The organism is Oceanisphaera marina (genome assembly GCF_014643915.1).
Lineage (GTDB): Bacteria > Pseudomonadota > Gammaproteobacteria > Enterobacterales > Aeromonadaceae > Oceanimonas > Oceanimonas marina.
Map to the genome: position 1 here is coordinate 1 of NZ_BMKE01000006.1, position 57,671 is coordinate 57,671.

A 57,671-nucleotide genomic window follows, 5' to 3' on the forward strand; every position below is an offset into this window, starting at 1 on the left:
CCGGGTTACAAACGCTGTGGCTGGGCCTGGAACGTTGCCATGATATGGTCCGAGCCATACAAGAAACAAAGGAATTATTGGGCTGACTTATGGGTAAAGGGATGGGTATTAGTATTCACTAAACCGGTAGTGAGGGTAATATTTTTAATCCACAGTTCTTGTAACTGTAAATCTACACTGGTGCCATGTACGCCTATATTAGCTATGTGTCCGCCGGGGCGTACCACGTTCTGGCAAATATCAAATGTGGCTGCTATCCCAACGGCTTCCATTACCACGTCAATGCCATCTTTGGTCATAGCCATGAGCTCGGCTACGGCATCTTGAGTGGCACTATTGATGGTATCAGTGGCGCCAAAGGTTTTGGCCATTGCCAGCCGTGAATCATCCACGTCCACCATGATTAAACGGGCCGGAGAAAAAAACTGCGCCGTTAGCAGCGCCGCCATTCCAATGGGGCCGGCACCGATAATGGCAACAGTGTCACCGGGCTGCACAGCACCATAAAGCACGCCAATCTCAAAACCGGTTGGCAGAATATCACTGAGCATCACCAGTGCTTCTTCGTCTGTGCCGTCGGGTATATGGTACAAGCTGTTATCGGCATGGGGAGTGCGTACATATTCAGCCTGAGTACCATCGATCAAATGGCCTAAGATCCAACCGCCATCTTCGCAGTGGGAATAGAGTTGTTTTTTGCAGTAATCACATTTTCCGCAGGCACTGACACAAGAGAGCAGTACCCGATCACCTTTTTTAAAACGAGTCACGCCGCTACCGACTTGCTCGACAATCCCCACTCCTTCGTGGCCCAGAATCCGCTCTTTGGTGACCGCTGGCACATCTCCTTTCAGAATATGCAGGTCTGTGCCACAAATAGTGGTTTTAACGATTTTTACGATGGCATCGGTTGGCTGCAAAACCTTGGGAGTTGCGACTGTTTTTAATGATTTTACCCCCGGGCCACCGTAGACGACGGCCTGCATTTTTTCTGGCATAGCCATGACAAATTCCTCATTTGTATCCCTGTTTGAAGTTAGCCTTATCGTTAAATAGTCCACCTAGCTGGAGCGGCTGGCTCGGTTAATCTTAGTTAATAACCCTTAATAAGCAATGGGACTCAGTCTTGGTGTTGGCTGGGTCGGAGCTTTAACGTATGTTTGTTACTAGATGAAGCAATGGCTGCTCGTCATGACTAACGGCAAAGTATGTTACCGCCATGGAGCATGATTCTGGTCGAGTAGTTCACTATCCTTTTGAAGCGATTTGGCTTGCGGCTTCATGGCTTCTCTCTGGTTTCTGCCCAGTTTTGCCCACCACCGATTTTTGTGACTCAGGGTTACATCCTTGCTCAGCACCAGGTGCACCCCATAGCCGATGAGTACGCCCCACAGTGCTGATGACAGACCATATAAAGACAGGCCGGAGGCGGTGACGATAAAGGTGAGCAACGAAGCTTCGCGCTCTTTGGCATTTTCCAGGGCAGCTAATAAATTGCCGGTAATGGCGCCGAGCAGAGCAAGGCCCGCCAATACGGCGACAAAGGCGGCGGGCAGTGAGGTAAACAGGCTGACGATGGTGCCAGCAAACAGGCCGCCGACCAGGTAAAAGACACCGTTGAACACCCCGGCCACATAGCGACGAGTGTGATCTTCGTGGGCGTCTTTGCCTGCACAGAGAGAAGCGGTAATGGCGGCCACCACTATGCTGATGCCCCCAAACAGAGCCACGGGCAGTGACAACAGGCTGGTTACGCCTATTACCGGCCTCGCATTAACCTGATAACCGGCGCTATGTAATACGGCCATGCCCGGCAAAAATTGCCCGGTCAGGCTGACCAGTATCAGCGGCAGAGCTAGACTAAGGGTGGATGAAAGGGTCCATTGTGGGCTGATGAACTGTGGTGTAGCCAACTCCCAGTGAATACCGGACAGGGAAGCGCCTTCAAACTGCACGGCCAGCAAGACTCCGACCATCAACAACAAGACCAGTGTGTATCTGGGGCAGATCCGACGAAATACCGCATAGGCAACCAGCATGCCGATAGCCAGGCCCGGCGAGGTGTCGATGGCGGTAAAGGCTCCCAAGCCAAACTGCAACAGAATACCGGCCATCATGCCGGCGGCCACGCCTTTTGGTATGAGGCGCACCACGGCATCGAACAGACCAGAGACGCCAATCAACAACATAACGACGGCCGCAGTAATATAGGCACCAATGGCTTCGTTAAGGGATAATTCAGGAAACAGCGTGACCAGCAGGGCGGTACCCGGTGCCGACCAGGCGGTAACAATGGGTGCCTTGAGCCAGAGTGAGAGCAGTATGCCGGAGACAGCTGCACCGATCGAGATGGCCCACACCCAGGAGGTCATTAACTGTTCGGACACGCCGGCACTGGCACCTGCCTGAAACAGGATGGCAAGGGGCCCCGCATAAGACACCAGTACCGCAAGAAAGCCGGCGGCAACGGCGGATAACGACAGATCGCGCAGAAAGGACGACATAATTCAGCTCCTTTGAATCAGGGTGAACAATAAAAACAGCCCCGGCACAGGCCGGGGCTGTTTTGTCATTGGCCGGCAATCAGCTGTCGGCGGCGACCCTGGTGCCATCGGTTGTCTGCTCGGCGACAGCCTGGCGCCGACCAACCAGCGCAATGGCGACGGTGGCGATGGCGCCGGGCACGGCCAGTGCCAGAAAGTTCATCTGGTGTGGCAATGCCATCGCCAGCAGGGTACCGCCGAGCATGGGACCCAGGATGGCGCCGTTACGGCCGATGCCGGATGCCCAGCCGAGGGCGGTGGAGCGAATGTTGGCCGGGTAATACTGGGCCACATAGGCGTACAGCAGGATCTGCGAGCCGATGGTGGTGGCCCCGGCCACGGCCATCAGACTGTAAAGCAGCCACATCGGATGCGGATAACCGAGCGACACCAGCGAGGCGGACGCCAGCAGGAAGAAGCTCACCAGCACAGAGCGCAGCGAGAAACGGTCAGCCAGCCAGCCACCGCCCACAGCCCCCACGATGGCACCAATGTTCAGCACCATCAAAAACATCAGGCTGGAGCCCAGATTATAACCGGCCGCAGACATCAGCTTTGGCAGCCAGGAACCCAGCGCATACACCATCAGCAGGCAGCAGAAGAAGGCGGTCCAGAACATCAGGGTGCTCAGGTTGCGACCACCGCGGAACAGTTCCAGTACCGGCGCTTTCTGTACATTGACGGGTGGAACCACCAGCTTGTCCTGACGAGTAATGTGCTGGCCTGGATCGACCTTTTTCAACAGTTCGCGAGCTTCTTCCTGGCGATGCTGTGCCATCAGAAAGGCCACGGATTCGGGCAGGTACCTGATCATCAGCGGCAACAGCAACATAGGCACAATGGCCAGGTAAAACATGATTTCCCAGCCGTAGTTGGGCACCATCCAGATCCCCAGGCCGGCCGACATCATGCCGCCTACCGCATAGCCGCTGAACATCAGCGCTACCAGGGTACTGCGGCTTCTCTTCGGCGAATATTCACTCATCAAGGACACCACGTTGGGCATGACGCCACCGATTCCCAGACCGGCAATAAAGCGCAATATGCCAAATTGCCAGGGATTGGTCACCAGGCCGTTAATGCAGGTGGTGAGGCTGAACAGTACCACGCAGATAAGGATGGTTTTTTTACGCCCGAGTCGGTCCGACAGCATGCCGAAACCCATGGCGCCAAACATCATGCCGAACAGCGCGCTGCTGCCCAGCAGGCCAGCCACATAGGGGGTAAGGCTCCATTGCTCCATCAGCAATGGCAGTACCACGCCATAGATCACCAGATCGTAGCCGTCAAAAATAATAATGAGGGAACACCAGAACAGCACCCTCCAGTGAAAGGGGGTAAAGTTGGCGTTGTCTATGGTTGCGTTGACATCGATATTTCTCATTGGGGTATTACTCCGAGATTGTCCTTAAAGTCTGGAGTGAGAGGGCACGCGTCCCTCCCGTACATACAAAAAAGGCGGCCCTTCCATTAGGCTGCCTTCTTTTTTACATCAGCCCAGATCCCCACCTGCGACGGGGAGTATGGTGCCGGTGATATAGCTGGCATCGTCGGAGGCAAGGAACAGGATGGCACCTGCCTGCTCGTCCAGAGTGCCGTAGCGATGCATGAAGCTGGTCGCCCTGGTCTGTTCAATCAGTGTCTGGTACCACTGTTGCTCGCGCTCGCCCTGCGCTTCGGTGTTGCGCGGGGTCAGCCGGGGCGGGGCTTCGGTGCCACCGGGGGCGGTGGCGTTGACCCGAATACCCAGCTCGGCGTACTCGAACGCCAGGGCCACTGTCAGGGCGTTCACCCCGCCCTTGGCCGCGGCGTAGGGCACCCGCATCAGGCCGCGGGTCGCCACGGAAGACACATTGACGATCGCGCCCCCCTCGCGTTTCAGCAGATGAGGCAATACGGCCCGACAGCACCAGAGGGTGGGAAACAGCGATCGCTGCACTTCTTTCTGGATCTGTTCCGGGCTGTAATGTTCGTAGGGTTGCGCCCAGATGGTGCCGCCGACGTTGTTGACCAGGATGTCGATGCCACCAAAGTGCTCGGCGGCTTTGGTCATCACGCTGTCGGCACCGTCCCAGGTTTCCAGGTTGGCCTGTACGGCGATGGCCTCTACGCCCTGCTGGTTCAGCTCGGCCGCCAGCTCGAATACATGGTCGGCCAGATCCACCAGCACCAGTCGGGCACCTTCTGCCGCCGCCCGTTCGGCCACACGCCGGCCGATACCCTGGGCGGCACCGGTGATCACCATCACCTTGTCGGTGAAACGGGGCGTCATGCGACCGCTCCCGCCACCGCAGAGACGCTGGGGCTGAACTTCTCGTAATGGAACGAGGTTGGCTTGATGCCCTGCTCGCGAAAGTAACCCAGCACCGCGTCCACCATCGGCGGCGGGCCACACAGGTAGACATCCACCTCACCGTGATGGATGGGCGCATCTTGCATGTGGTTGGTGACGTAGCCCTTGAGCGGATGAGCACTGTCGGCGCTGGCCACCACGGTCTTGAAGCTGAAGTTCTCTATTCCGGCGGCAAATTGCTCCAGTGCCTCGACACACACCAGATCGTCATCGTTGGTGACACCGTAGATCAGATGGGTCGGCTGCTCGGTGCCCTTGGCCTTGAGGTGTTCCAGCATGGCGAGGAAGGGCGCCAGGCCGGTGCCACCGGCCAGCATCAACACCGGACGTTCCACCGGGCGCAGGTAAAAGCTGCCCATGGGACCGGTGAGTGTCAGCGCGTCTCCGGCCTTGCACTGACCATTCAGATAACTGCTCATCAGGCCGCCGGGCACGTTGCGGATCAGGAAGCTCAGCTCCCGGCTGCCAGGCCTGGAGCTGAACGAATAGGCACGGACCTCTTCGGTGCCCGGCACTCGAATATTCACATACTGGCCCGGCAGAAAGGCAATCTCGTCGTCTGCGGTGACCTTCAGTTCGATGGCGGTGGGAGAAATCAGGTTCACCTCGAGCACACTACCCTGAACCCTGGCGATGCCGGTCTTGCACATACTGGACGCGACGGGGATGTCTACCACACAGTCGCTGGCGGGCACCATCTGGCAGGTCAGGATCATGCCTTGCCCGGCTTCATCGCCGGTCAGTGCCTCGTCTATGTACTCGTCACCCAGATCGAACTTGCCCTGATGGCAGCTGCCCTTGCAGGTGCCGCATACGCCATCGGAGCAGTCCATGGGCAGATTGATGTTCGAGCGGTATGCCGCATCCAGTACGGTTTCGCCTTCGTTGCAATTAATAAAGCGAGTGACGCCGTCTTCAAAGTTGAGCGCGATGTTGTAACTCATGTTGGTTTCTCCCCACCCCTTACAGGTGATAGATATCAATCACCTGATTGATGTAATCGTTGTTCAGAATTACCTTCTTCTCGGTGATCAGAGGCTGCTCGCCGCTTATGTCCAGGGTGTAGAAGGAAGTACCAAAAAAGCATTCTGTCTTGTGGTAACGATGACTGTTGGTCTGCCAGTTGAAGCGCAGCTTCACCTCTTTATCTTCCTGAGACAGGATCTCCAGATTGGTGGTCAGGTGAGTCGTGCGGGGCTCGGGCAGCGAGCTGGCACCGGAGCGTTCGGTTTTGATCCGATAGACCCTGTCTTCCAGGCCATCACGGTTCGGATAGTAGATCAGAGAAATCTCGCGTTGGGGATCTTCGGTCAGCTGATCTTCGTCATCCCAGGCCGGCATCCAGTACACTACGTTCTCGCTGTAGCAGTTGAGCCACTCATCCCATTGGCGGTCGTCCAGCAGGCGGGCTTCACGGTAGATAAATGCCTGAATTTGTTCAAAGTTCATTCTGATGCCTCCATGGACGTAATCGAAATAAGACGAGCGCGCTCTGTCTCAACCGCCTGCAGCATCTCGTTAACCCAGTGCTGGTGATGGGTGACATACAGGCCTTCGTCTTCCGGCTTGGTGCCGCTGAGAATCGGCTTGAGGCCGATGGTGTCGGCGCCGGCATCCGGGCCTTCAATCCAGTGGGCGGCGCCCCGGCTCATGTCGTTCCACTTAAGGCCGCTGGCCTCGTAGCCCTGTTGGCAAGCGCGGAATTCTTCGAGATCGTCCGGGGTACCCATGCCGCTGACGTTGAAGAAATCTTCGTACTGGCGCAGACGCTTGGCGCGATCCGCCGCCGGCTCGTTTTTCGGTGCCCAGCAGTAGATGGTGATTTCGGTCTTGTTGACGGCAATCGGACGCAACACCCGGATCTGGGTGGAGAACTGATCCATCAGATAGACGTTGGGATATACACACAGGTTTTTGGTGGTATTGACGATGGCATCGGCGCGGGCGTCGCCCACTTTTTCCTGCAGTCGTGCTAACTGGTTGAACACGGGGCGTACCTGGGGGTTGGTCAGCTGGGTCCACAGCATCATGTGGCCATGCTCGAAGCCATAAAATCCGCCTTCGTTGGACCAGCTCTTGGCATCGACCGCCTCGGTGCCGCCTTTTTCGTAGTTGCGCTGACCCATGGTAGACAGGTAGTTCCAGTGTACCGTGCCCACATGATAGCCATCGGCGCCGTTCTCGGCGGTCAGTTTCCAGTTGCCTTCGTAGGTATAAGTAGAGGTACCGCGCAGTACTTCGAGACCATCCTCTGCCTGGTCCACCATGTTGTCGATGATCTTGGTGGTTTCCCCCAGGTATTCGGTCAGTGGCAGCACGTCTGCATTCAGGCTACCAAACAGAAAGCCACGGTAAGACTCGAACTTCGGCAGCCGCTTCAGATCGTGGGAGCCGTCGGTGTTGAAGTTTTCCGGGTAGCCACCTTTCTTCTGATCGCGGGCTTTCAGCAGCTTGCCGTCGTTCTTGAAGGTCCAGCCGTGGAAGGGGCAGGTGAATGAGGCCTTGTTGCCGCGCTTCTTGCGACACAGGGTCGCGCCACGGTGAGAACAGGTGTTCAGCAGCGCCTGCAATTCGCCTTCCTTGGTGCGGGTGATCACCACCGGCTGGCGACCGACGGTAGTAGTGTAATAATCACCGGGATTTTTCAGCTGGCTTTCGTGGGCCAGGTACACCCAGTTGCCTTCGAAGATGTGTTTCATCTCCAGATCGAACAGTTCCTGATCGGTGAAGACGCCACGGTCACAGCGATAGTGGCCGGTAGTCGGGTCGGCTTCTACCGCGCCCCGGATTTTCTTTTCGAGTCGGTCGAGTTGGCGAGTCATGTTTCATTACTCCATCTGGCGCTGCCGGCCTTTTCGGGCATCAGTAGTCCCGGGCCGCCTGCTCATGACAGGCGGTCGGCTCACAAACAGCGTGGAATTAAAGGTTCGGTATCAGGTAGCTCAGCTTTCCAGGGCGCGCTGGCGCTCGTGGCGGCTTTGCCGATCGGCCTTGTCGGTCGATACCAGCTGGATGTTGAATTCCACTCGGGTGAACGGCGTGTTCAGGCCGTACTGCTCTGCTCTGGCGGCATCCTTGACACGAACGGCGTCCACGACCAGCTCTTCTCGAGTGGCGAATGCGAAGTCATCAAAAGTGTATTTGTCACCGGCCAGGTTGATCTGGGTGGTCAGGTGCTTGTAGCCCGGCTTGGAAACGAAATAATGAATATGCGCAGGGCGGTTGCCATGGCGACCCAGCAGGTTGAGCAGTGCCTGGGTGGAGCCTTCTGGAGGGCAGCCGTAACCTGACGGAATGATACTCTGGGCGGTGTAACGACCCTCGGCGTCGGTCTTGATGCCGCGGCGCAGGTTGTATTCGCTCTGGGACTGGTCGAAGTAGGAGTATGCGCCTTTCAGATCGGCGTGCCAGATTTCGACCAGGGTATTGGGCAGGGGCTTGCCGTCCTGATCGGTGACTACACCGGTGATGAGCATGGTATCACCTTCCTGGGTGCCGTCGTCCATGCGGGCAAAGCCGTCGGAGACTGGGGCTCCGGCCACATACAGGGGGCCTTCGATGGTGCGCGGTGTACCGCCGGCCAGACCGGCCTGCTCGTCTTCGGCATCCATGCGGATATCCAGGTACTTGTCCATGCCAAGGCCCGGGGCCAGCAGGGCGGCTTCGCCGTTTTTGCCCAGCTCGTTGATGTAATACACGGCGCTCCAGAATTCTTCCGGTGTTACATCCAGATCTTCAACCATCTGAAAAATATCGTGCATCAGACGATGGATAATGGTTTTAACGCGGTCGTTACCACCGGTCTGGTTCAAACCGGCTACTTTTTCCAGCAGCTCGACGACTTGCTGAGTGTCCATGGTTTTGACTGTCATTGCTTGGCTCCTTGCATCAATTTTAATTTTTATGTTATTGCGATTTGGGCACTTCAAAGAATTAACGATCATCCGCATGGATGGAGGACGGGTGTCGGCACAGGGGCGCAACGCTGATGTCCATGTAGGGGAACAGTGGTAGGGCGCTTATCAGGTCCTGCAGTTCGGCGTTGTCGGTCACATCGAAGATGCTGACGTTGGCGTAGCTGCCGGCTACTCGCCACAGGTGGCGCCACTTGCCCTGGGTCTGCAGTTCCTGGGCGTAGGCTTTTTCCCGCGCCTTGATATCGGCAATCACGTCGGCCGGGATGTCATGAGGAATATTTACTTTCATCTCGACTTTGAACAGCATGGGTCTTTCTCCGTTGGGTAATGAATGCGACTGTTTTTCTGGCGGTAGTATTTGCGGCGCTATTATTTGCGGCGATAGTAGGTCAGCTTGTCTTCGTCTATCTCGACGCCGAGGCCCGCCCCGGTAGGCAGCGCAACGCCGTTGTCATGAAAGTTCAATCGCTTTACTACTATGTCGTCTTTCATCAGCAGCGGGCCGAACATCTCTGTGCCCCAGTGAATCTTGTCGAGCGTGGACCAGGCATGCAGCGCGGCCACGGAGCCGATGGTGCCTTCCAGCAGGGTGCCGCCATAGAGGCCGATACCGGCGGCCTCGGCCACTCTGGCAACGTCCAGCGCCCGCAGCGGGCCGCCCGCCTTGGCAATTTTCAGCGCCACGGCACCGGCGAAGCCGGCGGCGGCCAGGCTGAACATGTCTTTTGCATCGGCCACGGCTTCGTCGGCCAGAATGGGCAGATGGAATTTTTCGGACAGGCGCACCAGGGCCGCCAGATCCTTCATCGGGGTCGGTTGCTCGACCAGATCGATACCGGCCGCTTGCAGCTCGGCCATGCCTCTGGCGGCGGTGGCTTCATCCCAAGCCTGATTGACGTCTACTCGTACGCTGGCGCTGTTGCCTACCGCTGCTTTAATGGCGGCTACATGGCGAACATCGTCCATCAGCGTGCGAGAGCCGATCTTCAGTTTGAAATCACAATGACGCTTGGCGGCGATCAGGCTTTGGGCTTCGTCGATGTCTTTCGCGGTATCGCCGCTGGCCAGGGTCCAGAGCACGGGAATGTGCTGATGCACGGCACCGCCCAACAGGTCGGACACCGAGCGGTTCTGGCGCTTGCCCTGCAGGTCCAGCAGGGCGGTCTCGATGGCGGACTTGGCCAGGTTGTTGCCCCGGGTGCTGGTATTCAGCCTTACCTTAAGGGTATTGATATTGTCTGCCGGCTGGCCTAACAGCAGAGGAGCCAGGTAAGTATCTATGGTCAACTTGACACTTTCAGGGCTTTCCGCGCCGTAAGCCAGGCCGCCGATGGTAGTGGCTTCCCCCAGTCCTTCGATACCGGCAGAGTCTTTCATACGTACGATAACCATGGTCTGTACGCCCATGGTAGTCATGGAAAGCTGGTGCGGACGTATTGTCGGAATGTCGACCAGAATAGCTTCAATGGACTGAATGGTTGCAGACATGTAATCTCCTAATGCTGCCCGGTTACTTTTGTTGCAGTAAGGTTACTTTTTTTGTGTGGATGTAAACCAATACTGATTAAGTCAATATCAATACCTTGGAGGTATGGATGGAGTTGAGGCATCTGCGATATTTCGTGGTGGTAGCACAGGAGCTGAATCTGACCCGGGCGGCTGAAAAATTGTTTATCGCCCAGCCGCCGCTAACCCGGCAGATCAGGCAGCTGGAAGAAGAGTTGGAAGTGCAGTTGTTTATTCGCAAACCCCGGGGGCTGGAATTGACTCAGGGCGGCCAGTATTTTTTGCAACAGGTCCACGGCATTCTGGACAAGCTTAATGCCAGTATTGAGGGCACTCGTCAGGTGGCTCAGCACCGCAAAACGGTATTTTCTATCGGGTTTGTGCCATCGGTATTTTATGGACAGTTGCCCTTGATGGTGCGACGCCTGCGCCGTAACAAAAATCTGGAAATCGTGCTGCACGAGCTGAAATCCCAGGAGCAGATAGAAGCGCTCAAGAGTGGGAAAATCGATATCGGGTTCGGTCGCATAGGTATAGAGGATCCGGACGTTAACCAAGAGGTCCTGTTCAATGAACCCTTGATTGTCGCCGTGCCGGCTGATCATCCCCTGACCAGGCAGCTGCCCACCATGCAGCAACTGGCCGAGGTACCCATGGTGACCTTTCCTGCCGGCAGCGGTCCCAATTTTTCCGATATGGCATTGGGGCTGTTTCACCGTCGGGGCCTGAAGGTACAGGTAATCCAGCAGGTTAACGATTTGCAGACGGCGTTGTCACTGGTGGCCTNGAGTTCGTCACTGTCGTCGATGAAAACATTACTACGCCGGTGATCGTATCGCGGCGGCGTGGTGAAAACCCCAATGCGGTGATGAGATTGGTGAATACCATATTGACGGAGCTGGTAGAAAACCGGCTGAGCGGGCGTTATCCCTGATATGCCCACTGCTGGCCGGATCCGGCATAAGAAACAAGCAGCCAGAGCTCGCCACCACCCGTTAACCCACCGCCGTGTGTATCAGGGCGGCCTTTTCCTGCAGCAGCGGCAAAAAGCGTCCGATCAGTGTTTCCATGTCTACCCGGCCAGCGTTGGTACTGATGTTGATCGCCCCCAGTAGAAAGCCCTGCTGATCGAATACCGGCACCGCCACCGATCGCAGGCCGGAATCCAGTTCCTGATCGACGATGGCGTATCCTTGCTGGCGCACCTCTTCCAAGACTTTACGCAATTCATTGCTATCCACAATGCTTCGCTCTGTGTGAGCCTGCAGCCGGGTCTGTGTTAGAACCTCATCCAGTTGGGCACTAGATAACTGAGCCAACAGCACCCGTCCCATAGAGGTGTAGGCGGCGGGCAGCCGGGTGCCGACCGACAGCTGTATTGCCATCAGCCGGTGCTCGGCGGCGGAGCGGGCGATATAGACCACCTCGTCGCCGTCGAGGATGCCGAGCGAGGTGGACTCGTTGATTTGGCGGGTGATGTCTTCCAGATAAGGCTGGATCATGGTGCCGTAGCGGTTGACCGACAGAAAGGCATGACCCAGTTGCAGCACCTTGGGGGTCAGCTCGAAATGACGGTGCTGTTTCTTCAGATAATCCAGCGCATGCAGGGTGAGCAGAAAGCGGCGGGCCTTGGCCCGGTTCATGCCGGTTTTGGCCGCTACTTCGCTCAGGGTCATACGCGGGCTGTTCTGATCGAACGCCTGTAATACCTCCAGTCCGCTGGCCAGCGCGGTGACGAAGTCGCGATCGTCCGGGTTGAGTTTGTCATCCTGATTCATGCCGTGTTTCCTGTCGCGGTCTCGTTGGATAGAAGTGCCACCTATGGTAGCAAAAGTTCGCATTGCGAACATGTATCATGCGTTATTTCCCCCATGCCTTTAAAACGTACCTCCAGGTAAAAAAATAATCATTTATTTTACAAGTGGTTAGGTGTTTTATTCGGCAGGGGGCGATTTTTGGGGTTTGCGAGACTGGGAAAAGAGTGCAAAGATGTTCGCAATGCAAACATCTAGTTCGCCATGCGAACTTTTTGAATTCACTCAGGGAGGCAAACACTCATGGCCCAATTCATGAGCTTGCACGACGCAGTTGCTCGTTATGTCCAGGATGGCGCTACCGTCGCCATGGAAGGCTTTACCCATCTGATCCCCTTTGCGGCGGGTCATGAAATTATTCGGCAGGAAAAGCGCAAGTTGACGCTGATCCGCATGACGCCCGATATCCTCTACGACCAGTTGATTGGTGCCGGTTGTGCCGAGCAGCTGATCTTTTCCTGGGGTGGCAACCCCGGTGTCGGCTCTTTGCACCGGCTGCGCGATGCGGTAGAGAAGGGTTATCCCCAGCCGCTCGAGATTTTCGAACACAGTCACGCGGCCATGGCCTGTGCCTATGAAGCGGGCGCCGCCGGCCTGCCGCTGGCGGTATTGCGCGGTTATATCGGAAGCGATCTGCCCAAGGTTAACCCGCAGATCCGTTTTATCGACTGCCCCTTCACCGGTGAACGGCTGGCGGCGGTTCCTTCGGTGCGGCCCGATGTTAGCATCATCCATGCCCAGCGTGCCGACCGGCAGGGCAACGTGCTGGTGTCCGGCATCGTCGGGGTACAGAAAGAAGCCGTGCTGGCGGCCAGGCACAGTATTGTCACCGTCGAGGAAATCGTCGATGACCTGCAGGCCGAGCCCAATGCCTGTGTGATCCCGGGCTGGGCCATCGACGCCATTGCCGAAGTGAAAGGCGGTGCTTCACCGTCTTATGCGTATGGCTATTACCCGCGTAACAACAGTTTCTACAAGGAATGGGATGCGATCGCACGGGATCGCGACAGCTTCAATAACTGGCTGCAAGACAACGTCTATAACCGGGGAGGGCAAGCCCAATGACACTCGCATACAATGCTTTTGAAATGATGACGGTCACCGCCGCCCGCGCGCTGCAGAACGGCATGACCTGTTTTGTCGGCATCGGCCTGCCCAGCGAGGCCGCCAACCTGGCCCGGCTGACTCATGCCCCCGAAGTGGTGCTGATTTATGAATCCGGTACCCTGCAGACCAAGCCCGATATATTGCCGTTGTCCATCGGTGACGGTGAACTGTGCGAGTCGGCCCTTACTACTGTGGCGGTGCCCGAGATGTTCCGCTACTGGTTGCAGGGCGGCCATATCGATGTGGGTTTCCTCGGTACCGCGCAAATAGACAAGTTCGCCAACCTCAACACCACCCTGATTGGTGATTACCAGGCACCCAAGGTACGGCTGCCCGGTGGCGGCGGTGCACCGGAAATCGCCAGCAATGCCAAAGAGGTGTTCATTACCCTCAAGCATTCGTCGCGGGCCTTTGTCGAGGCGGTAGACTTTATTACCACCCTGGGTTTCGGCCGTGATGGCAAGGGCCGTGATGGCGTACCCAACATTGGCCGTGGGCCCACCAAGGTGATTACCGATCTGTGTGTGCTGCAGCCTAATGCGGACACCAAAGAGCTGGTGGTCACCTCGTTGCATCCCGGTGTGACCCGTGAGCAGGTAAGCGAGGCCACCGGCTGGCCGGTACGCTTTGCCGAGCCGCTGGCGCAAACGGCCGAGCCCAACGCCGAAGAGCTGGAGATACTGCGGGCGCTCAAGGCCAGAACCGCCGCCCACCATGCCAAATCCATCTCATCGGAGGCCGCGTTATGAAGCCTGTCTATCTCTGTCACCCCAGACGTTCGGCCATCGGTCGCTTCGGTGGCACCCTGGCATCGGTGCGCCCCGATGACCTGGCCGCCCAGGTATTCAAGGCGGTACTGGCCCAGGCACCGGATCTGGACCCCGCCGCCATCGAGGAAGTCATCATGGGCTGTGGTAACCAGGCCGGTGAGGACAACCGCAACGTGGCGCGTATGTCTGCTCTGCTTGCGGGTCTGCCGGTGAGCGTGCCCGGCACCACCATCAACCGCTTGTGCGGCTCCGGCATGGATGCGGTGGGTACGGCGGTGCGTGCCATCAAGGCCGGCGAGATGGATCTGGTACTGGCCGGCGGCGTGGAGTCCATGTCCCGCGCGCCTTTTGTGATGGGCAAGGCGGACTCGGCCTTTACTCGTGGCCAGAAAATAGAAGACACCACCATCGGCTGGCGTTTTATCAACGCGCAGATGAAGGCCCGGTACGGTGTGGACTCGATGCCGGAAACGGCAGAAAACCTCGCCGAACAGTTCGGTATCTCGCGGGAAGATCAGGATGCCTTCGCCGTTAAGTCTCAGCAAAAAGCGGCGCGGGCGCAAAGCGAAGGTCGCTTTGCCGAAGAAATAGTGGCAATAGAAATTCCCCGCCGCAAGCAGGAGCCGCTGCTGTTCGCCGATGACGAGCACCTGCGTCCGGGCACCAGTGTGGACAAGCTGGCGGCCCTGCCGACGCCGTTCCGTGAGGGTGGCAGCATTACCGCCGGCAACGCCTCGGGCGTGAACGACGGCGCCGCCGCCATGCTGATCGCCAGTGAAGCCGCCGTGCAGCGTCATGGCCTCAAGCCGATGGCCCGTATTCTGGGCATGGCCACCGCCGGGGTTGAGCCGCGTATCATGGGCATAGGGCCGGTGCCGGCGGTACGCAAGCTGCTGGAACGCCACCAGTTATCAATAGATGATATCGACTTGTTTGAGTTCAACGAAGCCTTTGCCGCCCAGGCGCTGGCCTGCATGCGCGAACTGGGGCTGGACGATAACGACTTGCGGGTGAACCCCAACGGCGGCGCCATCGCCCTGGGCCATCCGCTGGGCATGTCCGGCGCCCGTCTGCTGCAAACCGCCGCCCATGAACTGCACCGCCAGAACAAGCGTCTGGCCCTGTGTACCATGTGTGTGGGGGTCGGCCAGGGTATTGCGACCCTGATTGAACGGGTGTAATACCAAACAGATTAAATAACAGAGCTATTTTGGTGCTCGGTAAAGGTCGGATAAAGGGCTTGCTCCTCCGACCCGCTCAAGCATATCCCTGTGACGCTCAGCACATGACATCCCTGTCATATGATGGTCGGAGGAACAAATCCCTTTATCCTCCTTGATGAGTCGTAGTGGTCTGTTGGCACTGTCCGCCAGTTCAGGAGTATCGGCCTTTTGATCGATTTACCTGAACGGGCTGTTTTTATTTGAAGTTGGGAGGCTGAATGTCTTTTCTGGAAATTGATGGCCGTACGGTTGGCTACCGTTTGCTGGGCGATTCTGCGTTGCCGCTGGTGGTGTTAGCCCATCCGCTGGGCATGAGTCAGGCGGTGTGGGACGAATTGCTGCCCATGCTGCTACCTCATTACCGGGTGCTGAGCTGGGATCTGCCCGGCCACGGCAGCAGCGCGGCCTGGCACGGTGAGGCGATTACGCCTGCCAATCTGGCGAACGAGCTGCTGGCGCTGGTTGATCTGGCTGGCATAGCGCAGTTTCATTTCGTCGGCACTTCCATCGGTGGCGTCATCGGTCAGCAGTTGCTTGGCCAGGCGCCCGAACGGCTGCTGTCGGTGACCCTGACCAATACCTGTGCCGTTATCGGTACGGCAGAAGCCTGGCAAACCCGGGCTGCGGCGGTGCGTGAAAAAGGTCTGGCTGCCATGGCGGTAGACATAGTGCCGCGCTGGTTCGGTCCCGCCGCCGGTCTGGCCCAGCCAGCCCTGCTCAAGGGCTGGAACACCATAATGGGACGCGGCGACGCCAACAGTTATGCCTTGTTGTGCGAGATGCTGGGGCGTGCCGACTTCAGTGAGCAACTCAAGGGCCATGAGGTGCCGCTGTTGCTGATTGGCGGCAGCGACGACGTGGCCACGCCACCGGCATCGCTGCAAACCCTGGCCGAATGCTGCGGCGTCGGTGAGCCGGTGATCCTGAACAAGGTGGGCCATGTGCCTTCGGTTGAAGCCCCGGAAAGCGTTGGCCACTTGCTGCTGGAACATATCAGCAAGATTTGATGTCATAAACTGACTAGGGCTCATTGTGCGGTGAGACCACACCATATCACCGTCGCCATTTCAGGGGGAGAAGCGCTACTTTTTATTCAGGAGAGTGACTTCTTCCCCGATCAAAGCTATCCCAATACGGCGGGTCGCCGAAGTATCCTTCCATAAAATCGATAAAACATCTGACCTTGCTGGCCAGCAATTTTCGGTGCGCATAAACGGCATACAGGCCCATGGCATCCGGTTCGTATTGCGAAAGAATCACCTTGAGCTTGCCTTCGGCAATGGCGGGTCCGCAAATAAAGGTGGGTTGAATGATAATGCCGGCGCCTTCAATAGCGGCCTTGACCAGCACTTCTCCGTTGTTACTGACCATGTTGCCTCTTGGTTCGAGCCCGGTCGTCCGTCGCCACTCATGGGCGGGAAAACTGTTGTTGTCTTCCATGTAGCTGTAGTGCAGATAGCGGTGATTTTTCAGCTCTTCCAGCGTCGAGGGCATACCGTGCTGTGTCAGATAAGCAGGAGAAGCGCACATCACCAGCCTGATCGGGACAATAAATTTGGCAATCATGGACGAGCTTTTCAAACGGCCGATGCGCAGGGCAATGTCGAAGCCTTCTTCCACAATATCGACCTTTCGGTCGTTCAGTTGCAAATCGACACTTACCGACGGATGAGCGCGCTGAAAGTCACAGAGCAGGGGAGACAGATGCAGGGTGGAAAAAGACACCGGGGCGCTGATACGTAGTTGCCCTTGTGCACCTTCCTGCAGATCATTGAGTTGGCTGTCCATGTCGTCGATATCATCCAGCACCAATTGGGCGCGCTGGGCGTAACGGGTTCCGGCTTCGGTAAGGTGTATCTTGCGGGTAGTGCGATTGAGCAGGCGTACACCTAGCCGCTCCTCCAGCCGAGATACATACTTGCTGACCAGTTGTGGTGACATGCCCAGCTTCTCTGCTGCACGAGTAAAGCCGCCTTCGGTGACCACGGTAACAAAGGCGCGCATGGCATCGATACGATCCATGAAAATACCTGTCTGGAATGAAAACACCATTATCAACGAAATGTTTATAATTAAGCAATGTTATCGCTATTAATCTTTTTAAATACGGATAGTAGAGTATGCCTCATATCCGGGTCTCTATTGTCAGGGGCCTCCAGCATCATCTTTATTCGAGGGAATTCCATGAAAAATCAATTGGCACGGACATTGTTCAGCAGTACCGACGGTTATGCGGCATTGGTGCTGCGGGTACCCGTCGGGCTGATCCTGGCGGCCCACGGCGCGCAGAAACTGTTTGGCTGGTTCGGTGGCTATGGCCTGGAAGGGACCGGTCAGTGGTTGGCGAGCATCGGCCTGGCACCGGGTTACCTGATGGCTCTGCTGGCCGGTGGCGCCGAGTTCTTCGGGGGGTTAGCGCTGGTACTGGGACTGTTGACTCGCCCGGCGGCACTGGTGTCGGCTTTTGCCATGCTGGTCGCCATTTTCGCCGTGCATATCGACAATGGCCTGTTCATGTCCAACAACGGCTACGAATATGCCCTGACATTATTCGCGGCCACACTCGCCCTGGCTATTCAGGGAGCGGGACGGCTCGCGGTAGACAGAATGTTGCTGAAGCGTTTTGGTGGAGCATCATACTGAAGCGTGCGCTTAACTGACGGTAAAGGAGTCACCACCATGAGTGCAAAACCGAATGTTCTCTTTATCTCCCACGGTGGTGGCCCCATGCCGTTGCTGGGAGACCCGAGCCATCGAGAAATGGTGGTTCGGCTCACGGAGATAGCCGACACCCTGTGCAAGCCCTCTGCAATACTGGTTATCAGTGCCCACTGGGAAGAAACGGTGCCGACCATTACCTCGGGGGCCAACCCGTCTCTGATCTACGATTACTTCGGCTTTCCGCCGGAGTCTTACGACATCGAGTATGCATGCCCCGGTGAGCCTGTGCTGGCGAGGCAGGTCCACGACGTGCTGGCAAAGGCCGGCATTGCTGCACGACTCGATGAGCGAAGGGGCTTTGATCACGGCCTGTTTGTGCCACTCAAACTGATGTACCCACAGGCGAATATTCCGTGTGTGCAGTTGTCATTGGTCAACAGCCTGGAGGCCACTACGCACCTTGTGATCGGTCGTGCGTTACAGGCACTGGATTACGAGAATCTGCTGGTGATTGGTTCCGGTTTCTCCTTCCATAATATGCGAGCCTTCTTTGCGCCAGATACTCCGGAAATTCAGACTGCCAACGAGGCGTTCGAAGACTGGCTGGAAGAAACCTGTAGCAATGCAGCCATGAAGGAATCCGAGAGAATGGAACGACTGGCGCACTGGGAGCGCGCCCCCTATGCCCGATTCTGTCATCCCCGGGAGGAGCACCTGCTGCCGTTGCACGTCTGTTATGGGCTGGCGGAAAAGCCCTGTGCTGCCCATATATCGGCAACGGTCCTCGGGAAAAAATCGGGAATACTATATTGGGGAACGGAGGCTCTGGTTGCTGTGCCTCCTGAAGGGTGAACCAAGGCGGTCATCAACCATAATTCCGACTCTGGCCAAAAACAATACCGGGTGATATGAAATGCACAACGGCTGAAAAGAGAGCCCTGTGCTAGGTCTGATGGTCACCAGACAAATCATGTCAACTTCGCCATTTCCACAAAGCCCTGCTCATTTGAGCAGGGCTTTGTGCGTTTCTTCTTGATCGACATGTCAAGTCGTTCAATCACTGCGACCAAGTGCATATTTGGCCGAAGGAGCATGAGGCGCTATCTCTGGCATGAACAGCGGCAATGTCTTCAATACCTTCTGTAAGTGTCACTACAAAAGTAAACTATAAAATAAATGATAAGTGTTATCATTTGCGTTATCATCTTTTGGCTCTGTATGAGTATGTAAGGAATCATGCAATCTAAACCAACACTTTCAAGGAGTTATACCCATGCTTGAGTTGTACCAAGCTCTCGTCCCTTTCGCCAAGAAACCCTTGTTCTATGCGCTAGCGCTGCTCGGCGCGACGCAGGCGGTGAGCGCTCAGGATGTCACCCAACTGGATACTCTGGTAGTAACGGCGGCCGGTTTTGAACAATCAATTGCCGATGCGCCGGCCAGTATTTCCGTGATCAGCCGTGAAGAGCTGGAGAAAAAGTCATATAGAGACGTGACGGATGCGGTGCAGAATATTCCTGGGGTACATGTCACCGGTGGCGGTGCCATGCAGGATATCAGCATCCGGGGCATGAGCCCGGCTTATACCCTGTATCTGGTCGACGGCCGCCCGGTGTCGGCGGGGCGAGCGGTGAATACCAATGGCCAGGATGGTGGCAAGCAGATTGGCCTACCGCCTATCTCCATGATCGAGCGCGTTGAGGTGATCCGCGGGCCCATGTCCTCCTTGTATGGTGCCGAGGCCATGGGCGGCGTGATTAATATTATTACCCGTAAATCCACGGATGAGTGGAGCGGTAATATCAGTACCGAGTACACCAAGTCGCTCAACGATATTAATAATGATGAGCAGCAAGTGACTTTATTCACCGGTGGCTCGTTAATAGCTGACTTACTCAGTGCACAAGTTAACGCCAGCTGGCAAGGCACTGATGAAAGTGATTTTATCGGAGGAGGTGATTCTGCATCCAGCACGCCAGAGGGTACGCGTAAAAAAGGCGGGGTGAAGTTGACCCTGACGCCGGATGAGGCAAATGCGATTAGCCTGGGTTATGACCATGCCACCATGGATAACACCACCACGCCAGGCAAGAGTATTGCACTGAATAACAGTAGGGGACAGCCCAATACAGTGTCGACTCGAACTTACCAGAAAGACGTCTATCTGCTGGCCCACGACGGCACTTATGGTGACCTGCAACTGAGCAGTTATCTGCAGCACGATGTATCGGAACTGGTACAGGATAAGATAAAAAAAGAAGAAGTCACCCTGCTCAACAGCCAGGGCACCTATTTTTGGGGAGACCATGTATTGACCCTGGGCGGCCAGTATAAATATGAAGACTTTACTGATGAGACCAATGGCCTGCTGAGCAGCAATGTGCCGGGCGCAGTAGCCCAGGTAGACCGCTGGCTGGCTGCGATATATGCCGAAGCCGAATGGACTCTCACCGATTCCCTGAATCTGACCACCGGGTTGCGTTATAACGATGACCAGTTGTTTGGGGGGCATTTAACGCCGCGGGTTTACGCCAACTATCACCTCACACCCGAATTAACATTCAAAGGTGGGGTGTCGACCGGTTATAAACAGCCAGGACTGGCAGCCGCGACTGAAGGATTCGGTCGCGGTACTGGCGGAGGTGGCTCGCCAGCTCCTCACCCGCGGGCGCTGATTATAGGTAACCCGGATCTGACGCCAGAAAAGAGCACCAGCTACGAGGCCGGTTTCGTCTATGACAGTATTGATGCTGGCTTAACCAGCAGCCTGATGTTGTTCCGCACCGAGTTCAAAGACAAAATTGCCGAGAACCGGACCTGTAATACCCCCAATGCCGATCGCAATGATCCCAGTACCTGGACCTGCGCCTTCGGGGGTAACAACTATGTCTTTTTGAGTACCCAGGAAAATATCAGTGATGCGCAAATGCAAGGGGTCGAATTCACGCTGGCCTACGATCTGACGCAAGATGTGAGCGTAAACAGTAGCTATACCTATACCGAATCAGAACAGAAGAGTGGCGATTTTGCGGGACAACCCCTGAATAAAATGCCCAAGCATATGTTGAACGCCACGCTCGACTGGCAAGCCAGCGATCAGTTGGATGTGTGGGTGCAAGGTAACTACAGAGGAAAAACCAGCGATTATTTAAGCCGTACCAGCATGTCTGACGGTACGCCGGGTTATACCTTTGTGGATGTGGGATTGGTGTATCGATTGAACGATACGACAGACGTCAAAGCGGGCATCTATAACGTGGCCAACAAGAAAGTGACCAATGAGGATTATGGCGCCGTATTGGATGGGCGCAGCGTCAATCTGGGATTATCCGTTAACTTCTAAACGGCTCAGCTGTATGGAGCCGGGCGGTTTATGGAAGCCGCCCGGTTTAAAGAAAGCAGGTGCCTTGCAGCTGTTAATATCAGGTCTGCTTGCGACACTGAACTGGTGAAACGCATGCCGATTATCTGTTGATAGTCCGTCGTTTTTTCGCTAAATAGTGATCCAGGCTCCATGGACCGGCACCGGCAGCGGAGAAAAACAAGAATAAAAAGCACCATAACACCGCTAATTCTCCCCCGTTTAACAGCGGCCAGAAATTTTGCGGGGCATGGACGATGAAATAGGCGAAAGCCATTTCGCCCGAGAGCAAAAATGCTACCGGACGCGTAAACAGTCCGATAAGAATGAGCAAACCACCCACGACTTCCAGCGTGCCAGCCGCGCCCATCAGCGAAAACAACTCAAACTCGGCACGTTGTGGCGCCGGAAAGCCAAACATCTTTTGTGTACCGTGTTGTATGAACAAAAAAGCCGCGACTACACGCAATATACTTTGCAGACGAGGGCGCCAAAAGTTCAATATATCTTCCATAGCATCATTCCTTTTTTATCCAGGTGACTGAAATGTAAGGCCTGTGGTTGATCTCTCCAGTGTAAATCGACAGTGAGAACCTAATTTTAGTGTAAATTTAACGCTTTCAGCGTCAGGCATGCAGTGTGGGTGCCGCAGCAGGCGCTGATAAAGCGAGTGCACTCGAAGCGGATGCAGGTCTCGGTCATCTGTTCGGCGGCGAGCTGTGCCCCCAGCTACCGACAGAATCCGGACCAGTCGAACAACCGGTCCGGATGCTGGTAGTCGATGCCGCCGCCCACGATCAGTACCTTCATTTCTATTCAGTGTAACCATGAGGTTAGCAGGTGAATTCAATTGGGTTGTAAAAGGCAACTGATTTTGATTCTTATTTGATTTAAACTCTTCGCCATTGCAAGAGGGAGATGTAGATGAGAATGACTGTTGGGGCCGCCATGCTGGCGGCATTGGCCTTTCAGGCGCTGGCCGCCGCCCAGATAACGGATGACCGGGGGGTGGACATAACACTGCCGCAGCCAGCCAGCCGGCCGGCGGCGATTTCAACCTTTGCCGCAGATACTCTGGTGGCACTGGGCGTTCCTCCCGTGGCGGTCACCCAGTTCGACGAACAGGACAGGCCCGCCTACCTGGGGGATGCAGTCAATGAGGCGGTCAGCCTGGGGACGAGGGGGCAGCCTAACCTGGAGCTCTTGTCCGAGCTGGCACCGGATACGGTGTTGGCGGTGCGTCGCTATACCGAGACCATCGCCGGGCGGATCGACGCCATCGCCCCCTATGTTGCCTTCGACGATCTGACTCTGACGGACAGCCTGAAGGCGGTGTCCGATATCGGCACCCTGGTCGGCAAGCCGGAGCAGGCCGCACGGCTCAACCTGGAATTTCAACAGACCTTGGCACAGATGGCCGGGCAGATAGGGGATCGGGCGGGGCAGAGCATCGCTTTGCTGGTCAGCGCCAGCGAAGAGCCTTTCGTTTACTACGATCATTTTTTGCCGGTGGAACTGGCCAACACCCTGGGACTGCATAATGTGGTCGGTGCCAGCCCCGACTGGCCGGGCAAGCTGCCCTTTGGTTTTCGTATGCCGCTGGAGCAACTACTGGCCGCCGACCCGGATATTCTGGTGTTGTTGCCCAGCGCCCAACCCAGAGCATTTGTCAATAATCCCCTGTGGAAGTACCTCAAGGCGGTCAAAAACCAGCGGGTTTATTTGGTGGGCCAGCACTGGAAGGAAGGCGGTGGACCTGTTGCTCGTGAGCTGATCTTGCTGCAGCTGGGGCATTTGGCCTATCCAGATTTGTTTGATTCGCCCGTTGATCTGCCGGCCGATTTAGCCTTGCACAGCTTCCGATGAAATCGTTTATCTTCTTGCTGGTTATGGCGCCGGTACTGCTCTGGTGTGGGCTGACGGTGGGCCGCTTGTCGCTGAATCCGGCCCAGCTGTGGGCGGCGCTGCTGGGGCAGGGCGACAGCCTGGCTCAGGTGGTGGTATGGGAGCTGCGCCTGCCGCGGGCTCTGTTGGCTTTTTTGGTGGGCGCCTGTCTGGCCTTGTCGGGGCTGGTGATGCAGCGGGTGAGCCGTAATCCGCTGGCGTCCCCCGGGCTGACCGGGGTATCTGGCGGTGCGGCGTTGGCGGTGGTCGCCGGTATTCTGTTGTTGAAGAGCGATAGCAGCCAAACGCCCTGGCTGGCGATTGTTGGTGGCCTGATTGCCGGCCTGCTGACCTTGCTGCTGGCCGGTGGCCGGCAGTTGCAACCTACCCGTATCGTGCTCGCCGGAGTCGCGGTTACTGCCCTGTGCGGCGGCTTGACCACCACCTTGTTGCTGCAAGCGGAGGCGGATGCCGGTGAATTCCTGTACTGGATGGCGGGCGGGGTGGCGGGTCGCAGCTGGCCGCAGTTGACGTTATTGCTGAGCTGCATGGCGCCCCCCCTGCTGGCTCTGTGGCTGACCCGGCGTAATCTGGAGCTGCTCGGCTGTGGTGACGAAATGGCCTTGAGCCTGGGGTTGAGGCCAGCGCGCTGGCGCGCCTGGTACCTGATACTGGCTACCATACTGGCGGCGTCGACAGTGGCGGTAGCCGGTCCTATTGGTTTTGTCGGTTTGCTGGCGCCCCATATGGTGCGTTTTTGCTGGCCGGGTCAACGTCTGCCCATGGGGCTGTGCCTTTTATTGGGCGGTATCTTGCTGATGGCGGCAGATTTGCTGGCCAGACTGCCGGGAACCGCTCAGGAAATTCCGCTGGGGGTGATGACCGCCTTGCTGGGTGGGCCGCTGTTGCTGCGGCTGATGGTGAAGGAGAAAGTATGAAGCGGCTGTTGCCTTCCCTTGGGCTGCCCTTGTTGTTGCTGATGGCCGGGTTTATCGCCTTGATACAAGGCGCGGCCAATGTGCATCTAGCCAACCTGGTGGAGCTGATGGTCGGTGAGGCCGGCGAGCATATCCGTCGGGTGGTACTGGATTATCGTATGCCCAGGGTGTTGCTGGGTATGCTGGTGGGTGCCCACTTTGCGCTCGCCGGTTACCTGCTGCAGCTGATCACCCGCAATCCTCTGGCCGATGCCGGGGTGCTGGGCATTTCTTCCGGCAGCGGACTGGCGGCGGTAACGGTATTCGTGATCATGACCCGGCTATTGGGCGAAGATGCCTCCTATCAGCTGGTGCCGGTCACTCTGACGCTGTTGCCCTGGTTGACGCTGGCCGGGGGGCTGCTGGCGGGGCTGCTGTTGTGGGTGCTATGGCACCGTACCGGGCTGAGCCCGGTACGGTTGGCGGTGGTCGGTGCCACCTGCGCCGCTATCTTCTCTGCCCTGTTGATGGGAGCTCTGGTGGTTTGGGGCCAGGCCACCAGCGAGGTGATCATCCTCTGGTTGGCGGGAACCCTTTACGGTGCCGGCTGGGACAGGGTTTGGGCGCTACTGCCCTGGAGCCTGGTGCTGTTGCCGCTGGTCACCGGCCTGGCCCGGCCCATGCTGCTGCTCGGGCTGGACCGGCAAAAGGCGCTGACTCTCGGCTTTAACGTCAATCTGTGGTCTGGCTTGATACTGGGGCTGGCGGTGGCCCTGGCTGCCAGCGCCGTGGCCATGAGCGGCCCGGTCGGTTTTGTCGGCATACTGGTGCCCTACCTGGCCCGCCGACTTTGCCCGCATAGTGTACAGGCTCAGCTGTGGTCCTGCATCTGGCTGGGCGGTCTACTGGTGGTGGTCGGCGATACCCTGGGACGGGTAATAATGAGCCCATTTGAGCTGCCGGTCGGCGTGGTTACCACTCTGGTCGGTTGCCCTTTCTTCCTCTATCTACTCAATCGCAAGGTGTAAACATGCTGGAAATCGACAAGCTGAGCCTGGGCTATGGTGAGCAGCGGATTGTTAACGGCATCAGTCTCCGGCTGGACGCGGGGGTGTGTGCTCTGCTCGGGCCCAATGGCTGCGGCAAGAGCACGTTGCTCAAGGGGCTGGCCGGACTCTTGGTGCCCGAGGCGGGCGAAATCCGTTTGCAGGGGCGGTCGCTCGTCCGCTGGCCGAGACGCGAACTGGCGCGCCAGCTGGCATTTATGCCCCAGCAGCCGACGGCGCCAGACGAGATCCGGGTGGAACAGCTGGTGATGCTGGGACGCTATCCGCACCTGGGGTTGTGGCGCCGCCCGGGCCAGGAGGATCACGACCGGGTGGGGTGGGCGATGCGGCTGACTGGGGTGGCTGAGCTGGCCAATCGGCAGTTGCGCAGCTTGTCCGGTGGCCAGCAGCAACGGGCCTGGATTGCCATGGCGCTGGCTCAGCAGGCCGGCCTGCTGTTGCTGGATGAGCCGACCACCTATCTGGACTGGGGTTATCAGTTGGAAACCCTGGAGTTGCTCGGGGAGCTGCACAGTGAGCAGGGGTTGTCGGTGCTGATGTCGCTGCATGAACTCAATCAGGCGGCCCGTTATGCAGACCAACTGGTGGTGATGAAAGAGGGGCACTTGATTTGCCAAGGCAGCCCGGCCGAGGTGCTCAGGCGGGAGCTGATCGCCGGTGTGTTCGGCGTCGATGCCCGTATTTCCCAGGATGATGACGGCTATCATTATGCCCTGGCGCGGGGCACGGCCAGGTAGCGTCAGCAAAGCGGATAAAAAGTTCATTTTTTTATTGAATCTAAAAGATAAATATAAAACAATAATCAAATATCAATCATTATCATTTGGGTTTGTTTTATGTATTTTGCAGGGAAAGTGAATCGCTCCGTCGGGTTTAGCCGTCGTCCATTAAGTATTCTGGTTAGCCTGGCGTTGCTGCCGGCTATGCCGTTGATGGCTGCCGAGGCGGTCGCCACCAGCCAACTGAAGCCGGTGGTGGTTGAAGGCGACTGGCTCGGTACCCCGACCAAGGAAAGTGCCAAAACCTACACCGGTGCCCGTAACGTGGTGGACAGCGAAGCGCTGCACGAGCGTAGCGCACTCAACCTGGAGGATGCCCTGCGTCAGGTGCCCGGCATTCAGGTGCTGGATGAAACCGGCACCGGCATACTGCCCAATATCGGGGTGCGCGGCCTGAACCCGCTGCGCAGCGAGCGGGTGCAATTGCTGGTGGATGGTTATCCGATTGCCATCGGTCCCTATACCAATGTGGGCGTGTCGCTGTTTCCGGTGACCCTGCCCAGTCTGGAGGCAGTAGATATCGTCCGTGGCGGTGCCGCCGTGCATTATGGTCCCAACAACGTGGGCGGGGTGCTGAACCTGATCTCCAAACCGATCCCTAACCAGATGGAGCAGACCCTGCGCGAGCGGCTGCTAATCGCCGAGGATACCGGCCATGTGATGACCGACACCTACTATCGGGTGGGCGGTTTCGTAACCGACAACCTGGGCCTGCAGTTTCAGGCCAACCTGCAGAAGGGCAACGGTTTTCGCGATCATTCCGCCACCGAAGTGCAGAATTACATTTTCGATGTGGACTACTTTGCGGACGACATCAACGAGTTCAAGGCTCAGCTGCAGTATTACGACGTGACCGCCGATTTGCCCGGTGCCCTCAGCCCTACCGCCTACCAGGCCAACCGCAATCAATCCCAGCGGCCTCATGATGGTTACGATGCCGACATGTGGCGCTTCAACCTGACCTGGATCCACACCCCGAGTGACAGCCTGGAGTTCGAGTGGCGCAACTTCGCCCATAAGGCGGATCGGACCTTTTTCTTTGGTCAGGATCTGACATCCGGTGGTAACTGGGCCGATCCTGAAGCCAGCGCCAGCCATGTGGCCGACTCGCCCCGGATCTTTAACGTTTACGGCACCGAGCCGAGAGTCACCAAACAGCTGGCTAATCATACCCTGATGCTGGGCGGCCGTTACGTGCGGGAAGAGGTGGAATTCGATGTTAACCGTCTGCAACTTTCTGATGGCAGCTACAACGATCAGGTACGAGACTGGGATTTCACCACCAACGCCTATGCCGCCTATGTCAGCGATACGGTGCACCTGATGGATGATCGCCTGGCCATTACTCCCGGCATCCGTTACGAAGAAGTGCGCACCGATTACCGAGACGACAACTCCGGTGCCACCAGCGGCAACCATACCACCGCCTGGCTGCCCGGCCTGACCGTGGGCCTGCAGGCTACCGATGAAGTGTTTCTGTTTGCCAATGGCCAGCGTTCACTGGTACCGGTACAGACCGCTCAGGTGATCCGCGAGGGCGCAGTAGCCAATGAAACCGCATGGAACTACGAGTTGGGCGCACGTTGGCAGCCGACCGACAGTCTGCAGACTTCAGCGACTCTGTTCCGTATCGACTATCAGGATCAAATCCAGTTCAACAAGGCGCAGAGTGTCTATGAAAACCTGGGCGAAACCCGTCAGCAGGGCATAGAGTTGGAAGGTCGCTGGCAGGCGACCAACGAGCTGGCGCTGGGGCTGGGCTATACCTTGCTGGACAGCGAACAGCGCACCGGTGCCAACCGAGGCAAGGAACTGCCCAATGCACCGCGTCATCATATCAGTGCCGATGCTACTTATAAGGTCGGCTTGTGGACCGCCAGCGCTAGCGCGCTTTATGCGTCTGCGAGCTTCAGTGATGCAGATAACACCGTGATCGAAACTGCGAACGGCAGCGCCGGTGAATTGCCTTCCTATACCTTGGTTAACAGTCGTTTGGGAAGGGATTTCCCGCTAGGTAACGACATGACCCTGAACGTGGGCCTGGGTGTCAACAACCTGCTGGATGACGACGCCTACTTCCGTGGTGCCGACGTCAGCCCGGTCGGCCGTGTGCCCATGCCTGGCCGTACCTATATGCTGGAAGGCCAACTGAACTTCTAAGCTTTTTGGTATACTTACAAAGCCGCAAGCTTAAATAGCGAGCGGCTTTTTTGCGGTAATCTTTGATAATAAGTGCAGCTTTATATTGTCTTTAAAACTAACAAGAGGATTAAATTCCAGCGCATCTTCCAACAAGGCACTGTTGTCGACCCACAGGCTGCCACCAGGGGCACCCTTTCAGCGTCAGGCATGGGCATTACGCCACTAAATGGCACCCCTTCATTTATTAAACGCCTCGCTATCTTCACGTTTCAATATTTTGTGTCCGTCTTCGGTGATGCCTTGTTTCCAGTAGCTACTGAAATAACAATTTGTGTGGGCCACATCATGATGATCAGCAACATACCTGCGAACGGCTTTCATTGCGCTAAATTCACAGGCGCACCAAACGAAAGGGATTCCCTTCAGCCACGGCAGATTTTCTACCTGCGCAGCTAACGACGGCGCTTTATCTTTAATAGACAGATGCACACTCATTCCCTTTGGAAGCGTCAGCGAGGGTAAATCCTCCTCAGACAAGACTTCCACAACGACATGCCCCTTGGCATGTTCAGGCAAGGCGTTAATCAGATTGCTTAACGCGGGGAGGGATGTCATGTCTGCTGCAAACAAAAACCAGTCAGCAGCAAGGTCTATCGGCTTGGTGGCGTTCGGACCAATCATGGATATTCTGTCACCCACACAGGCATGCTGTGCAAAATAATGGCCATGGCCGCCGCGGGCAGTCGAGATGAGGGTGTCTTTTGCTAGCAGTTGATGTTTGACAAAATCGACGATCAATTGCCGTGTTACCGGATTGAAATCCGAAATGGTATAAGTGCGTAATACCGGTTTTTCTTCACCACTCAATAACGCTAAGTCGGTTGCTCCCCAGGGAGTAAACATCAGCTTGATATACTGGCCGGCACAATGTTCGGGGAAGTTGGCAATATCATCGACAGTAAATTCGATGCGCTGCATGTTGGGCGTTATTGAGTAAGACGCGCTTACGGTCAGCGATTGGGCTTGTTTGTTTTTTTTCATTGTGTCCTCGTTAATCTTGAATGCCTGTATTTTGTGCGGGGAGGGCGACCAGGCTGAAGATGTGTTGTTCGGCATAATAAAAGCGGGCATCCAACTCTTTGCCTTGGGGCCATGCAGGGCCCAGATGGCACAGCAGGCGTAACCGCGCCGTACCATTCGTCATATTCCATTCGGTTAATTCGGCATCTTCAAAGCAAAAGCGTATGCCAACCACAGGGTAAAGGGCTTTGAACAGGCTTTCTTTAACAGAGAAAATCAGGGTAACCATAAGGCCGAGTTGTTCGGGAGCAAGCTGACTGAGACGCGCGCGCTCCGCCGCCGTGAGTAGGCTCGTAGCCAGTTTTTTACCCTCGCCGTTGCTCAGGCAATGCTCTATATCCAGCCCCAGTCCCAGATAGTCTGTTTGATGGGCGACCAGCGCGGCGGCCCAGCTATCGCTGTGGGTAATGGAGCCCACACAGCCTGACGGCCACAGGGGAGATCTATCTTGCCTCATACCGGGTACGCACTCTTTACCATTCAGCATCAGCAAGGCCCGTTGCGCGCACCAGCGTCCAGCCATAAATTCGGCACGACGTTTGGTGCTGGCATGGTGCAGACCGGGCGGCAGAGGAATGCGATAACGGCAAGCGTCCTGTTCACCAACAGGGTCATGGTCAAAGCGGGTACTCACCCAGTGGGTCTTTGGTAAAGCAAGCGGCCATGGCCGGTTGTTATCGGGGAGCGCTAAAGAGAATCGGGGTGTTGGCATTCGGCGGTAGCATCACAAAATGGCAGGTGAGTGATAAAACCGCCTCAAGGAGGCGGTTGCGGGGAGTCGTCCGAGGGTTAGTTTACTGCGTAATCAAGGTCACGGTATTACCAGCCGCTTCCACCGGAGTCGGGGCCTCTTCTGGTGCACTACGACCTTTGCCTTTGGACTTGTTGCTGACATAGACCTGGCCGGTTTTCGGGTTGATGGCGATAGTTTGAGGGTGCGTGCCGGTAGACAGGTGAGCACTCACAAAATGAGTCTTGCCATCAATAACAGACACGGTGCCATCATTACGGTTGGCAACGTAAAGGTCGCCACTGGTAGGGTCGAGCTCTGCGCTCAGGGCGCCACCACCGGTTTTAACCGTACTGAGAATATCGCCACTCTCAAGATCGATGAGCACTACGCCCCCCGACTTTTGATTGATGGCAAACAGAATGCCGTTCCTGGTGTCGATTTCCAGGTTAATGGTATTGGAGCTGGCTTCTGGTTCGCCAGCCTTGGTGGCGTCAACAGAAGCGAAAGTACGCAGGACTTTTTGCGTATTGAGATCAACTTCGGCAATTTCGTTTTTGCTCAGATCCGAGACGTAAAGGCGTTGTTTCTCAACATCGATTGCCAGCCCGGCGGCGGTTTTAACCGGCTCCACTATGACCGATTCCAGAGTATCTGTGGCGCCGTCAATTACCCAAACGGCACTCTTGGGACCCGGGGTGCCGTCGCGATCCCTACCGCCCACTGCACTGATATAAATCTTGTTGTTTTTTTCATCAACCACGGCCTGACGCAAATGCGTGGACTCGTCTCCCGGATTTTTTATCAGGGCCACTTCCTCTCCCGAGTCAATCGCGTACACACCTACCACCCCCTTGATGGTATCTACCGCATACAGCTTTTGCGTCTGGCTGTTAATGCCCAGACCAAACGGCGTTGTGTCTCCGGTGGCAATCTTGTTCACCTGCTCAAGGGTGTTGGCATCCAGCACCACTATGCCAGCAGTCACCCGGTTTTTGTTGCTCTGTGCATCCTGATTACGCTCACCTGTTACCGCCGCATAAACCGCCTGGGTCTGGGGGTTGAATACAATTTCATAAACCCGCTCATCGACTTTTACCGAGTGCGTGACTTCAGGGGCCGCAACTGCCAGCTGGGCTGTGCCTATTGCAGCTGCAAGCAAGGTAAAGCTAAAAAGAGTGCGCACACGGGGCATGCGCTGAGGGGAAACAACATTCAAACTTGGTAAAGACATCTAGATCGCTCCTGAAAATAAACGAAAAAATCGAGTGATTAACTGAATAGCCAAGAGCTTGCTTCTTTTGTATCGGTAATGCAAGTGGATATCATTTGCTTTTACGTTTAATTTGTCTTAACTTGCTCAACTTCATTTAACCTGCTTCTTACGGCTTCAATGTTTCAGGCAGATTCAGGTTCATCACACAACAAATTCGGGTTAATCACTGCAATGGGTTCTTTTCAATCGACACCTCAGTTATGGGTGCTCAATTTTGTGGCCTTGGTCGGCACCATGGCGATCATGGCGTTTGTTGCCGTGGTGGGCCCTGTGGTGCGGCTACTCGGTCTGGCCGACTGGCATGCCGGGCTGGCGCTAACCGCCGGTGGCCTATTGTGGATGCTGGCCGCTCGTCGCTGGGGAAAGCTGAGCGATCGCGTCGGGCGCAAGCGCGTCTTGCTGATCTCGCTCGCGGCTTATGCCATTACCTATCTGGTATTGGCCGTTTCCGTTGATGCGGCACTGGGCCGCCCACCCGCCATTGCGCTGTCATTGGCCATCCTGGTGGGAACACGGGCGTTGGTGGGGCTGTTTTACGCCGCCGTGCCAACCATTACTGCCGCATCGGTGGCGGATCAGGTGGCTCCGGGGCAACGTGCCTCGGCCATGGCCAAGCTGGGGACGGCGAATGCCGTGGGCCTGGTAGCCGGGCCCATGGTTGCAGGCTGGATTGCCGTATATGACATCGCTTTGGCGCTGTATGCCGCCACACTCATGCCGGTGCTGGCGATGGGACTGATTGCCTGGAAGTTGCCGGAAACCAAGCCGCCAGCACCAGTACTCGTACCACAGGGGCAGCCAGCGGCTGCGCCAAAGCCGGAGGTTGATTTTTTCGACTCTCGGCTGCGTTTGCCGCTGGCGGCGGTGTTTGTGGCCATGGTGGCCGTGGCCGTTACTCAATCAACGGTGGGCTTTCTGGTGATAGACCGGCTGGCACTGTCACTGAGTGATGGCGCGAAAACGGCAGGCTATGCCTTGACCGCCGTGGGAGGCGGCTTGATTTTTTCCCAGTCGCTGATGATGCACATTCACTGGACCCCCACCCGCTGGTTGCTGATCGGCTCCTTGTTGGCCAGTGGCGGTTTTGGCGCCGTTGCCTTGCTCGACACGGCCGTGCCCATGTTGTGTGCCTTTGTTCTGGCGGGAATGGGCATGGGCTTTGTGCGTCCTGCAGTACAGGCGCTAACCGCAGACTGTGTTGAGTCTCATGAGCAGGGGGCGGCGGCCGGTACTGTGGCCTCCATGCAGGGTTTTTCCATGATTATCGGGCCGCTGGCCGGCACCTTGCTTTATCGTATTTCGCCCGGCGCCCCCTATTTGTTAGTCGTGTTGTTGCTATTGCTGTTGGCGTTGGCCGTATGGCGATATCACGCGCTGGAAGTTGCCCACCGTCGTGCAGGAGTTACTTTATGATGATCTTATCGCCACTTGCCGAAACAGAGGTGAATGCAAAACACCACACGCCGCTGTTTGTCTTGCGTGGCCCGCGGCACACTCTGGAGGCAGAAGGCTGTCTGGCCAGTTTGCCCAGTGGTGCAGCCGCCAGTCTGGGACGCCGGGTAAGCGATTTTTTTGCCCACGACCGTGCCGGGCCCAAGGTGCTGGTGGGGGCGCTACCCTTCGATCCCCATGCCGGGGATGCGCTTTATCAACCCGCGCGTTTGGCCCTGCCCGAGTCGCTGGTGGCCTCGCTGCCAACCGAATTGCCGCCACTGACGGGGTATTCACAGGCTGAGCCCAGGCCGGAACACTATGCGGACATGGTGGCGCGTTGTGTGTCACAACTGACCGGTGAACAGGGCGTGTCGGGTAACGAGGTACTGGGCAAGGCGGTATTGGCGCGCAGCCTGCACTTGCAGGCGACCGGCACCATAGACCCGCTGGTCCTGGCCAGGCGACTGGAACGTGATGTGAGCGTAACTACCTATGTATTGCCGTTGCCAGTGACTCAGAATGAACCACCGGCCTGGCTCGTTGGGGCCACGCCCGAACTGCTGGTATCGGTACGCGGACGCACGGTTGTCTCTCATCCTTTGGCAGGCTCTGCCCGTCGCAGCCATGATGCCGAGGAAGACACGCGAATCTCCGCCGAGCTTGCCGCCTCAAGCAAAGATCGGGAAGAACACCGTTATGTGGTGGATGCCATTGTGGCGGCCTTGGCGCCGCTGTGTAGCGAGCTTGATGCACCTGATATGCCGTCGTTGTACACCACAGACACCATGTGGCATTTGGGCACCAAAATAGTGGGCACCTTGAAAGATGCCGATACCTCGGTGGCCACGCTGGCCGGATTGCTGCATCCCACTCCCGCGGTGTGTGGTACTCCGCGCCAACGGGCGCTGGACACCATCAACAGTCTTGAGCCGGTCGCGCGAGGGTTTTATGCGGGAGCCGTGGGCTGGGTGGATGCCCAGGGTGACGGTGACTGGTATGTGGCCATTCGTTGCGCCCATGTACAAGCCAATACTCTGCGTTTGTTTGCCGGTGCCGGCATAGTGGCCGATTCGGTGCCCGCATTGGAAGTTGCAGAAACAGCGGCCAAATTCAGGGCCATGCTCAATGCCCTTGGCGTAGATGACGCGCACGGCTGCCAACCAGGAAAGTGAGAAATATCATGAACAATACTTCTTCCCAGACACTACCGACCGCTCCGACACGGCTGGCACTTCAGCAAATCTGGCCAGACGCCCTGGTGGCCCGGTACCGCGCCGCCGGTTATTGGCGCGGTGAGACCTTTGCTGCCTTTTTACGGGATCGCGCCGCTCGTTTCGGCGATGACATTGCCGTGGTAGCGGATGAGAGCCGTTACAGTTACGCGCAGCTAGGCCATGAAGCCGAACGCATTGGTGCCGGACTGCTGGCGCAAGGGCTGGAGCCTGGCGACAGGGTCATAGTGCAGTTTGGCAATGTGGCCGAGTTTATCCCCGTGGTATGCGGGCTGTTTTATGCGGGCTTGATTCCCGTGTATGCGCTACCGGCACATCGGATCACCGAAATCAGCCACTTTGCCCGCAAGGCACAAGCCAGTGCTTACATAGCCGGGCAGTATTACGCCGGATTTGACTACCGCCCATTGGCTCGCGAGCTGGTTAATGCCGTGCCGGACATCCAGCACGTGGTGATTGCGGGCGAGGCGCAGGAATTTACCTCCTTGTCGGCACTCGATGGCCATCCGGACGCTTTACCGGACAGGCAGGATCCGCAAGCGGTGGCCTTTTTGCAGATATCCGGCGGCAGCACCGGGCTGTCCAAGCTGATACCGCGTACTCATGACGATTACATCTATTCCTTTCGTGCCAGTAATGAACTCTGCGGTATTACCCGCAACAGCGTCTATATGACCGCCTTGCCGGCGGCCCATAATTTTCCCATGAGTTCACCGGGCTGGCTGGGTGCACTGTATGCCGGGGCGCGGGTGGTGTTAAGCCCGAGTGCCGAGCCCGGCGCTGCCTTTGCCTTGATTGAACGCGAGCGTGTGACCTGCGTGGGACTGGTGCCGCCACTGGCGCTGTTATGGGCCGATGCGGCGACACATACCCAACACGATATTTCCAGCCTGGAAGTGATGCAGGTGGGCGGGGCCAAGCTGGTGCCGGAAGCCGCCCGGCGCCTGGTAAACGGACTCGACTGCAAGCTGCAACAAGTCTTTGGCATGGCCGAAGGTCTGGTTAACTACACCCGCCTGGATGATGCGAACGACATCATTCTTAATACCCAGGGCAGGCCAATCAGCCCCGATGACGACATACGCATAGTGGATGATAACGGCCAGCCGGTGCCTGACGGCACCGCAGGGCATTTGCAGATCAGTGGCCCTTATACCATTCGCGGTTATCACAACGACGAGGCGGCCAATGCACGAAGCTTCACCGCGGATGGCTACTACTGTACCGGCGATATCGTCAAACGCACCCAGGACGGTTATTTAATTGTGCAGGGCAGGGCAAACGATCACATCAACCGTGCCGGTGAAAAAATATCGGCAGAAGAAATCGAGGATCTCTTGCTTGGCCACCCCGCGGTGTTTGATGCCGCCGTGGTGTCGATTCCCGATCCCTATTTAGGCGAGCGCAGCTGTGCCTTCATTATTGCGCGGGGCGAAAAACCCCGTGCGGTTGCCATCAAGAAATGGGTACGCGAGCAGGGGCTGGCGGCCTTTAAAGTGCCGGATCAGATTGTGTTTGCCGAGGCCTTCGACACCACGGCCGTAGGCAAAATCAGCCGGCGTGAGTTGCGTGCCCAACTGCGCCAGCGTTTTTTAGAACAGGAGCAAGACTAATGGGACTGCCCACCATTGAACAGTATGTACTACCCGGCGCCGACGAACTGCCCACGGCGCGGGCCAACTGGACGCCGGACACCGCGCGCATTGCACTGCTGGTACATGATATGCAGCGTTACTTTCTGCGTCCCTTTGCCCCTGATGCGGCCCCACTCGAACCGGCGGTAGCCAACCTGGCTCGGCTGATTGCGCATTGTCGGGCGCGAGACATTCCGGTTTTCTATACCGCGCAAAAAGGTAATCAGCTGCGTGCAGATCGTGGACTGCAGGCCGATCTGTGGGGCCCGGGCATGCACGCCATCCCCGAGCATGAAACCATTATTGATGAACTGGCGCCGGTGGCTGACGATCAGGTACTGGTGAAACACCGTTACAGTGCCTTTCAGCGCAGCAACCTGGAAACCCTGATGCGGGCCCGTGGCCGCGACCAGTTACTGGTCACCGGGGTGTATACCCACATAGGCTGTACCGCCACCGTGGCGGAGGCGTTTCAGCTGGACATTGAGCCCTTTATTGCCGCCGATGCGAGTGCCGACTTTACCCGTGATGATCACCTGGGGGCGCTGCACTGGATAGCACGCACCTGTGGCGTGCCCATGACCACAGAACAACTGTTAAAGGCATTAATATAATGACGACTCCCACTCAAGCCCTGGCTCCCCTGACTCTTGAGCGCATGCGTGCCGATATTGCCCGGCTGGTAGATGAAGCGCCGGAAGAGCTCGAAAATGACGACAACCTGCTCGACTGGGGTCTGGATTCCATGCGCATCTTCAATATTTCGGTGGAGTGGAACAAGACCGGTCTGGAACTACGCTTTGCCGACCTGGCGGAAACCCCCACTCTGGCCGACTGGTGGCAAATAGTACAGCGTCAGCAGCGAGGCCAGTAACATGCAAGCAAGCCGTTATCCGCTAACCGAAGCTCAGCAAGGGCTGTGGTTTGCCCAGCGTCTGGATCCGCATAATCCGGCCTTCAACACGGCCCATGTGCTCTGGCTGGAAGGTGATCTGGATGTGCAGGCCTTTACGGCGGCGGCCAATCAGGCGGCCACCGAGGCCGACAGCCTGGCACTGCGCTTCGCTGATACCGAACGAGGGCCGTGCCAATGGCGGGATACGGCCTGCGTGCCGATGCTGGAGGTCATCGATCTGAGCACCCATGGTGCAGCGGGAGATGAAGCCAGGGCGGCCGCGCTGCAGCAAATGCGTAGTGACCATTTAATGGCGCTGGATCCTGCGCGTGACCGGCTTGCCAGACAACAATTGTTTGTGCTGGGGAACGGGCGTTACGCCTGGTATCTGCGGGTGCATCATCTGGCAACCGATGGCTATGGCATGGGGCTGTTTGGCGAACGGGTGAGTGCACTGTATGGCGGCGATAGTCACCATCGGCCCTTTGCGCCTTTATTGCCCGTGCTGGAAGAAGACGCCGAGTATCAGCAATCGGATCGCCGGGATCGTGATGCAGCCTATTGGCATCACACCCTGACCGATCTTCCACCTCCCGCCAGTTTGGCAAACGAGACGGCTGGCGATGCAAGTGAATATCAGTGCTGGCGGCAGGTGACACCATTGGACACCGAGCTGATGGCGCGCCTGACCAACCTGGCCGAGATGCGCAATCAGCCCTGGCCCGATCTGTTAACCGTGCTCACCGCCGAATATTGCCGCCGCCACACCCAGGGCGCCAATGAAGTTGTCGTGGGGGTGCCTTATATGGGGCGTCTGGGCAGCAAGGCGGCGCGGGTGCCGGCCATGGTAATGAACGTGTTGCCATTGGCGCTGCGCGAAGCAGACGAGCCAGCCAGTGCCACCCTGGACACTTTTATGCGCCATACCGGGCGTGAACTGACCCGGGGGCGTCGCCATGGCCGTTACCGTGGCGAACAGCTGCGCCGCGATCTGGGACTGATTGGCGGTCAACGTCGACTTTATGGCCCCTTGATTAATGTACAGCCTTTTTACAGTCCCCTGCTGTTCAATGGCTTGAAGAGCCAGCTGGACATTCTTTCTACCGGGCCGGTCGAGGATATCACCCTGGGGTTTCGTGGTGATGCCAAAGCCGCGCTGGATCTCGAAATTGAAGCCAACGGTGCCTTATATACCCCACAAGAGGTCGAGGCTCACGCCACACGCTTGCCCGCCTTTTTAAAGGCCGCCATTGAGGTCTGTTACGCCGAAGGTGAGTTGCAGGATATTGCCCTGGCGACCCCCGCCGAAACCCGGCGTTACCTTCATGAGGTGAATGCCACGGCTCATCCTGTGCCTGCGACGACCCTGGTGGCACTGTTTGAGGCGAAAATGCTCGCCACTCCCGAGGCAACCGCGCTGGTACTGGGCGAGCAAACCCTGAGTTACGCCGAGCTGGAGCAGCGAACGCGTGCGCTGGCGCTGCAATTGCAAGCGCTGGGGGTCACGCGCAATACCATAGTGGCGGTTGCCCTGGCGCGCTCTTTCGAACTGGTGATTGCGCTGGTGGCCATTCAGCGGGCCGGTGGCGCTTATTTGCCGCTGGACGCGGCTCAGCCTGATGATCGGTTGGCGCGCATTCTCGACTCGGCGCAGCCGGTGTGTTTGCTGACCACTGAGGCGGCGCGCTTTGCCGACCGGTTGGTGCTGAAGCCCGAAGACTGGCACGCCAGTGTGTCTAACAGCAATCAGGCAAGTCTGAATACCCAGGCAGAGCCCAGCGATGCGGCTTATGTCATCTATACCTCGGGGTCGACCGGCGAACCCAAAGGGGTGGTGGTTGAGCATCAGGCCATTGTCAATCGACTGCTGTGGATGCAGGACTTTTTTGCCATCGATGCCAGCGAGCGCATCTTGCAAAAAACCCCGGCCACCTTTGATGTGTCGGTGTGGGAATTTTTTCTGCCCCTGCTGGCCGGTGCCCGGTTGGTGATAGCGCAGCCCGATGCGCATCAGGATCCGCGCATTATTGCCAATCTGATCCGCGAACACGGCATTACCACGCTGCATTTTGTGCCCTCCATGCTGGCAACCTTTCTGGCTTCGCCCGGCATCACAACCGGCTCGCTACGGCGGGTTATCGTCAGTGGCGAGGCCCTGGCTGCCTCGCTGCGTGCGCGTTTTCATCAGCAACTGACAGCCGAGTTGTTCAATCTTTATGGCCCCACCGAAGCCGCGGTAGACGTGAGCTACTGGCATGCCAGCCGCGAGGATCACAGCACCTCGGTACCGATCGGGTTTCCGGTGTGGAATACCCAGCTGTATGTGCTGGACTCGCAATTGCGTGCCTTGCCGCCCGGCGTTGCGGGAGACCTGTATCTGGGCGGTGTACAGCTGGCAAGGGGCTATCTGGGCCAGCCCGAACTGACGGCTGAACGTTTTATCGCGCATCCGTTCATTCACGGCGAACGATTGTATAAAAGTGGCGATGTGGCCCGTTTTCGTGAAGACGGAGCCATCGAATATCTGGGGCGCAGCGACGATCAGGTAAAACTGCGGGGGCTGCGTATCGAGTTGGGGGACATCAACCATGCCCTGAGCACGGCTGCCGGGGTGGCCAGCGCCGAGGTGCTGTTGCGCCAGGTTGGCGGCGAGCCGCGCCTGGTGGCTTATGTGCAGCCGCAGTCGAGGCACGTCGATGGCCTGGAACCGGGCGCCCTGCGTGCGCATCTGGCAGCGCGCTTGCCCGACTATATGATTCCGACGGCGTTTGTGACGGTGCAAGAGTGGCCCTTGTCGGCCAACGGCAAATTAAACCGCAAAGCCCTGCCATTGCCAGAAGCCGCCCAGTCGGCAGGTGGCGAGCTGAGCAGCGACACCGAACGTGAACTGGCCCGCCTGTTTGCCGAGCAGCTGAATATCAGTCAGGCGATAGGGGCTGACGATGACTTTTTTGCGCTGGGCGGCGACTCCTTGTCGGCGGTGCATCTGTTGCTGGCCATTCAACAGCGCTGGCATTGGGACCCGGGCTTTGGTGCCTTGTTTGCCTCGCCCACGGTGGCGGGGTTGGCGGCGCTGATCGACGCGCCGGGTGCCAATGCCGATGATGGGCTGGGTGACAGTATTCTGCTGGCGCAAGGAGCGGCCAATCTGGCCCCGGTGTTTGCCATTCATCCGGCAGGCGGCATTGCCTGGAACTACCGCGAACTGGCGCAGACTCTGTCGCCCAGACGTACCCTGTATGGGTTGCAATCGCCGGCGCTGCACAGCTCGCCAAATCATGGGCACCCGCCAGAGCAAAGCATAGCCGCGCTGGCCGCTCGTTATGTCAACACCCTGACCAGGCTGCATCCGCACGGGCCCGTGCATCTGGTTGGCTGGTCTGTGGGGGGCATTATTGCTCACGCCATGGCAATTTGCCTGCGTGAGCAGGGCCGTGACGTCGGTATGGTGGCGCTGCTGGATGCCTATCCTGCCGAGTGCTGGCGTGCCGAACCCGAGCCCGATCCGGTGGCGGCGCTGCGGGCATTGCTGGCGATTGCCGGTTACGATCCGGAGCAACACCTGGCGCTGGACAGCCGCGAGAAAGTGGTGGCCTTCCTGCGCCGGGGTGACAGCACCCTGGGCAACCTGCCCGACGCGGCACTGGATGGCGTGGTGCGTGCGGTTACCAGCACCAACAAGCTGGTGCGCGGTCATTATCATGGCCGTTATCACGGCCGCATTCTGCACCTGCGCGCCGGGCACGATCACAGCGACAAACCGCAGCTGCAGGCCAGTTTGTGGTCTGATTATGCCCGCGACATAACAGCGCTTGAACTGCCATTTTTACATGCCGAAATGACAGGGCGCGACGCCTCGGTGCGCATGGCACCGCTGTTGGCCGATTGCATGGCCGAGTATGACGCGGCATATGTGACGGGCAAGGTAACACAGAACTTACAGGAGACCTCATGCAGTTGAGCGGATTTAACGGCACCCTTGCCCTGGTAACCGGTGCCGGTGGTGGTATTGGCGAAGCACTGGTAAACCAGCTGCGTGCCAGCGGTTGTATCGTGGTAGCCACGGATCTTGTTGCCCCTGTGATGGAAGACGTACCCGGGCTCCCTGCGATGCATGCCATGGCACTGGATGTGACCGACTCCCGGGCGGTAGACGCGCTGGTGGCCAGAGTAGAGCACGAGCTGGGGCCGATAGGCTTTGGCATCAATGTGGCCGGTATACTGCAATTTGGCACGGTGGAGCATATCGACGATGCCACCTGGCGGCGCACCTTTGCGGTGAATGCCGACGGTGTATTTTATGTGTCACGGGCACTGGCCCGAGTCATGACGCCCCGCCGCCGGGGCGTCATCGTCACGGTCGGGTCGAACGCCGCCGGTATTCCCCGCCATGCGATGGCCGCTTACGCCGCTTCCAAGGCGGCGACGGCCATGTTCATGCGCTGTCTGGGACTGGAGCTGGCGCCATTTGGCATTCGCTGCAACAGCGTGGCTCCGGGCTCCACCCGCACTCCGATGCAAACCGGTATGTGGGCGGATGACAGTGGCGAGCAGCGGGTGATAGACGGCATTCCCGAGGACTATAAAACCGGGATTCCACTGGGCAAGCTGGCGCAGCCGGAAGATATTGCCAATGCGGTGATGTTTTTGTTGTCCGATCAGGCCGGGCATATCGTGATGGATGATTTATACGTGGACGGTGGCGCGACGCTGCGCGCCTGATTCCCTTGCATGTTTGAGAAAGGAATTTTAATGGAAGGTATTTTACGCATTGGCACCACGGCTGTGGTTCGTGCATTGGCGACCGGCATGTTGGTGGTGTGCTCGGCTCTGACACCATTGACGGCCGCCGCCGGGCAAGAGGTAACCGACCTGCGCGGCAGAACCGTGACCGTGCCCGATAACATTGACACCATCGCCATTGATGATGGGCGTTTTCTGCTGGCATTGTCATTGATTGATCCCGATCCGGTGAGCAAGCTCGCCGCCTGGCCAAACGACATCAACCGTTTGGGCGAGGAATTCTATCAGCGTACGGTGGCGGCGTTCCCTGCCATGAAGTCACTGCCTGTGGTGTCCAGCTCGGCAGAAAGCTTCGATATGGAGTCGATGCTGGCCGCCGATCCTGATGTGGCGGTGGTATCGCTGAGCCGTGGCCCGACGGATGATCAGGTGGCCATGTTGCAAGCCTCGGGCATTGCGGTGGTGTTTATTGACTTCTTTATCGATCCCTTCAAGCATCAGGCTCCCAGCCTTGAACTATTGGCCCGCTTGACCGGCAACCAGCCCCAGGCACAGGCGTATCTGGCGCTGCGCGAGCAACACCTGGCGCGTATTTCACAACGTCTTGATGAGGGCGACGTCTCCAGGCCGACGGTATTCATGGAGGCCCATGCGGGCATCACCCAAGATTGCTGTTTTTCGCCGGGTAATGGCGGCATAGGTGACTACATTGCGTTTGTGGGCGGGCACAACATAGGGGCCGACGTGCTGACCAAAGCCTCGGGCAAACTCAATCTTGAATATATTATTGCCAGCGATCCCGATGTGTATATTGCCACCGGCGGACCCGCGTTGGCGAAAAATGGCGGTCTGGTCATGGGGGGGGGGTATAGCGTGCCAGACGCACAGGCGGCATTGTCCAGGGTCGCCAGCCGTCATGGCATTGCCGATCTCTCGGCGGTGAGCCAGGGGCGGGTACACGGCCTGGCCCATCAGCTATTGAACTCGCCGCTGGATATTGTGGCGGTAGAGGCATTGGCCAAATGGATACACCCCCGGCTTTTTGCCGATCTGGATCCCGCAAGTACCTTGCAGCTTATTAACGAGCGCTTTCTGGCCTTGCCGTATACCGGCACCGGCTGGGTTGATCTTCCCTCATCGCAACACCCTTGAAACAGGCTACTTTCGTGAATACCTTGACTGATCTATCTACGCCGGGCGCTGCCACCACTGATTCCGCTGCCATTCTGTCGGCTTATCGCAGCAAGGTACGCTGGCGCGTACTGATTTTGGCGGTATTGGTGCTGCTGTGCCTGGGGGCCCTGGTGCTCGACATGATTACCGGGCCTTCTTCGCTGACCGCGGCCCAGGTGTGGGCGGGGATCCTCAATCCAGACAGTGTATCCACCGCACAAAAAACCATTATCTGGAATGTACGTTTGCCCTATGCCCTGATGGCCATGCTGGTGGGAGCGGCCTTGTCGCTGGCCGGCGCCGAAATGCAGGCCATTCTCAATAATCCCCTGGCCAGCCCTTTTACCCTGGGGGTATCGTCGGCGGCTTCCTTTGGCGCGGCCTTGGCTATTGTGCTGGGGATCAGTTTGCCGTTTGTTTCTACCGAGTGGATGGTGTCACTGAACGCCTTCATTTTTGCTCTGGGATCGGTATTGCTGTTACAGCTGATGACGCGGTTGCGCAGTGCCAGTGTGGAAACCATGGTGTTGCTGGGCATCGCCCTGGTGTTTGTATTTAACGCGCTGGTGGCCTTCGTGCAGTTTGCCTCATCCCAGGCGGCACTGCAGCAACTGGTATTCTGGAGCATGGGCTCGCTCTCGCGGGCAAATTGGCAGAATGTGGGCTTGCTGGCGCTGGTGTTATTGGTTGTGGTGCCATTCTCGCTGGCATCGGCCGGCAAGTTGACCGCACTGCGTCTGGGGGAAGACAGGGCGCGCAGCTTTGGTATCAACGTGGGGCGGCTGCGCTTTCTGGCGCTGTTGCGGGTCAGTATTCTGGCGGCCACGTCGGTGGCGTTTGTGGGCACCATTGGCTTTATCGGCCTGGTTGGGCCGCACATTGCCCGACTGATGCTGGGAGAAGATCACCGCTTTTTGCTGCCCGGCAGTATTTTAACCGGGGCCTTGATCATGGCGTTGGCCTCGGCCACCAGCAAGGTGCTGGTACCGGGCGTATTACTGCCGGTAGGCATAGTGACCTCGATTGTGGGGGTGCCGGTATTTTTATTGCTGATCTTCTGGAAGCCGGAGAAACAATCATGAGCAAGATTGAGCAAACGGCCAGCGAGCAGAGTGCAGGCCTGCAGATCAGTGGCTTGTCCACCGGTTATCGCAAGCGCCATATCATTCAACAGATCAGCCTGCCAACGCTGGCTGCCGGCGGGGTGTATTCACTGATTGGCCCTAATGCGGCGGGTAAAAGCACGCTGATGCGCGCCCTGGCCGGCTTGCAAGCGGCCAGGGGATCGGTGCGCCTTGACGGTTATGAGTTGATTGGTCGGCCGTTGGCCGACTGGGCGCGGCGCGTTACTTACATGCCGCAAACGCTGCCGCAAGGGGTGTCGCTGAACGTGCTGGAAAGCGTGATCAGCGCGCTGCGAGCTTCCCCGATGGAGGGCGCGAGTTCGAGCCAGGAGGTCAAGCAATATGCGGTGGAGGTTCTCGAACGGGTGGGCATTGTCGATCTGGCGCTGAGAAACCTGGGGCATCTGTCTGGCGGGCAGCGCCAGTTGGTTTCGCTGGCCCAGGTACTGGCGCGTAACCCCAGGGTGCTGCTGCTCGACGAGCCGATCAGTGCCCTGGACTTGAAGCATCAGTTTCGGGTGATGCGACTGGTGCATGAACTGGCTCGCGAGCGCAACATGATAGTAGTGGCGGTGCTGCACGATCTTAATGTGGCGGCACGCTGGTCCGACGGTATCGTGATGCTGGCTCAGGGGCAGGTGGTCGCCAGCGGCACTCCCGGTGAGGCCATTACCCCGGACACTCTGGCTCGGGTATATGGGGTGCAAGCGCGGGTAGGGCAGTGCTCTCAGGGCAATATGCAGGTCATGATTGACGATGTGATTTATGGCTAAGCCGGCGCTTGTTCTGCGGTTGACCAACGACCTGGCAAGATTCGATAAAGAGGTAGGGGATATGAAGGAAAGCCAGCATCGGGAATGCGTGTCGCGGGCGAACGGGGCGGCGTATCAGATAAGCGTGTGGATACCGCCGGGCACTCCGCCAGCGGGTGGCTGGCCGGTGGTGTACGTGCTGGATGCCAATGCCATGTTTGCCACTTTTGTCGAGGCCATTCAACGCAGCGGCCGTCGTCCCGATGCGACCGGCATTGGCATGGCGGCGGTGGTGGGCATTGCCCACGGCGGCGAGCGCCTGTTTGCCACCGAATATCGTTATCGTGACTATACCTTCGAGGCATCGACGCTGGTTGACGCGAATCATGCCGCAGACAAGGCCGGTGGCGGGGCGGAATTTCTCGCGTTTATTGCCGAGCAGCTGGCCCCCGAACTGAGCGCAGAGTTTGGCCTGAATGCCGCGCGTCAGTCATTGTTTGGCCACTCGCTGGCCGGTTACTTTGTGCTGAACGCGCTGGCTGTTCGGCCAGAGGTTTTTTGTCATTATGCGGCCATCAGCCCGTCGGTATGGTGGCAGCCTGAGGCGCTGGCTATGCGCCTGAATGCATTGGAGCAAGCCGCGACCGAGAGTATTCGCGGTGTGTTGGTGGCGGTGGGGGAATGGGAAGGGCAGCCTGCCCCCTGGCTGTTGGGTACCCCGGGTGTGGCGGCGCTTGTGCAAAGGCGCGCAGCGCGCCAGATGATAACGCAGGCCTGTGCAGCGGCCGACCATTTGCGGCCGGTATTGGGCGAGCGGGTTACCTACCGCTGTTTTCCTGAAGAAGACCACTCTTCTATTGTGATGATCGCCATTCAGCGCACCCTGCGCCTGATGTTTTCTTAAACGTTTTCTCTGAACGATGAAATAAAAAACAGCGACCAGCGCTGTTTTTTATTTCACTTTTTTCTGCCAATGGGTATTAGAAACTGTAGGTTGCCGAGGCGTAGAAGCTACGGCCGGGTTCGTTATAGGTTTCGGCACCGGCACCATAAATGGTGCGTGGGTCGCCTACGCCCACCGCATTACCACGGCGGTACAGACGCTTGTCAAACACATTATTGATGCCTGCGCTAAAGGCGAGCGCATCGGACAAGGTATAACGGCCACCCAGGCCCACCAGAGCATAAGGTGAAAGTTGATCTCGCTCTTCGCCCTGTACCGGCTTGCCCTGGAAGTCGTATTTGTTCGGTACCTGTTTACCGTACCAGGTGACATGGGTATTCAGGCCCAGCTGATCGGTAACCTGCCAGTCCAGGCGGGAATTCAGGGTAAACTCGGGGATCACCGACAGCGCCTCACCGGTGGTTTTATTCTTGCTTTGCAGCATATAGGTCATGTTGTTGGACCAATCCAGAGTCGGCGTAAGGCCCATATTAAAGGTACCTTCCAGTCCTTCTATAACGGCCTTGGGTACGTTGCTCCACATGAATATATCTGAATTGACAAAGTTACCAGTTCCACCTGTGGCTTGCCCTACGGGCTGCAATCCGGCTTCCACCTTGTTGCGGTAATCGTTATGGAAGTAAGTGACTCCCGCCACTATGTCGTTGGCAGCATATTCAATGCCCAATTCGGAATTGGTACTGGTTTCGGCTTTTAAATCAGCATTACCTTGCAGATAACAAGAACCCCCACCGTTCCAACAACCGTTGCCACGGCTGTAGAGTAGGTAATCTGGATTGGTTTGATACAGGTTGGGTGCTTTATAGGCACGGGCAATACCGGCTTTCAGCGTCCAGGCGTCATCAAGATAATGGGTCAGGTTCAGTGCCGGGCTCCAGTTATCTCCGGTGACGCTGTGTTTGTCGTAACGCAAGCCGGGAGTGAGTATGGTGCTATCGGTGAGGTTGATATTGTCTTCTACAAACACAGAGGTAATGTGGTCCTGCGCTTCTGGACTGCGATCTTGCGCCGCAACGCCGCCTACCTGCCCGCCTTCCGTGGTGCTTTGGCCGACCGAGTTATTGTCGGTAAACTTGCTCTGGGTCCATTCTGCGCCCACGGTCAGCACGTGATCCAGTCCCGCCATCTGGGTGGGCATATTAAACTCGGTATGCGCCGTGTATTGATCCAGCACCGAGGTAGTCATGCTGTTATCGGAAAACAAGCCTTCGGTGCCGCCGGCGAGACCTTCGTCTAACCTGTGGTTACGGGTATTTTCATACTGCATATAGCTCAGGGAGTTCCCCGAGTCGAATTCCCCTTTATGAGTCAGGGCGAAGCTTTGACGATAAATAATATTGGTTTCTGCCCCAATATTCTTCTGCACCAGCTCCGAGGTAGCAACCAAGTCGCCCTGGGCATTGGTGGTGTAGTTATTGGTATTCTGGGTGTCACCGGTATAAATGTTGCCTTGGCGGCTGAAACTGGCGTCTAGGTCAAATTGATGGGCTGCTGTCGGCTGCACACTCAAGCGCAGTGCCAGATCTTTATTGCGTACTCCCTCACGACCCGCAGGGAAGGTGCCTCGGTAATCCACGCGGCCCGCGTCGAGGCGGGTAGATTGATGACCCCGGTTAATGTCCCAGTCATCGGAGTCGGTTTTGGCGATATTACCGGATATCCGTAACCCGACCTTATCGGAAAGCGGGCCGGAAACGATAAAGTTCAGCCGCTTGCTGGCGCCATCGACTGAATCTTCTGGCTGCTCCATATACGCGGTTGCCGAGCCTGAAAACTGGTCGGGAATTGCCTTGGTAATGATGTTAACCACACCCCCGGCGGCGCCGTTGCCGTAACGGGCGGCGGCCGGACCACGCAATACTTCGATGCGCTCAACTGCTTCCATGGGTACCCAGTTGGTATCGCCACGGGTATCACGCTCACCGCGCCAGCCATAGCGCACCGCCTGGCGACTATTGACGGGCTTGCCATCGATTAAAATCAGGGTATTTTCGGGGCCCATGCCGCGAATATCAATCTGGCGATTGTTGCCGCGCTGACCACTGGTGCTGTTGCCCGTCAGGTTAACGCCGGGCATGGTACGAATGACTTCCGACAAATCATTACTCACCGGCTGCTTTGCCAGATCGTCTGCGGTAATAATAGACACTCCGGGTGCTTGCTTGAGCACCTCCTGGGCCGTTACCAAGACTTCATCCAGCGTATAGCTATTTGCGTCAGACTCATTCGCCTGGGCCGATACGGCCAACGCACAGCTGCCAAGCAGCCATAAATATCTTTGCATATTACCAATATCCTTAAAGGTAGTAGTTCTTATTCTCAAATAAGTGCATCATCTATAAAAAGCAACATCACCGGTGGCATTGTTGATATAGGTAAGCACTGGCGCAGCATCCATGGCGAAGGCTGTCAGCAGCACCTCTGTGCACCAGGTTCGACCAAAGCCGCCGTTGGCATTCAGAGAAAATTCAGTTCCGTATAGTAAATGATAGTTAGTATCATTTGCAATTCGTTTGTGTCAGTTACCCGATCATGACTGCGGCACATTCCACGAAAAATTGGGGAAATAATGAGATATTGCGCACTATTGATCATGAGCCTGTTTTTGGTGATGCCGGGCTCGGCGTTGGCGGTAGACAAGGAAGCGGTAAAAGCGGAGCCGATGCCGGTTGAAAAAACGTCCTGTTACTATCGATTCGAGGGCTTTGCTTTAACCTCGCTCGATCAACAAAGGCACTATCAGATTGTGATAAGTATTCCCAAGGCTCCTATTCCCGAACAGGGATATCCCGTGCTGTATATGCTGGATGGCAATGCGGCATTGGCGGCGTTGAATGAACAGGATTTTAGTCGCCTGAAGGGCGGCGATTGGCCGGTGATTGTGACGCTGGGTTACCAGCACAATGCTCAACCCGCTCGTGCTTATGACTACACGCCCACCGCGAAAAGTGCGCAATACGGCGGGGCAGAGGCGTTTTGGCAGTTTGTTGAACAGGAGGTAAAGCCACGCGTGGCGAAACGTATTCAGCTGGATGCTGGCCGTCAATCTTTGTGGGGCCATTCATTTGGCGGGTTATTTGTGCTGCATACCTTGTTTAATCACCCTGAAAGCTTTCAGAGTTATATTGCGGTCGACCCGTCCTTGTGGTGGCAGCAGGGGCAAATATTGAACGACGAAGCCTCTTATAAGCAGCGAAAGCAGCGGCCGAACGGCCACGTATTGATTCAACGCAGTGCATCGCATCGTGAAGGCAGCACCTTGCCAGAAGACGCCACACGGCGTTTGGCTAAACGTTTAAGCCAGTTGCCAGAATTAACCGTGCAGTATTATGACTATTTTCAACATCATCATGGCAGCGTCAGAGCCGCCTCTATTCCCTCGGCGCTACGTATGGCGCAGGGCATAGAGCAGCAATAAGCCGACTTATCCCCGCAAAGGGGATGCTGGGCGTAATGGCCAATATTGGTTACAGTGAGGCATGGCCATGTATAGACATGATGTTAGGCATGACACCCATTGATGAACCGGTACATTGAGATGAGGAAACGATATGACGCGTGAATATCACCCCCCCAAGGTGTGGACCGAACCCAAAGACGACGGCAGTACCTGGTCAAAAACCAACCGGCCGGTATCGGGCGCCACCCACAAGAAAACCCTGCCCAAGGGCAAGCATCCACTGCAGCTGCATTCCATGGGCACCCCCAATGGCCAGAAAGTCACTATTATGCTGGAAGAGCTGCTGGCGCTGGGGGTTAGCGAGGCCGAATACGATGCCCACATGATCAGCATTGGCGACGGGGATCAGTTTTCCAGCGGCTTTGTCGAGATAAATCCCAATTCCAAAATACCGGCACTGCTGGATTGCTCAACGGAGAATGAGATCCGGGTGTTTGAGTCCGGTAATATACTGCTGTATCTGGCAGAAAAATTTGGCCGTTTTTTACCAACCGATATTGCCGAACGCACCGAGACTCTGAACTGGCTGTTTTGGCTACAGGGTTCGGCACCGTATCTGGGCGGCGGCTTTGGCCATTTTTATGCCTATGCGCCGGTAAAGATAGAGTACGCCATTAACCGCTTTACCATGGAAGCCAAGCGACAGCTCGATATGCTGGACAAGCAACTGGCAGAGAACCCCTATATTGCCGGAGACCAATACAGCATTGCCGATATCGCCATCTGGCCCTGGTATGGCAATCTGGTGCTGGGCCGGGCATACGATGCCGCCGAGTTTATCGATGCCGCCAGTTACACTCACGTGCTGCGCTGGGCGAAAGAGATTGCTGCACGGCCCGCCGTACAAAGAGGGCGCATCGTCAATCGCACCAGCGACCAGCCGGGCGAGGCACTGGCCGAGCGCCACTGTGCTGCAGACATCGATGCCGTGTTGGCGCAAAAAGTGGCGAAAAAAGTCTGATCAAAAAAACAGCAGAATAAAAAAGCGCCGTGAGGCGCTTTTTTATTCTGGGTACTAACATAACTCCAGCCTTGTTGCCGGCGCTCGCTCACTTGCAGTATGGCTGTATTGACTTGCGTATCAGGTTGCGCAGCGCAGCATAACGAGCTGTCGTTATGCCGGTGATCTTGTGCCTATTTCAGGCCATAAAATACAGTACGGAGGAAATCACGAGGCCGGAATACACCAGCATGATCAGACAATAGCCCATAATATCGCGTGCACCCAGACCCACTATGCCCAACAGCGGTAGCGCCCAGAAGGGCTGTATCATGTTGGTCCAGGCATCTCCCCAGGCGATGGCCATGGCGGTGACGGTAGGCGATACGCCCAGTGCCTGAGCGGCAGGCAACATAATGGGTGCCTGCACCGCCCACTGGCCGCCGCCCGAGGGGACAAACACGTTGACCAGGCCGGCGCTTAAAAAGGCTAGCAGTGGAAAGGTGTCGGCGGTGGACCAGGAAATAAAGGTTTCGGTGATCTGGCGGCCCAGAGAAACTCCCTCGCTGTTGGCGCCCATCATCATGCCCATGATGCCGGCATAAAAGGGAAACAGCAGCACTATGCCGCTGATGCCACGTACGCTTTCATCCACGGTGCGCATATAGCGTTCGGGCGTGCCATGTAATAGCAACCCGGCAAACAGGAAGATGGCGATCACTATGTCCAGCCCCAGCACAAAACCCTTGCTGCTGAAATGGTTGAACAGATACACCGCGGCCATGGCCACCAACGCAAGCCCCAATAAACGGCTGTCGTCCAGCCGCTGGGCGGGGGTGTCGCGTTTGGGGCGCTCGGTACGGGATTCTATCAGCTTGGCCGGATCGGCTACTTTGGGGTTTTGTCGTGGGTGCATGGCGCGGTTAAGCAACGGCAGGCCGATGACCAGCAGGGCGATAATGGTCAGGTTATAAGTGGTAAACAGGGTTTGGCTAACGGCAATGGGATCAGACAAAACGCCATTGGTGATGCGCGCCAGGCTCTCGCCGCCGCTGGCCATCGACAAAGGCACAGAGCCAGACAGGCCGCCATGCCAGATCAAGAAACCGGAATAGGCAGAAGCCACCAGCAAAGGGTAGTCCACACCCTCTACCTTTCGGGCCAGGGCGCGTGCAAACACGGCGCCTATTACCAGACCAAAGCCCCAGTTCAGCCAGCAACCGGCGAGTGCCACCAGGGTCACCATGATCACGGCTTGGCCCGGAGTATGGGCAAGCCCGGCCAAACGGTCGAGCAGGCGGTTAATTATGGGGGCAGAAGCCAAGGCGTGGCCGGTAACAAAAATCAGGCCCATTTGCATGGCAAAACCGAGCAGGGTCCAAAAGCCGGTGCTCCAATGTTGCACCATGGCCGATAGGCTTTGCTCGGTAGAAATAATGCCGGCCGCCAACACAAACAGGGTGAGCAGGGCGGAGAACACAAACGCCGAGGGCAGATAGCGTTGTACCAGATTCACGCTGAATCCAGTGATTTTGTTGAACATCATAAGCATCCTTAATGTGATGTACAGCCATGCCCGGTTATCGTGATAACCGGACATGCAATAAACGTGAACGTATTTACGGGCAATGATCCGACGTCATTTAACCCGGTATTGGTCAATGGGTTTATTGAATATCAAAGCGCATTTCGGGTACCTGATCCGGCACGATCAGCTTGCCGGCCGTAAGGGAGACGATTGTTTTTACACTCACGCCCGGTGCTCTTTCTTTCAGGATAAAAGCGCCATCTTCAATTTCCAGATAGGCCAGATCGGTCAGTACCCGTTTAATGCAGCCGGCGCCCGTTAGCGGAAGTTGGCACTGGGGCAGCAGTTTGGATTCGCCATTTTTGGAGGCGTGAGTCATGGTCACGATAATGTTATCGGCACCGGCCACCAGGTCCATGGCGCCACCCATGCCTTTCACCAATTTACCCGGGATCATCCAGGAGGCGATATTGCCGTGTACGTCCACTTCAAAGGCGCCCAGCACGGTCAGGTCCACATGACCGCCGCGGATCATGGCAAAAGATTCTGCAGAGTCGAAAATGGAGGCGCCAATACGGGCGGTCACGGTTTGTTTGCCGGCGTTGATCATATCGGCATCCAGCTCGGCCTCGGTAGGAAAAGCCCCCATGCCCAGCAAGCCGTTTTCAGACTGCAGCATGACCTCCATGCCTTGCGGTACATAGTTGGCCACCAGGGTCGGTATGCCAATGCCGAGGTTAACGTAAAAGCCGTCTTGTAATTCCTGTGCCACACGCTGGGCCATTTGTTCGCGAGTCAGTGCCATTGCCTGCTCTCCTTGATGTTGATTCGGTCATTGCAGCGAGCAATAAGTTGGCTGCGCCTTGTTGTTTATTTAGTCCTGCACGGTGCGTTTTTCGATGCGCTTTTCAAATTGGCCGCAGATAAGTCGGTCTACATAAATGCCGGGAGTATGAATTTGCGAGGGCTCAAGCTGGCCGGGCTCGACGATCTCTTCGACTTCGACGACCGTGATCTTTCCGGCGGTGGCGGCCAGTGGGTTGAAATTACGGGCGGTATGGCGGTACACCACGTTGCCGTAATGGTCGGCTTTCCAGCCTTTGACGATGGCAAAATCGCCGGTAATGGAGGGCTCCAGAATATGGGGGCGGCCATTGAATTCGCGTACTTCCTTGCCCTTGGCAATGTCGGTGCCATAGCCGGTGGCGGTAAAAAAGGCAGGAATACCGGCGCCGCCAGCGCGCATTTTTTCCGCCAGAGTGCCCTGGGGCGTTAGCTCCACTTCCAGCTCGCCGCTGAGCAACAGCTGTTCAAACAAGGCGTTTTCGCCCACATAAGAGGCAATCATCTTGCGGATTTGTCGGTCTTCAAGCAGCAGGCCCAGGCCAAAGCCGTCGACGCCGCAGTTATTGGATACGATAGTCAGATCCCGCGTGCCTTTACGCTTGATCTCGCTAATCAGATTTTCCGGTATGCCACACAGGCCAAAGCCCCCTGCCAGCACCGTCATGCCATCTTCCAGTCCGGCCAGAGCGGCCTCATAGCTCGCTACGCGTTTATCGAAACCTGCCATCCTGATTCCCTCTTGTTATGGGCGATTACCTGATGTTTGTTATTACAAAGTATGACTGAGTATTGCATGTGTTATTTATTTGTTAAGTTTGATTTTGTGATTGATTGATGAGTTCTACAAATCAAACTGAGCCAAAAACAGTTACAGTTGAGTACAGTCTGGCAGAGTTAAGGAAAGCATGATGACGGTAAAGCAATTGCGGGCCTTCATGGCGGTGGCGCAAACTCTGAGTTTTGTTGTAGCCGGAGAGCGATTGTTTTTATCGCAGTCGGCGCTCAGCCTGACCATCAAGAGCCTGGAGCAAGACTTGGGCGGGCGCTTGTTTACCCGCACCACACGCCAGGTGCGACTGACGCCCGAAGGCGAGGCGCTGTTGCCGCTGGCCCGTCGCTTGCTGGTGGAGTGGGATAATACCGAAGATGAATTACGCCAGCGTTTTACCCTGCAGCGAGGTCGGGTGGTGCTAGCGGCCATGCCGTCATTTGCCGGTAATGTGTTGCCACCGTTATTGCAGCAATTTCGCGCCCGCCACCCGGGGGTGAATGTCACCATTAATGATGTGATCAACGAACAGGTGCTGGATCTGGTGCGCGATGGTCATGTGGAGCTGGGCATTACTTTTGAGCCCACCGCCGATCTGGGTTTGGCGTTTATGCCTTTATATCAGGACCGTTTTGTCGCTGTGGTGCCGGCCAGCTCGCTCTTGGCTCAGCAGACGGATATCAGCTGGGCGAAGTTGCTGGTCGAACCTTTTATTGCCTTGCAGCGACCGTCGGCGGTGAGACTGATGCTGGAGCAGCACGTAAAGCAGCTTGTGCAGACAGGGTATTTGCCGCAGGAGCAAACGGTGCCGGTGGCCTTCGAGAGCCATCAGCTGGCGACCATAGGCCGTATGGTCGGAGCGGGGCTCGGGGTGAGTGTGGTACCGGCCTTGTGTCGTGGGCAAATGTTTGAGCTGGGAGCTCATTGCCTGCCATTGCAGGCGCCTGTGCTGGACCGTGCCGTTGGCATGGTAACGCGCCGCGAGCACAAATTATCGGTGGCCGCCCAGGCCTTGTACGATATTTTGCTCGATTCTGTGCAGCCAGCCGCGCCAGATACCGGGATTGGCGCTACCTTAACCTAATCGACTTACCGTTATTGATGATGATGGGGAGGCTGTTGAGCCAGGCAGGTACCGGCGGTACATTATATCTTGCTGGTAACGGGGAAAAATTAACCAGTTAGCTCTGGTTTCAAATAGTTAGCTGGATTTTTGTGTTATATTTAGCGGGTATTTTACCATGACGCTAACCATTTAGTGCTAGTGCGCAAAGGATCTGAGCAATGACAGATAACAACAATCATGATGTGATCGCACCTGAGGGTAAGGTGAATCCCATTAATACCGACTATCAGGTAGGGCAAGATAATATTGCGCTACAGATAGGTCCGTTTGGACTGGATATTCATAACCGGGTGTTCTTGATCTCCGGTTTGGCTATCGTGGCCTTCGTGTTTCTTACCCTGGCCTTTCAAAATCAGGTTGCCCCGCTGTTTGCCGATTTGCGCAACTGGTTGACGGCAAGCCTGGATTGGTTCTTTTTAAGTGCCGGTAATATTTTTGTGCTGATGTGCCTGGGGCTGATTATCTCGCCACTGGGCCGGGTGCGCATTGGCGGCACCGAAGCCACGCCCGATTTTACCTATATTGGCTGGTTTTCCATGCTGTTTGCCGCAGGCATGGGCATAGGCTTGATGTTTTACGGTGTGTCTGAGCCTTTGTCTCATTTTGGCACCTCAATGGGCGGTATTACCCTGGAAAATGGCGTGCGTACCGACTGGGCACCTCTGGGAGGCGCGGCAGGCGATGCGGCGGCGGCCACCAGCCTGGGCATGGCGGCGACTATTTATCACTGGGCGCTGCACCCTTGGGCCATTTATGCAGTTTTGGCATTGGGGCTGGCGATATTCTCCTTTAATAAAGGGTTGCCATTGACGGTCCGCTCGATATTTTACCCATTGCTGGGCGAGCGCGTGTGGGGTTGGCCTGGGCATTTAATCGATATGCTGGCGGTGATTGCCACCATGTTCGGTTTGGCTACCTCGTTGGGTTTTGGTGCTTCTCAAGCCAGCGCCGGTTTGAATTATCTGTTTGATACGCCACTGGGCACCACCACCGAAATTGTGCTGGTTATCCTGATTACCGGTATTGCCACTATTTCCGTATTGGCGGGGCTGGACGCGGGTGTCAAGCGGCTGTCCGAAATCAACATGGCATTGGCGGCGTTGCTGCTGATATTTGTAATTATTGTTGGCCCTACACTGCTGATTGTGACGGGATTCTTCTCTAACCTGATGTCTTATGTCGAGCATTTGCCGGCCTTGTCGATGCCCTTTGCACGTGAAGACGCCAACTATTCTCAGGGGTGGACAGCCTTCTACTGGGCATGGTGGATTTCCTGGTCTCCGTTTGTCGGTATGTTTATTGCCCGAGTTTCTCGTGGACGTACCGTACGCGAGTTTTTAGTGTCGGTGCTCCTGGTGCCTTCTACCGCCTGTGTATTATGGATGACCGCCTTTGGTGGCACCGCCATTAATCAGCTGGTGAGCGAAGGCTATCAGGCCGTGGCCGAGGCGGCGGTACCGCTGCAGCTGTTCATCATGCTGGATGACTTGCCGCTGGCGCAGATCACCTCCTTTATCGGTATTATTCTGGTGGTGGTGTTCTTTGTGACGTCCTCCGACTCCGGCTCTTTGGTGATTGACACCATCGCCTCTGGCGGTAAGGTGAACTCGCCCAAACCTCAACGGGTGTTCTGGTGCACCTTCGAGGGGCTGGTGGCCATTGCCCTGATGCTGGGGGGCGGTTTGGCTGCACTGCAAGCCATGGCTGTTTCTACTGGGTTTCCGTTTACCATAGTGCTGCTGGTGTCGTGTGTTTCCCTGATTAAAGGGCTGGCATCCGAACCCAGATAAAGCAGGCTGAATAAACAATGTGAAGGGCGAAGTGTGCAGTGTGAAGGGGGAACCCAACACCAGGCGCTTCGCCCTTTTTGTATTATCGAGCTGCCGAAAGAGCACTCGGGTTTGAACAAGACCCTGATCCTGAATGGGGTCAGGTTTGGCGTTTTTAGGCTATGTGGCGTTCACTTCACTCTTTACCCTTCACTCTTTATTTTTCAAGATGAGCGAGTCGCGATATGGAAGCGGAACAACTGGAAATATTAGGTTTTATTCGGCGTTTTCCTCCCTTTAATGATCTGGACGATGAGGTGCTTGCAGCCATTGCCGAGCAGATAGAAATTGCCTATTACCGTGCCGGCACCGTGATCCTGAATTATGGCGATTTGGTGCACGACCTGTACTTGATCCGCTCCGGTGCCGTAGAAATGCACCGCCGCAGCGGCGAGCTGCATAATCGGCTGAGCGAAGGCAATCTGTTTGGCCAGATGGGCTTGCTGATGAACAACCGGGTACGCATGTCGGCCACCGCACTGGAAGATACCCTGGTGTACTGTTTGCCTGAAGCTCTGTTCAATGAGTTGTATGAAAGTCATGACTCATTTGCCGATTATGTGGAAGTTGAAGATCGCACTCGACTGCGTCAGGCGGTATCACGACAAGAGGGGGGGGACGAACTGCTCACCTCGACGGTGCGCGAGCTGATTTCTCGCGAGCCGGTGACAATCCCCTTGTCGGCCAGCATATTGGAAGCCGCGCAAAAGATGACCGAAGAAGGCGTTTCTTCCATATTGGTGCTGGGCTCGACTCAGGAAGCGGACGAGAGGGGACATGACAGTGTGGCCGGGATTTTAACGGACAGAGATTTGCGAACCCGGGTGTTGGCCACGGGGTTGTCGGCCGATATTGGCGTGGCTGAAGTCATGTCAACGGATCTGGTGGCCCTGGAAAGCGGCCAGTTCGTGTTTGAGGCCATGTTGATCATGCTGCGCTATAACCTGCATCACTTGCCTATTTTGCACAAGGGCAAGCCGGTGGGGGTAGTTGCCTTGTCGGATGTGATGCGCCACGAGTCGCGCAGTAGCCTGTTTGTGGTCCGCCATATCTTCAAGGCACAAAATGCCGAGGAACTGGCGGCTATTGCCGATGATGTAAAGGCCTGTTTTGTACGCATGGTTAACGAAGACGCCAACTCGCAAATGATAGGCACGGCCATGGCCGGTATTGGCCGCAGCTTCAAGCAGCGATTGCTGGAGCTGGCCGAACAAGAGCTGGGGCCGCCGCCGGTGCCGTACTGCTTTCTGGCATTGGGCTCCATGGCCCGCGACGAGCAATTGATTGTTACGGACCAGGATAACGCCATTATTCTCGATAACCGCTACGATCCGGCTCAGCACGGCGCCTATTTTTCCGCCCTGGCCAAACGGGTGTGCGATGGTCTGGCGGCCTGCGGTTACAGCTATTGCACCGGTGACATTATGGCCACCAATGTGCAGTGGCAAAAAACGCGCCAGCAATGGGAGCAATGCTTTAGTGACTGGATTGCCAACCCCAGCCCCCAGACCTTACTGAACAGCTCGATTTTCTTCGATCTTGACGGTGTCTATGGCAAAACCCAGTGGGCCGAACAACTCAATGCGCTTATTTCTCGCCGGGCCCAGCGCAGCCCGCGTTTTTTGGCGAGCATGGCGCGCAATGCTCTGGGGCGCACGCCTCCGCTGGGATTTTTCAAAGAATTTGTGATGGAGCAAGACGGCAAACACAATAACTCCATCAACCTCAAGCGTCGCGGCACGGCCCCTTTGGCCGACTTGATCCGGGTACATGCCCTTGCGGTCGGATCCACGGCACACAATTCGTTTGAGCGGCTTAATGATGTGATTGAATCGGGAATTTTGCCCAAAGGCAGAGGGCCGGATTTGCGTGATGCCATGGAGTTTATTGCCACGGTGCGTATTCGCCATCAGGCACTGGATGTGGAGGCGGGAACCGAGCCGGACAACAATATCGAGCCCGATAATCTGTCGGACTTTGAGCGGCGTAATCTTAAAGACGCGTTTCAGATCTTAAGCAATGCGCAAAAATTCATGAAGTTTCGTTATCAGCCCAACCGGAGCTAAGCCGCATCATGTTTTATCTGCGACCT

At 56.8% G+C, this 57,671-nt stretch carries 50 protein-coding genes (1 of these 50 running past the window's edge); 30 read left to right on the forward strand and 20 right to left on the reverse strand.

What is annotated here, in order from left to right:
* Positions 1–74: 74 nt before the first annotated feature.
* The 10 genes from IEW52_RS04915 to IEW52_RS04960 form a co-directional block, all read right to left on the reverse strand.
* Entirely contained in the window at positions 75–1,004 is a 930-nt protein-coding gene (locus IEW52_RS04915) for a zinc-dependent alcohol dehydrogenase family protein (protein ID WP_229667797.1), read from the reverse strand.
* Between the two features lie 207 nt (positions 1,005–1,211).
* Positions 1,212–2,504, reverse strand: a complete 1,293-nt coding sequence (locus IEW52_RS04920) for a benzoate/H(+) symporter BenE family transporter (RefSeq protein ID WP_188628960.1) — start codon at positions 2,502–2,504, stop codon at positions 1,212–1,214.
* A gap of 79 nt (positions 2,505–2,583) precedes the next feature.
* Positions 2,584–3,927, reverse strand: coding sequence for an MFS transporter (locus tag IEW52_RS04925; protein WP_188628961.1), 1,344 nt, complete (start codon positions 3,925–3,927; stop codon positions 2,584–2,586).
* Positions 3,928–4,035: 108 nt separating this feature from the next.
* Positions 4,036–4,815, reverse strand: a complete 780-nt coding sequence (gene benD, locus IEW52_RS04930; protein ID WP_188628962.1) for a benzoate diol dehydrogenase BenD — start codon at positions 4,813–4,815, stop codon at positions 4,036–4,038.
* Positions 4,812–5,840 (reverse strand): benzoate 1,2-dioxygenase electron transfer component BenC, encoded by a 1,029-nt coding sequence (gene benC / locus IEW52_RS04935; RefSeq protein WP_188628963.1) that lies wholly within the window; start codon positions 5,838–5,840, stop codon positions 4,812–4,814. The genes benD and benC overlap by 4 nt, the downstream gene beginning before the upstream one ends.
* A gap of 19 nt (positions 5,841–5,859) precedes the next feature.
* On the reverse strand, positions 5,860–6,345 hold the full coding sequence (benB, locus tag IEW52_RS04940) for a benzoate 1,2-dioxygenase small subunit (RefSeq protein WP_229667798.1): 486 nt from the start codon (positions 6,343–6,345) through the stop codon (positions 5,860–5,862).
* Complete coding sequence (locus IEW52_RS04945) at positions 6,342–7,718, reverse strand: Rieske 2Fe-2S domain-containing protein (protein ID WP_188628964.1); 1,377 nt, start codon at positions 7,716–7,718, stop codon at positions 6,342–6,344. Before IEW52_RS04945 ends, benB begins: the two co-directional genes overlap by 4 nt.
* A gap of 120 nt (positions 7,719–7,838) precedes the next feature.
* On the reverse strand, positions 7,839–8,768 hold the full coding sequence (gene catA / locus IEW52_RS04950) for a catechol 1,2-dioxygenase (protein ID WP_188628965.1): 930 nt from the start codon (positions 8,766–8,768) through the stop codon (positions 7,839–7,841).
* A gap of 61 nt (positions 8,769–8,829) precedes the next feature.
* The gene (gene catC, locus IEW52_RS04955) at positions 8,830–9,120 is read right to left on the reverse strand and encodes a muconolactone Delta-isomerase (protein WP_188628966.1); all 291 of its coding nucleotides are present in this window, start codon (positions 9,118–9,120) and stop codon (positions 8,830–8,832) included.
* A gap of 62 nt (positions 9,121–9,182) precedes the next feature.
* A complete protein-coding gene (locus tag IEW52_RS04960) occupies positions 9,183–10,301 on the reverse strand; it encodes a muconate/chloromuconate family cycloisomerase (RefSeq protein ID WP_188628967.1) in 1,119 nt (372 codons plus the stop codon).
* Positions 10,302–10,408: 107 nt separating this feature from the next.
* Here IEW52_RS04960 and IEW52_RS04965 point away from each other — a divergent pair, with 107 nt between their 5' ends.
* Entirely contained in the window at positions 10,409–11,149 is a 741-nt protein-coding gene (locus IEW52_RS04965; protein WP_229667799.1) for a LysR substrate-binding domain-containing protein, read from the forward strand.
* Between the two features lie 165 nt (positions 11,150–11,314).
* On the opposite strand, the gene IEW52_RS04970 is transcribed toward IEW52_RS04965, so the two are convergent.
* A complete protein-coding gene (locus IEW52_RS04970; RefSeq protein WP_188628968.1) occupies positions 11,315–12,097 on the reverse strand; it encodes an IclR family transcriptional regulator domain-containing protein in 783 nt (260 codons plus the stop codon).
* Between the two features lie 279 nt (positions 12,098–12,376).
* On the opposite strand from IEW52_RS04970, the gene IEW52_RS04975 reads away from it, so the two are divergent.
* From IEW52_RS04975 to IEW52_RS04990, 4 genes are all read left to right on the forward strand, one after another.
* The gene (locus IEW52_RS04975; RefSeq protein ID WP_188628969.1) at positions 12,377–13,198 is read left to right on the forward strand and encodes a CoA transferase subunit A; all 822 of its coding nucleotides are present in this window, start codon (positions 12,377–12,379) and stop codon (positions 13,196–13,198) included.
* On the forward strand, positions 13,195–13,989 hold the full coding sequence (locus IEW52_RS04980; RefSeq protein ID WP_188628970.1) for a CoA-transferase subunit beta: 795 nt from the start codon (positions 13,195–13,197) through the stop codon (positions 13,987–13,989). The genes IEW52_RS04975 and IEW52_RS04980 overlap by 4 nt, the downstream gene beginning before the upstream one ends.
* A complete protein-coding gene (gene pcaF / locus IEW52_RS04985) occupies positions 13,986–15,191 on the forward strand; it encodes a 3-oxoadipyl-CoA thiolase (RefSeq protein ID WP_188628971.1) in 1,206 nt (401 codons plus the stop codon). The genes IEW52_RS04980 and pcaF overlap by 4 nt, the downstream gene beginning before the upstream one ends.
* Before the next feature lie 260 nt (positions 15,192–15,451).
* The gene (locus IEW52_RS04990; protein WP_188628972.1) at positions 15,452–16,240 is read left to right on the forward strand and encodes an alpha/beta fold hydrolase; all 789 of its coding nucleotides are present in this window, start codon (positions 15,452–15,454) and stop codon (positions 16,238–16,240) included.
* An 82-nt stretch (positions 16,241–16,322) separates the two neighbouring features.
* Here IEW52_RS04990 and IEW52_RS04995 read toward each other — a convergent pair whose 3' ends face one another.
* Positions 16,323–17,255, reverse strand: coding sequence for a LysR family transcriptional regulator (locus tag IEW52_RS04995; RefSeq protein ID WP_188628973.1), 933 nt, complete (start codon positions 17,253–17,255; stop codon positions 16,323–16,325).
* A gap of 162 nt (positions 17,256–17,417) precedes the next feature.
* Here IEW52_RS04995 and IEW52_RS05000 point away from each other — a divergent pair, with 162 nt between their 5' ends.
* From IEW52_RS05000 to IEW52_RS05010, 3 genes are all read left to right on the forward strand, one after another.
* Positions 17,418–17,876, forward strand: coding sequence for a DoxX family protein (locus IEW52_RS05000; RefSeq protein WP_188628974.1), 459 nt, complete (start codon positions 17,418–17,420; stop codon positions 17,874–17,876).
* A gap of 36 nt (positions 17,877–17,912) precedes the next feature.
* On the forward strand, positions 17,913–18,746 hold the full coding sequence (locus tag IEW52_RS05005; protein ID WP_188628975.1) for a DODA-type extradiol aromatic ring-opening family dioxygenase: 834 nt from the start codon (positions 17,913–17,915) through the stop codon (positions 18,744–18,746).
* A gap of 421 nt (positions 18,747–19,167) precedes the next feature.
* Complete coding sequence (locus tag IEW52_RS05010) at positions 19,168–21,237, forward strand: TonB-dependent receptor domain-containing protein (RefSeq protein WP_188628976.1); 2,070 nt, start codon at positions 19,168–19,170, stop codon at positions 21,235–21,237.
* A 121-nt stretch (positions 21,238–21,358) separates the two neighbouring features.
* Here IEW52_RS05010 and IEW52_RS05015 read toward each other — a convergent pair whose 3' ends face one another.
* Positions 21,359–21,769, reverse strand: a complete 411-nt coding sequence (locus tag IEW52_RS05015; protein WP_188628977.1) for a DoxX family protein — start codon at positions 21,767–21,769, stop codon at positions 21,359–21,361.
* 410 nt (positions 21,770–22,179) lie between these two features.
* Between IEW52_RS05015 and IEW52_RS05020 the strand changes: the two genes are divergently transcribed.
* The 5 genes from IEW52_RS05020 to IEW52_RS05040 all read left to right on the forward strand — a co-directional run bounded on the left by IEW52_RS05020 (position 22,180) and on the right by IEW52_RS05040 (position 28,062).
* On the forward strand, positions 22,180–23,121 hold the full coding sequence (locus IEW52_RS05020; protein WP_188628978.1) for an ABC transporter substrate-binding protein: 942 nt from the start codon (positions 22,180–22,182) through the stop codon (positions 23,119–23,121).
* On the forward strand, positions 23,118–24,077 hold the full coding sequence (locus IEW52_RS05025) for a FecCD family ABC transporter permease (protein ID WP_188628979.1): 960 nt from the start codon (positions 23,118–23,120) through the stop codon (positions 24,075–24,077). The genes IEW52_RS05020 and IEW52_RS05025 overlap by 4 nt, the downstream gene beginning before the upstream one ends.
* The gene (locus IEW52_RS05030) at positions 24,074–25,084 is read left to right on the forward strand and encodes a FecCD family ABC transporter permease (RefSeq protein WP_188628980.1); all 1,011 of its coding nucleotides are present in this window, start codon (positions 24,074–24,076) and stop codon (positions 25,082–25,084) included. Before IEW52_RS05025 ends, IEW52_RS05030 begins: the two co-directional genes overlap by 4 nt.
* Positions 25,085–25,086: 2 nt before the next feature.
* Positions 25,087–25,860 carry an ABC transporter ATP-binding protein gene (locus IEW52_RS05035; RefSeq protein ID WP_188628981.1) on the forward strand — a complete coding sequence of 258 codons (774 nt, stop codon included), beginning with the start codon at positions 25,087–25,089 and terminating at the stop codon, positions 25,858–25,860.
* A gap of 99 nt (positions 25,861–25,959) precedes the next feature.
* Positions 25,960–28,062, forward strand: coding sequence for a TonB-dependent receptor family protein (locus IEW52_RS05040; protein WP_188628982.1), 2,103 nt, complete (start codon positions 25,960–25,962; stop codon positions 28,060–28,062).
* Positions 28,063–28,281: 219 nt separating this feature from the next.
* Here IEW52_RS05040 and IEW52_RS05045 read toward each other — a convergent pair whose 3' ends face one another.
* The 3 genes from IEW52_RS05045 to IEW52_RS05055 form a co-directional block, all read right to left on the reverse strand.
* Positions 28,282–29,085, reverse strand: coding sequence for a siderophore-interacting protein (locus IEW52_RS05045; RefSeq protein WP_188628983.1), 804 nt, complete (start codon positions 29,083–29,085; stop codon positions 28,282–28,284).
* A 10-nt stretch (positions 29,086–29,095) separates the two neighbouring features.
* The gene (locus IEW52_RS05050; protein WP_188628984.1) at positions 29,096–29,758 is read right to left on the reverse strand and encodes a 4'-phosphopantetheinyl transferase family protein; all 663 of its coding nucleotides are present in this window, start codon (positions 29,756–29,758) and stop codon (positions 29,096–29,098) included.
* A 160-nt stretch (positions 29,759–29,918) separates the two neighbouring features.
* Positions 29,919–31,088 (reverse strand): YncE family protein, encoded by a 1,170-nt coding sequence (locus IEW52_RS05055; RefSeq protein WP_188628985.1) that lies wholly within the window; start codon positions 31,086–31,088, stop codon positions 29,919–29,921.
* Positions 31,089–31,301: 213 nt separating this feature from the next.
* Here IEW52_RS05055 and IEW52_RS05060 point away from each other — a divergent pair, with 213 nt between their 5' ends.
* Genes IEW52_RS05060 through IEW52_RS05110 form a run of 11 tightly spaced genes read left to right on the forward strand, consistent with a single transcriptional unit; the run spans position 31,302 to position 45,021 of the window.
* Entirely contained in the window at positions 31,302–32,543 is a 1,242-nt protein-coding gene (locus tag IEW52_RS05060; protein WP_188628986.1) for an MFS transporter, read from the forward strand.
* Positions 32,540–33,736 (forward strand): isochorismate synthase, encoded by a 1,197-nt coding sequence (locus tag IEW52_RS05065; protein ID WP_188628987.1) that lies wholly within the window; start codon positions 32,540–32,542, stop codon positions 33,734–33,736. Before IEW52_RS05060 ends, IEW52_RS05065 begins: the two co-directional genes overlap by 4 nt.
* A gap of 8 nt (positions 33,737–33,744) precedes the next feature.
* The gene (locus tag IEW52_RS05070) at positions 33,745–35,409 is read left to right on the forward strand and encodes a (2,3-dihydroxybenzoyl)adenylate synthase (protein ID WP_188628988.1); all 1,665 of its coding nucleotides are present in this window, start codon (positions 33,745–33,747) and stop codon (positions 35,407–35,409) included.
* Complete coding sequence (locus tag IEW52_RS05075; protein ID WP_188628989.1) at positions 35,409–36,044, forward strand: isochorismatase family protein; 636 nt, start codon at positions 35,409–35,411, stop codon at positions 36,042–36,044. The genes IEW52_RS05070 and IEW52_RS05075 overlap by 1 nt, the downstream gene beginning before the upstream one ends.
* Entirely contained in the window at positions 36,044–36,304 is a 261-nt protein-coding gene (locus IEW52_RS05080) for a phosphopantetheine-binding protein (RefSeq protein ID WP_188628990.1), read from the forward strand. Before IEW52_RS05075 ends, IEW52_RS05080 begins: the two co-directional genes overlap by 1 nt.
* 1 nt (position 36,305) lies before the next feature.
* On the forward strand, positions 36,306–40,286 hold the full coding sequence (locus IEW52_RS05085) for a non-ribosomal peptide synthetase (protein ID WP_188628991.1): 3,981 nt from the start codon (positions 36,306–36,308) through the stop codon (positions 40,284–40,286).
* On the forward strand, positions 40,277–41,047 hold the full coding sequence (locus IEW52_RS05090; protein WP_188628992.1) for a 2,3-dihydro-2,3-dihydroxybenzoate dehydrogenase: 771 nt from the start codon (positions 40,277–40,279) through the stop codon (positions 41,045–41,047). Before IEW52_RS05085 ends, IEW52_RS05090 begins: the two co-directional genes overlap by 10 nt.
* A gap of 30 nt (positions 41,048–41,077) precedes the next feature.
* On the forward strand, positions 41,078–42,220 hold the full coding sequence (locus IEW52_RS05095; RefSeq protein ID WP_229667800.1) for an ABC transporter substrate-binding protein: 1,143 nt from the start codon (positions 41,078–41,080) through the stop codon (positions 42,218–42,220).
* Positions 42,221–42,234: 14 nt separating this feature from the next.
* The gene (locus tag IEW52_RS05100; RefSeq protein ID WP_229667801.1) at positions 42,235–43,323 is read left to right on the forward strand and encodes a FecCD family ABC transporter permease; all 1,089 of its coding nucleotides are present in this window, start codon (positions 42,235–42,237) and stop codon (positions 43,321–43,323) included.
* Positions 43,320–44,138, forward strand: a complete 819-nt coding sequence (locus tag IEW52_RS05105; protein ID WP_188628993.1) for an ABC transporter ATP-binding protein — start codon at positions 43,320–43,322, stop codon at positions 44,136–44,138. Before IEW52_RS05100 ends, IEW52_RS05105 begins: the two co-directional genes overlap by 4 nt.
* Positions 44,131–45,021: an alpha/beta hydrolase gene (locus tag IEW52_RS05110; protein ID WP_188628994.1), complete on the forward strand. Its 891-nt coding sequence runs from the start codon at positions 44,131–44,133 to the stop codon at positions 45,019–45,021. The genes IEW52_RS05105 and IEW52_RS05110 overlap by 8 nt, the downstream gene beginning before the upstream one ends.
* Positions 45,022–45,097: 76 nt before the next feature.
* On the opposite strand, the gene IEW52_RS05115 is transcribed toward IEW52_RS05110, so the two are convergent.
* Positions 45,098–47,365, reverse strand: a complete 2,268-nt coding sequence (locus IEW52_RS05115) for a TonB-dependent siderophore receptor (RefSeq protein WP_188628995.1) — start codon at positions 47,363–47,365, stop codon at positions 45,098–45,100.
* A gap of 285 nt (positions 47,366–47,650) precedes the next feature.
* Between IEW52_RS05115 and IEW52_RS05120 the strand changes: the two genes are divergently transcribed.
* Together IEW52_RS05120 and yghU are read left to right on the forward strand one after the other, a co-directional pair.
* Complete coding sequence (locus tag IEW52_RS05120) at positions 47,651–48,499, forward strand: alpha/beta hydrolase (RefSeq protein WP_188628996.1); 849 nt, start codon at positions 47,651–47,653, stop codon at positions 48,497–48,499.
* A 133-nt stretch (positions 48,500–48,632) separates the two neighbouring features.
* Positions 48,633–49,502: a glutathione-dependent disulfide-bond oxidoreductase gene (gene yghU / locus IEW52_RS05125; protein WP_188628997.1), complete on the forward strand. Its 870-nt coding sequence runs from the start codon at positions 48,633–48,635 to the stop codon at positions 49,500–49,502.
* Positions 49,503–49,680: 178 nt separating this feature from the next.
* Here yghU and IEW52_RS05130 read toward each other — a convergent pair whose 3' ends face one another.
* The 3 genes from IEW52_RS05130 to IEW52_RS05140 all read right to left on the reverse strand — a co-directional run bounded on the left by IEW52_RS05130 (position 49,681) and on the right by IEW52_RS05140 (position 52,582).
* On the reverse strand, positions 49,681–51,027 hold the full coding sequence (locus IEW52_RS05130; protein WP_229667802.1) for a short-chain fatty acid transporter: 1,347 nt from the start codon (positions 51,025–51,027) through the stop codon (positions 49,681–49,683).
* Between the two features lie 121 nt (positions 51,028–51,148).
* Complete coding sequence (locus IEW52_RS05135) at positions 51,149–51,814, reverse strand: CoA transferase subunit B (RefSeq protein WP_188628998.1); 666 nt, start codon at positions 51,812–51,814, stop codon at positions 51,149–51,151.
* Positions 51,815–51,883: 69 nt separating this feature from the next.
* Entirely contained in the window at positions 51,884–52,582 is a 699-nt protein-coding gene (locus tag IEW52_RS05140) for a CoA transferase subunit A (protein ID WP_188628999.1), read from the reverse strand.
* A gap of 178 nt (positions 52,583–52,760) precedes the next feature.
* Between IEW52_RS05140 and IEW52_RS05145 the strand changes: the two genes are divergently transcribed.
* The 4 genes from IEW52_RS05145 to IEW52_RS05160 form a co-directional block, all read left to right on the forward strand.
* Positions 52,761–53,708 carry a LysR family transcriptional regulator gene (locus IEW52_RS05145; RefSeq protein ID WP_229667803.1) on the forward strand — a complete coding sequence of 316 codons (948 nt, stop codon included), beginning with the start codon at positions 52,761–52,763 and terminating at the stop codon, positions 53,706–53,708.
* 200 nt (positions 53,709–53,908) lie between these two features.
* Entirely contained in the window at positions 53,909–55,540 is a 1,632-nt protein-coding gene (locus IEW52_RS05150) for a BCCT family transporter (protein ID WP_188629000.1), read from the forward strand.
* Positions 55,541–55,764: 224 nt separating this feature from the next.
* Positions 55,765–57,645, forward strand: coding sequence for a DUF294 nucleotidyltransferase-like domain-containing protein (locus IEW52_RS05155; RefSeq protein WP_188629001.1), 1,881 nt, complete (start codon positions 55,765–55,767; stop codon positions 57,643–57,645).
* An 8-nt stretch (positions 57,646–57,653) separates the two neighbouring features.
* A protein-coding gene (locus tag IEW52_RS05160; protein ID WP_188629002.1) for a 3'-5' exonuclease crosses the window boundary here: on the forward strand, positions 57,654–57,671 show its start. Its footprint extends 717 nt past the window's final position; only the first 18 of its 735 coding nucleotides appear in the window; it begins with the start codon at positions 57,654–57,656; the stop codon falls past the right edge of the window.

Excerpts from the sequence above, each read along its gene's own strand:
- IEW52_RS04915 (WP_229667797.1), bottom strand. The coding sequence starts at position 1,004 with ATGGCTATGCCAGAAAAAATGCAGGCCGTCGTCTACGGTGGCCCGGGG.
- IEW52_RS04920 (WP_188628960.1), bottom strand. The coding sequence starts at position 2,504 with ATGTCGTCCTTTCTGCGCGATCTGTCGTTATCCGCCGTTGCCGCCGGC.
- IEW52_RS04925 (WP_188628961.1), bottom strand. The coding sequence starts at position 3,927 with ATGAGAAATATCGATGTCAACGCAACCATAGACAACGCCAACTTTACC.
- benD (WP_188628962.1), bottom strand. The coding sequence starts at position 4,815 with ATGACGCCCCGTTTCACCGACAAGGTGATGGTGATCACCGGTGCCGCC.
- benC (WP_188628963.1), bottom strand. The coding sequence starts at position 5,840 with ATGAGTTACAACATCGCGCTCAACTTTGAAGACGGCGTCACTCGCTTT.
- benB (WP_229667798.1), bottom strand. The coding sequence starts at position 6,345 with ATGAACTTTGAACAAATTCAGGCATTTATCTACCGTGAAGCCCGCCTG.
- IEW52_RS04945 (WP_188628964.1), bottom strand. The coding sequence starts at position 7,718 with ATGACTCGCCAACTCGACCGACTCGAAAAGAAAATCCGGGGCGCGGTA.
- catA (WP_188628965.1), bottom strand. The coding sequence starts at position 8,768 with ATGACAGTCAAAACCATGGACACTCAGCAAGTCGTCGAGCTGCTGGAA.
- catC (WP_188628966.1), bottom strand. The coding sequence starts at position 9,120 with ATGCTGTTCAAAGTCGAGATGAAAGTAAATATTCCTCATGACATCCCG.
- IEW52_RS04960 (WP_188628967.1), bottom strand. The coding sequence starts at position 10,301 with ATGTCTGCAACCATTCAGTCCATTGAAGCTATTCTGGTCGACATTCCG.
- IEW52_RS04970 (WP_188628968.1), bottom strand. The coding sequence starts at position 12,097 with ATGAATCAGGATGACAAACTCAACCCGGACGATCGCGACTTCGTCACC.
- IEW52_RS04975 (WP_188628969.1), top strand. The coding sequence starts at position 12,377 with ATGGCCCAATTCATGAGCTTGCACGACGCAGTTGCTCGTTATGTCCAG.
- IEW52_RS04980 (WP_188628970.1), top strand. The coding sequence starts at position 13,195 with ATGACACTCGCATACAATGCTTTTGAAATGATGACGGTCACCGCCGCC.
- pcaF (WP_188628971.1), top strand. The coding sequence starts at position 13,986 with ATGAAGCCTGTCTATCTCTGTCACCCCAGACGTTCGGCCATCGGTCGC.
- IEW52_RS04990 (WP_188628972.1), top strand. The coding sequence starts at position 15,452 with ATGTCTTTTCTGGAAATTGATGGCCGTACGGTTGGCTACCGTTTGCTG.
- IEW52_RS04995 (WP_188628973.1), bottom strand. The coding sequence starts at position 17,255 with ATGGATCGTATCGATGCCATGCGCGCCTTTGTTACCGTGGTCACCGAA.
- IEW52_RS05000 (WP_188628974.1), top strand. The coding sequence starts at position 17,418 with ATGAAAAATCAATTGGCACGGACATTGTTCAGCAGTACCGACGGTTAT.
- IEW52_RS05005 (WP_188628975.1), top strand. The coding sequence starts at position 17,913 with ATGAGTGCAAAACCGAATGTTCTCTTTATCTCCCACGGTGGTGGCCCC.
- IEW52_RS05010 (WP_188628976.1), top strand. The coding sequence starts at position 19,168 with ATGCTTGAGTTGTACCAAGCTCTCGTCCCTTTCGCCAAGAAACCCTTG.
- IEW52_RS05015 (WP_188628977.1), bottom strand. The coding sequence starts at position 21,769 with ATGGAAGATATATTGAACTTTTGGCGCCCTCGTCTGCAAAGTATATTG.
- IEW52_RS05020 (WP_188628978.1), top strand. The coding sequence starts at position 22,180 with ATGAGAATGACTGTTGGGGCCGCCATGCTGGCGGCATTGGCCTTTCAG.
- IEW52_RS05025 (WP_188628979.1), top strand. The coding sequence starts at position 23,118 with ATGAAATCGTTTATCTTCTTGCTGGTTATGGCGCCGGTACTGCTCTGG.
- IEW52_RS05030 (WP_188628980.1), top strand. The coding sequence starts at position 24,074 with ATGAAGCGGCTGTTGCCTTCCCTTGGGCTGCCCTTGTTGTTGCTGATG.
- IEW52_RS05035 (WP_188628981.1), top strand. The coding sequence starts at position 25,087 with ATGCTGGAAATCGACAAGCTGAGCCTGGGCTATGGTGAGCAGCGGATT.
- IEW52_RS05040 (WP_188628982.1), top strand. The coding sequence starts at position 25,960 with ATGTATTTTGCAGGGAAAGTGAATCGCTCCGTCGGGTTTAGCCGTCGT.
- IEW52_RS05045 (WP_188628983.1), bottom strand. The coding sequence starts at position 29,085 with ATGAAAAAAAACAAACAAGCCCAATCGCTGACCGTAAGCGCGTCTTAC.
- IEW52_RS05055 (WP_188628985.1), bottom strand. The coding sequence starts at position 31,088 with ATGTCTTTACCAAGTTTGAATGTTGTTTCCCCTCAGCGCATGCCCCGT.
- IEW52_RS05060 (WP_188628986.1), top strand. The coding sequence starts at position 31,302 with ATGGGTTCTTTTCAATCGACACCTCAGTTATGGGTGCTCAATTTTGTG.
- IEW52_RS05065 (WP_188628987.1), top strand. The coding sequence starts at position 32,540 with ATGATGATCTTATCGCCACTTGCCGAAACAGAGGTGAATGCAAAACAC.
- IEW52_RS05070 (WP_188628988.1), top strand. The coding sequence starts at position 33,745 with ATGAACAATACTTCTTCCCAGACACTACCGACCGCTCCGACACGGCTG.
- IEW52_RS05075 (WP_188628989.1), top strand. The coding sequence starts at position 35,409 with ATGGGACTGCCCACCATTGAACAGTATGTACTACCCGGCGCCGACGAA.
- IEW52_RS05080 (WP_188628990.1), top strand. The coding sequence starts at position 36,044 with ATGACGACTCCCACTCAAGCCCTGGCTCCCCTGACTCTTGAGCGCATG.
- IEW52_RS05085 (WP_188628991.1), top strand. The coding sequence starts at position 36,306 with ATGCAAGCAAGCCGTTATCCGCTAACCGAAGCTCAGCAAGGGCTGTGG.
- IEW52_RS05090 (WP_188628992.1), top strand. The coding sequence starts at position 40,277 with ATGCAGTTGAGCGGATTTAACGGCACCCTTGCCCTGGTAACCGGTGCC.
- IEW52_RS05095 (WP_229667800.1), top strand. The coding sequence starts at position 41,078 with ATGGAAGGTATTTTACGCATTGGCACCACGGCTGTGGTTCGTGCATTG.
- IEW52_RS05105 (WP_188628993.1), top strand. The coding sequence starts at position 43,320 with ATGAGCAAGATTGAGCAAACGGCCAGCGAGCAGAGTGCAGGCCTGCAG.
- IEW52_RS05110 (WP_188628994.1), top strand. The coding sequence starts at position 44,131 with ATGGCTAAGCCGGCGCTTGTTCTGCGGTTGACCAACGACCTGGCAAGA.
- IEW52_RS05115 (WP_188628995.1), bottom strand. The coding sequence starts at position 47,365 with ATGCAAAGATATTTATGGCTGCTTGGCAGCTGTGCGTTGGCCGTATCG.
- IEW52_RS05120 (WP_188628996.1), top strand. The coding sequence starts at position 47,651 with ATGAGATATTGCGCACTATTGATCATGAGCCTGTTTTTGGTGATGCCG.
- yghU (WP_188628997.1), top strand. The coding sequence starts at position 48,633 with ATGACGCGTGAATATCACCCCCCCAAGGTGTGGACCGAACCCAAAGAC.
- IEW52_RS05130 (WP_229667802.1), bottom strand. The coding sequence starts at position 51,027 with ATGATGTTCAACAAAATCACTGGATTCAGCGTGAATCTGGTACAACGC.
- IEW52_RS05135 (WP_188628998.1), bottom strand. The coding sequence starts at position 51,814 with ATGGCACTGACTCGCGAACAAATGGCCCAGCGTGTGGCACAGGAATTA.
- IEW52_RS05140 (WP_188628999.1), bottom strand. The coding sequence starts at position 52,582 with ATGGCAGGTTTCGATAAACGCGTAGCGAGCTATGAGGCCGCTCTGGCC.
- IEW52_RS05145 (WP_229667803.1), top strand. The coding sequence starts at position 52,761 with ATGATGACGGTAAAGCAATTGCGGGCCTTCATGGCGGTGGCGCAAACT.
- IEW52_RS05150 (WP_188629000.1), top strand. The coding sequence starts at position 53,909 with ATGACAGATAACAACAATCATGATGTGATCGCACCTGAGGGTAAGGTG.
- IEW52_RS05155 (WP_188629001.1), top strand. The coding sequence starts at position 55,765 with ATGGAAGCGGAACAACTGGAAATATTAGGTTTTATTCGGCGTTTTCCT.